57 protein-coding genes, 1 other RNA gene and 2 pseudogenes (2 of these 60 only partly in view) are annotated in these 57,280 nt (G+C 53.9%); 29 read left to right on the forward strand and 31 right to left on the reverse strand.

Annotated elements, in window-relative coordinates; translation table 11 throughout:
- The 8 genes and pseudogenes from mzrA to OGW17_RS19635 all read left to right on the forward strand — a co-directional run.
- A protein-coding gene (mzrA, locus tag OGW17_RS19600; RefSeq protein WP_047461090.1) for an EnvZ/OmpR regulon moderator MzrA crosses the window boundary here: on the forward strand, window positions 1–239 show its 3' portion. 145 nt of this gene lie to the left of the window's left edge; the window shows 239 of its 384 coding nt (coding positions 146–384); the start codon falls outside the window, past its left edge; the stop codon is at window positions 237–239.
- Between the two features lie 147 nt (window positions 240–386).
- Complete coding sequence (locus OGW17_RS19605) at window positions 387–755, forward strand: DUF1090 domain-containing protein (protein WP_049010354.1); 369 nt, start codon at window positions 387–389, stop codon at window positions 753–755.
- Window positions 756–796: 41 nt separating this feature from the next.
- Window positions 797–1,102, forward strand: a complete 306-nt coding sequence (locus tag OGW17_RS19610; RefSeq protein ID WP_012135237.1) for an ElaB/YgaM/YqjD family protein — start codon at window positions 797–799, stop codon at window positions 1,100–1,102.
- 2 nt (window positions 1,103–1,104) lie between these two features.
- Window positions 1,105–1,510: pseudogene (locus OGW17_RS19615) on the forward strand (phage holin family protein).
- Window positions 1,500–1,799 (forward strand): YqjK-like family protein, encoded by a 300-nt coding sequence (locus OGW17_RS19620; RefSeq protein ID WP_012135239.1) that lies wholly within the window; start codon window positions 1,500–1,502, stop codon window positions 1,797–1,799. The pseudogene OGW17_RS19615 and the gene OGW17_RS19620 overlap by 11 nt, the downstream one beginning before the upstream one ends.
- 277 nt (window positions 1,800–2,076) lie before the next feature.
- Window positions 2,077–2,469 (forward strand): DoxX family protein, encoded by a 393-nt coding sequence (locus tag OGW17_RS19625; RefSeq protein WP_012135240.1) that lies wholly within the window; start codon window positions 2,077–2,079, stop codon window positions 2,467–2,469.
- A 68-nt stretch (window positions 2,470–2,537) separates the two neighbouring features.
- On the forward strand, window positions 2,538–3,533 hold the full coding sequence (locus tag OGW17_RS19630; RefSeq protein ID WP_049010352.1) for a glutathione S-transferase family protein: 996 nt from the start codon (window positions 2,538–2,540) through the stop codon (window positions 3,531–3,533).
- 156 nt (window positions 3,534–3,689) lie between these two features.
- Window positions 3,690–4,055, forward strand: coding sequence for a DUF805 domain-containing protein (locus OGW17_RS19635; RefSeq protein ID WP_012135242.1), 366 nt, complete (start codon window positions 3,690–3,692; stop codon window positions 4,053–4,055).
- 89 nt (window positions 4,056–4,144) lie between these two features.
- On the opposite strand, the gene yhaJ is transcribed toward OGW17_RS19635, so the two are convergent.
- Window positions 4,145–5,041: a DNA-binding transcriptional regulator YhaJ gene (yhaJ, locus tag OGW17_RS19640; protein ID WP_071257776.1), complete on the reverse strand. Its 897-nt coding sequence runs from the start codon at window positions 5,039–5,041 to the stop codon at window positions 4,145–4,147.
- Between the two features lie 104 nt (window positions 5,042–5,145).
- Here yhaJ and OGW17_RS19645 point away from each other — a divergent pair, with 104 nt between their 5' ends.
- Window positions 5,146–5,847 carry a pirin family protein gene (locus OGW17_RS19645; RefSeq protein WP_071257775.1) on the forward strand — a complete coding sequence of 234 codons (702 nt, stop codon included), beginning with the start codon at window positions 5,146–5,148 and terminating at the stop codon, window positions 5,845–5,847.
- Window positions 5,848–5,873: 26 nt separating this feature from the next.
- Window positions 5,874–6,038 (forward strand): protein YhaL, encoded by a 165-nt coding sequence (locus OGW17_RS19650; RefSeq protein ID WP_047463896.1) that lies wholly within the window; start codon window positions 5,874–5,876, stop codon window positions 6,036–6,038.
- Window positions 6,039–6,143: 105 nt separating this feature from the next.
- Here OGW17_RS19650 and OGW17_RS21680 read toward each other — a convergent pair.
- From OGW17_RS21680 to garL, 14 genes and pseudogenes are all read right to left on the reverse strand, one after another.
- Window positions 6,144–6,326: pseudogene (locus OGW17_RS21680) on the reverse strand (hypothetical protein); the annotation flags it as partial.
- A gap of 194 nt (window positions 6,327–6,520) precedes the next feature.
- The gene (locus tag OGW17_RS19655; RefSeq protein ID WP_071257772.1) at window positions 6,521–7,831 is read right to left on the reverse strand and encodes an L-cysteine desulfidase family protein; all 1,311 of its coding nucleotides are present in this window, start codon (window positions 7,829–7,831) and stop codon (window positions 6,521–6,523) included.
- A gap of 25 nt (window positions 7,832–7,856) precedes the next feature.
- Complete coding sequence (locus OGW17_RS19660) at window positions 7,857–9,188, reverse strand: SLC5/6 family protein (RefSeq protein ID WP_024130973.1); 1,332 nt, start codon at window positions 9,186–9,188, stop codon at window positions 7,857–7,859.
- A gap of 381 nt (window positions 9,189–9,569) precedes the next feature.
- Window positions 9,570–10,934 (reverse strand): L-serine ammonia-lyase, encoded by a 1,365-nt coding sequence (gene tdcG, locus OGW17_RS19665; RefSeq protein ID WP_012135249.1) that lies wholly within the window; start codon window positions 10,932–10,934, stop codon window positions 9,570–9,572.
- 100 nt (window positions 10,935–11,034) lie between these two features.
- On the reverse strand, window positions 11,035–11,430 hold the full coding sequence (locus OGW17_RS19670; RefSeq protein WP_012135250.1) for an enamine/imine deaminase: 396 nt from the start codon (window positions 11,428–11,430) through the stop codon (window positions 11,035–11,037).
- 13 nt (window positions 11,431–11,443) lie between these two features.
- Complete coding sequence (gene pflB, locus OGW17_RS19675) at window positions 11,444–13,738, reverse strand: formate C-acetyltransferase (protein WP_058668139.1); 2,295 nt, start codon at window positions 13,736–13,738, stop codon at window positions 11,444–11,446.
- 32 nt (window positions 13,739–13,770) lie between these two features.
- Complete coding sequence (gene tdcD, locus OGW17_RS19680; RefSeq protein WP_024130974.1) at window positions 13,771–14,979, reverse strand: propionate kinase; 1,209 nt, start codon at window positions 14,977–14,979, stop codon at window positions 13,771–13,773.
- Window positions 14,980–15,010: 31 nt separating this feature from the next.
- Window positions 15,011–16,342: a threonine/serine transporter TdcC gene (tdcC, locus tag OGW17_RS19685; RefSeq protein WP_012135253.1), complete on the reverse strand. Its 1,332-nt coding sequence runs from the start codon at window positions 16,340–16,342 to the stop codon at window positions 15,011–15,013.
- Window positions 16,343–16,376: 34 nt separating this feature from the next.
- Complete coding sequence (tdcB, locus tag OGW17_RS19690) at window positions 16,377–17,366, reverse strand: bifunctional threonine ammonia-lyase/L-serine ammonia-lyase TdcB (protein WP_012135254.1); 990 nt, start codon at window positions 17,364–17,366, stop codon at window positions 16,377–16,379.
- Between the two features lie 103 nt (window positions 17,367–17,469).
- Entirely contained in the window at window positions 17,470–18,408 is a 939-nt protein-coding gene (gene tdcA, locus OGW17_RS19695; RefSeq protein WP_047461068.1) for a transcriptional regulator TdcA, read from the reverse strand.
- 772 nt (window positions 18,409–19,180) lie between these two features.
- An RNA gene (rnpB, locus tag OGW17_RS19700) (RNase P RNA component class A) lies at window positions 19,181–19,559 on the reverse strand.
- A 32-nt stretch (window positions 19,560–19,591) separates the two neighbouring features.
- On the reverse strand, window positions 19,592–20,737 hold the full coding sequence (gene garK, locus OGW17_RS19705; RefSeq protein ID WP_058668141.1) for a glycerate 2-kinase: 1,146 nt from the start codon (window positions 20,735–20,737) through the stop codon (window positions 19,592–19,594).
- A 96-nt stretch (window positions 20,738–20,833) separates the two neighbouring features.
- Window positions 20,834–21,724 carry a 2-hydroxy-3-oxopropionate reductase gene (gene garR / locus OGW17_RS19710; RefSeq protein WP_012135258.1) on the reverse strand — a complete coding sequence of 297 codons (891 nt, stop codon included), beginning with the start codon at window positions 21,722–21,724 and terminating at the stop codon, window positions 20,834–20,836.
- 28 nt (window positions 21,725–21,752) lie between these two features.
- Window positions 21,753–22,523 carry a 2-dehydro-3-deoxyglucarate aldolase gene (garL, locus tag OGW17_RS19715; protein WP_024130976.1) on the reverse strand — a complete coding sequence of 257 codons (771 nt, stop codon included), beginning with the start codon at window positions 22,521–22,523 and terminating at the stop codon, window positions 21,753–21,755.
- A gap of 409 nt (window positions 22,524–22,932) precedes the next feature.
- On the opposite strand from garL, the gene garD reads away from it, so the two are divergent.
- The gene (garD, locus tag OGW17_RS19720) at window positions 22,933–24,504 is read left to right on the forward strand and encodes a galactarate dehydratase (RefSeq protein WP_012135264.1); all 1,572 of its coding nucleotides are present in this window, start codon (window positions 22,933–22,935) and stop codon (window positions 24,502–24,504) included.
- Window positions 24,505–24,563: 59 nt separating this feature from the next.
- Here the strand turns inward: garD and OGW17_RS19725 are convergent, their stop codons facing one another.
- Window positions 24,564–25,373, reverse strand: a complete 810-nt coding sequence (locus tag OGW17_RS19725; RefSeq protein WP_012135265.1) for a DeoR family transcriptional regulator — start codon at window positions 25,371–25,373, stop codon at window positions 24,564–24,566.
- A gap of 249 nt (window positions 25,374–25,622) precedes the next feature.
- Between OGW17_RS19725 and kbaZ the strand changes: the two genes are divergently transcribed.
- From kbaZ to OGW17_RS19775, 10 genes are all read left to right on the forward strand, one after another.
- Entirely contained in the window at window positions 25,623–26,918 is a 1,296-nt protein-coding gene (gene kbaZ, locus OGW17_RS19730) for a tagatose-bisphosphate aldolase subunit KbaZ (protein WP_024130977.1), read from the forward strand.
- 18 nt (window positions 26,919–26,936) lie between these two features.
- Window positions 26,937–27,410, forward strand: coding sequence for a PTS N-acetylgalactosamine transporter subunit IIB (agaV, locus tag OGW17_RS19735; protein WP_012135267.1), 474 nt, complete (start codon window positions 26,937–26,939; stop codon window positions 27,408–27,410).
- Between the two features lie 10 nt (window positions 27,411–27,420).
- Window positions 27,421–28,200, forward strand: a complete 780-nt coding sequence (gene agaW, locus OGW17_RS19740; RefSeq protein WP_012135268.1) for a PTS N-acetylgalactosamine transporter subunit IIC — start codon at window positions 27,421–27,423, stop codon at window positions 28,198–28,200.
- On the forward strand, window positions 28,190–29,068 hold the full coding sequence (agaE, locus tag OGW17_RS19745; protein WP_012135269.1) for a PTS N-acetylgalactosamine transporter subunit IID: 879 nt from the start codon (window positions 28,190–28,192) through the stop codon (window positions 29,066–29,068). The genes agaW and agaE overlap by 11 nt, the downstream gene beginning before the upstream one ends.
- Window positions 29,069–29,085: 17 nt before the next feature.
- Window positions 29,086–29,520: a PTS galactosamine/N-acetylgalactosamine transporter subunit IIA gene (agaF, locus tag OGW17_RS19750; protein WP_049008851.1), complete on the forward strand. Its 435-nt coding sequence runs from the start codon at window positions 29,086–29,088 to the stop codon at window positions 29,518–29,520.
- Entirely contained in the window at window positions 29,517–30,650 is a 1,134-nt protein-coding gene (gene nagA, locus OGW17_RS19755; RefSeq protein ID WP_114647212.1) for an N-acetylglucosamine-6-phosphate deacetylase, read from the forward strand. Before agaF ends, nagA begins: the two co-directional genes overlap by 4 nt.
- Before the next feature lie 300 nt (window positions 30,651–30,950).
- On the forward strand, window positions 30,951–32,096 hold the full coding sequence (locus tag OGW17_RS19760) for an AgaS family sugar isomerase (protein ID WP_071257767.1): 1,146 nt from the start codon (window positions 30,951–30,953) through the stop codon (window positions 32,094–32,096).
- A gap of 12 nt (window positions 32,097–32,108) precedes the next feature.
- Window positions 32,109–32,981, forward strand: coding sequence for a tagatose-bisphosphate aldolase subunit KbaY (kbaY, locus tag OGW17_RS19765; RefSeq protein WP_049008854.1), 873 nt, complete (start codon window positions 32,109–32,111; stop codon window positions 32,979–32,981).
- Between the two features lie 121 nt (window positions 32,982–33,102).
- A complete protein-coding gene (malX, locus tag OGW17_RS19770; protein WP_049008855.1) occupies window positions 33,103–34,674 on the forward strand; it encodes a maltose/glucose-specific PTS transporter subunit IIBC in 1,572 nt (523 codons plus the stop codon).
- A gap of 12 nt (window positions 34,675–34,686) precedes the next feature.
- A complete protein-coding gene (locus OGW17_RS19775; RefSeq protein WP_012135275.1) occupies window positions 34,687–35,859 on the forward strand; it encodes a MalY/PatB family protein in 1,173 nt (390 codons plus the stop codon).
- A 96-nt stretch (window positions 35,860–35,955) separates the two neighbouring features.
- On the opposite strand, the gene rsmI is transcribed toward OGW17_RS19775, so the two are convergent.
- Window positions 35,956–36,819, reverse strand: a complete 864-nt coding sequence (rsmI, locus tag OGW17_RS19780) for a 16S rRNA (cytidine(1402)-2'-O)-methyltransferase (RefSeq protein WP_047461036.1) — start codon at window positions 36,817–36,819, stop codon at window positions 35,956–35,958.
- A 62-nt stretch (window positions 36,820–36,881) separates the two neighbouring features.
- Between rsmI and OGW17_RS19785 the strand changes: the two genes are divergently transcribed.
- The 4 genes from OGW17_RS19785 to dolP are packed head-to-tail and all read left to right on the forward strand — an operon-like array spanning window position 36,882 to window position 40,476.
- Window positions 36,882–38,927: a penicillin-binding protein activator gene (locus tag OGW17_RS19785; RefSeq protein ID WP_071257765.1), complete on the forward strand. Its 2,046-nt coding sequence runs from the start codon at window positions 36,882–36,884 to the stop codon at window positions 38,925–38,927.
- Window positions 38,885–39,280 (forward strand): YraN family protein, encoded by a 396-nt coding sequence (locus OGW17_RS19790; RefSeq protein ID WP_047461029.1) that lies wholly within the window; start codon window positions 38,885–38,887, stop codon window positions 39,278–39,280. The genes OGW17_RS19785 and OGW17_RS19790 overlap by 43 nt, the downstream gene beginning before the upstream one ends.
- Before the next feature lie 20 nt (window positions 39,281–39,300).
- Window positions 39,301–39,891, forward strand: coding sequence for a DnaA initiator-associating protein DiaA (gene diaA, locus OGW17_RS19795; RefSeq protein ID WP_012135279.1), 591 nt, complete (start codon window positions 39,301–39,303; stop codon window positions 39,889–39,891).
- Between the two features lie 9 nt (window positions 39,892–39,900).
- Window positions 39,901–40,476, forward strand: coding sequence for a division/outer membrane stress-associated lipid-binding lipoprotein (gene dolP / locus OGW17_RS19800; protein ID WP_012135280.1), 576 nt, complete (start codon window positions 39,901–39,903; stop codon window positions 40,474–40,476).
- Between the two features lie 184 nt (window positions 40,477–40,660).
- Here dolP and OGW17_RS19805 read toward each other — a convergent pair whose 3' ends face one another.
- The 3 genes from OGW17_RS19805 to OGW17_RS19815 form a co-directional block, all read right to left on the reverse strand.
- Window positions 40,661–41,698 (reverse strand): permease, encoded by a 1,038-nt coding sequence (locus tag OGW17_RS19805; RefSeq protein ID WP_071257761.1) that lies wholly within the window; start codon window positions 41,696–41,698, stop codon window positions 40,661–40,663.
- A gap of 190 nt (window positions 41,699–41,888) precedes the next feature.
- Complete coding sequence (locus OGW17_RS19810; protein ID WP_058668149.1) at window positions 41,889–42,524, reverse strand: NAD(P)H-binding protein; 636 nt, start codon at window positions 42,522–42,524, stop codon at window positions 41,889–41,891.
- 32 nt (window positions 42,525–42,556) lie between these two features.
- On the reverse strand, window positions 42,557–42,997 hold the full coding sequence (locus OGW17_RS19815) for a YhbP family protein (RefSeq protein ID WP_071257758.1): 441 nt from the start codon (window positions 42,995–42,997) through the stop codon (window positions 42,557–42,559).
- Between the two features lie 52 nt (window positions 42,998–43,049).
- Between OGW17_RS19815 and OGW17_RS19820 the strand changes: the two genes are divergently transcribed.
- The gene (locus tag OGW17_RS19820) at window positions 43,050–43,352 is read left to right on the forward strand and encodes a GIY-YIG nuclease family protein (RefSeq protein WP_058669124.1); all 303 of its coding nucleotides are present in this window, start codon (window positions 43,050–43,052) and stop codon (window positions 43,350–43,352) included.
- On the opposite strand, the gene OGW17_RS19825 is transcribed toward OGW17_RS19820, so the two are convergent.
- A complete protein-coding gene (locus OGW17_RS19825; protein ID WP_012135286.1) occupies window positions 43,339–43,842 on the reverse strand; it encodes a GNAT family N-acetyltransferase in 504 nt (167 codons plus the stop codon). The genes OGW17_RS19820 and OGW17_RS19825 overlap by 14 nt on opposite strands.
- The gene (gene ubiT, locus OGW17_RS19830; RefSeq protein WP_071257756.1) at window positions 43,836–44,360 is read right to left on the reverse strand and encodes a ubiquinone anaerobic biosynthesis accessory factor UbiT; all 525 of its coding nucleotides are present in this window, start codon (window positions 44,358–44,360) and stop codon (window positions 43,836–43,838) included. The genes OGW17_RS19825 and ubiT overlap by 7 nt, the downstream gene beginning before the upstream one ends.
- Window positions 44,361–44,580: 220 nt before the next feature.
- Between ubiT and ubiU the strand changes: the two genes are divergently transcribed.
- From ubiU to OGW17_RS19845, 3 genes are all read left to right on the forward strand, one after another.
- Window positions 44,581–45,576: a ubiquinone anaerobic biosynthesis protein UbiU gene (gene ubiU / locus OGW17_RS19835; RefSeq protein WP_071257754.1), complete on the forward strand. Its 996-nt coding sequence runs from the start codon at window positions 44,581–44,583 to the stop codon at window positions 45,574–45,576.
- Between the two features lie 8 nt (window positions 45,577–45,584).
- Window positions 45,585–46,463, forward strand: coding sequence for a U32 family peptidase (locus OGW17_RS19840; protein ID WP_058668150.1), 879 nt, complete (start codon window positions 45,585–45,587; stop codon window positions 46,461–46,463).
- A gap of 193 nt (window positions 46,464–46,656) precedes the next feature.
- On the forward strand, window positions 46,657–47,664 hold the full coding sequence (locus tag OGW17_RS19845; RefSeq protein WP_047461014.1) for a luciferase-like monooxygenase: 1,008 nt from the start codon (window positions 46,657–46,659) through the stop codon (window positions 47,662–47,664).
- 90 nt (window positions 47,665–47,754) lie between these two features.
- Here OGW17_RS19845 and mtr read toward each other — a convergent pair whose 3' ends face one another.
- From mtr to infB, 9 genes are all read right to left on the reverse strand, one after another.
- A complete protein-coding gene (gene mtr, locus OGW17_RS19850) occupies window positions 47,755–48,999 on the reverse strand; it encodes a tryptophan permease (protein ID WP_047461011.1) in 1,245 nt (414 codons plus the stop codon).
- A gap of 153 nt (window positions 49,000–49,152) precedes the next feature.
- A complete protein-coding gene (deaD, locus tag OGW17_RS19855) occupies window positions 49,153–51,051 on the reverse strand; it encodes an ATP-dependent RNA helicase DeaD (RefSeq protein ID WP_024130983.1) in 1,899 nt (632 codons plus the stop codon).
- Entirely contained in the window at window positions 51,044–51,124 is an 81-nt protein-coding gene (gene yrbN / locus OGW17_RS19860) for a protein YrbN (protein WP_010723222.1), read from the reverse strand. Before yrbN ends, deaD begins: the two co-directional genes overlap by 8 nt.
- Window positions 51,125–51,229: 105 nt before the next feature.
- A complete protein-coding gene (nlpI, locus tag OGW17_RS19865; protein WP_012135296.1) occupies window positions 51,230–52,114 on the reverse strand; it encodes a lipoprotein NlpI in 885 nt (294 codons plus the stop codon).
- A 109-nt stretch (window positions 52,115–52,223) separates the two neighbouring features.
- Window positions 52,224–54,359, reverse strand: a complete 2,136-nt coding sequence (pnp, locus tag OGW17_RS19870) for a polyribonucleotide nucleotidyltransferase (protein WP_047461008.1) — start codon at window positions 54,357–54,359, stop codon at window positions 52,224–52,226.
- 246 nt (window positions 54,360–54,605) lie between these two features.
- Window positions 54,606–54,875: a 30S ribosomal protein S15 gene (gene rpsO / locus OGW17_RS19875; protein ID WP_003861789.1), complete on the reverse strand. Its 270-nt coding sequence runs from the start codon at window positions 54,873–54,875 to the stop codon at window positions 54,606–54,608.
- A gap of 152 nt (window positions 54,876–55,027) precedes the next feature.
- Window positions 55,028–55,972 (reverse strand): tRNA pseudouridine(55) synthase TruB, encoded by a 945-nt coding sequence (gene truB, locus OGW17_RS19880; protein ID WP_012135299.1) that lies wholly within the window; start codon window positions 55,970–55,972, stop codon window positions 55,028–55,030.
- On the reverse strand, window positions 55,972–56,373 hold the full coding sequence (gene rbfA / locus OGW17_RS19885) for a 30S ribosome-binding factor RbfA (protein WP_001040203.1): 402 nt from the start codon (window positions 56,371–56,373) through the stop codon (window positions 55,972–55,974). The genes truB and rbfA overlap by 1 nt, the downstream gene beginning before the upstream one ends.
- 220 nt (window positions 56,374–56,593) lie before the next feature.
- Window positions 56,594–57,280: the 3' end of a translation initiation factor IF-2 gene (gene infB / locus OGW17_RS19890; protein WP_012135301.1), read on the reverse strand. Its footprint extends 1,998 nt past the window's final position; the window shows 687 of its 2,685 coding nt (coding positions 1,999–2,685); the start codon falls outside the window, past its right edge — the gene reads right to left on this strand; its stop codon occupies window positions 56,594–56,596.

Raw genomic sequence — 57,280 nt, forward strand, 5'->3', positions numbered from 1 at the left:
TGCCGGACGGCTTTTCCATCTGGCATCATCTGGACGCTAACGGCATTCGCTTCAAAAGCATCACGCCACAAAATGACGCGCTGCTTATTACGTTTGACTCCAGCGCGCAAAGCGCGGCGGCTAAGGCCGTGCTGGACAGAACGTTGCCGCATGGCTATATCATCGCCCAACAGAACGGCGACAGCCAGGCCGTACAGTGGTTGACCCGCTTACGGGATAACCCACATCGCTTCGGTTAATTTCCAGGAATCCGAATCATATCACCCACTTTGGTGATTTCGCCGTTTACTGACTATGATTAATAAGGCGGACTTATTGTCCGCCGTGTTATAACCTGGATCATCGTCCCCCGGTAACGGGTTCGAATCACAATGGAAGGTTCAAGAATGAAATACCGCATCGCTTTCGCCATTACCCTTTTCACGCTCAGTGCAGGCAGCTATGCCAATACCCTCTGTCAGGAAAAAGAGCAGGATATACAGAAGGAAATTAGCTACGCCGAAAAGCACAACAATCAGAACCGCATTAATGGTTTGAATAAAGCGCTCAGCGAACTCAGAGCAAACTGCACCGACAGTAAACTGCGTGCTGACCATCAGAAAAAGATCGCAAAACAAAAAGATGAGATTGCTGAACGTCAGCGTGATCTGGTCGAAGCAAAACAAAAAGGCGATGCGGATAAAATTGCGAAACGTGAACGCAAGCTGGCTGAAGCTCAGGATGACCTGAAAAAGCTTGAGGCACGCGACTACTAAGTCAAATCAAACGTTAACGACTCACTCACCTGGAGAAAACTATGTCGAAAGATAACACTACGGAACATCTGCGCGCTGAGTTGAAATCCCTGGCTGATACGCTCGAAGAGGTGCTTAGCTCCTCTGGCGATAAGTCGAAAGAAGAGTTGAGTAAGATTCGTAGCAAAGCCGAGCGCGCGCTGAAAGAAAGCCGCAACCGTCTGGGCGAAACCGGCGATGCGATTGCCAAACAAACCCGCGAAGCCGCAGCACGCGCTGACGACTATGTACGCGAGAACCCGTGGACGGGCGTCGGCATTGGCGCAGCCGTTGGTGTGGTGCTGGGCGTACTGCTGACGCGTCGTTAATTATGGCGGATTCTCATCACGCGCAGGGGCCAGGCAAAAGCGTTCTGGGCATCGGGCAGCGGATTGTCACTATCCTTGTTGAGATGGTAGAAACCCGACTGCGACTGGCGGTTGTGGAACTGGAAGAGGAAAAAGCGAATCTCTTTCAGCTTCTGCTGATGCTGGGGCTGACCATGCTTTTCGCGGCGTTCGGTCTGATGAGCCTGATGGTGCTTATCATCTGGGCGGTTGACCCCCAGTATCGCCTCAATGCAATGATCGCCACCACCGTTGTGTTGCTGGTTCTGGCGCTGATCGGCGGACTCTGGACGTTACACAAAGCCCGCCAGTCAACGCTGTTACGCCATACGCGTCATGAACTGGCTAACGACCGGCAAATTCTGGAGGATGATAAGCCGTGAGCAGTAAAGTCGAACGTCAAAAGCGTAAGGCGTTGCTGCTCAGCCAAATCCAGCAGCAAAGGCTGGACCTTTCAGCCGGTCGTCGCGACTGGCTGGAAGCGACGGACAGCTGGGATCGCGGCTGGAACACGCTGATCAGCCTGCGTTCCTGGGCGCTGGTCGGCAGCAGCGTTATGGCTATCTGGACAATTCGCCACCCAAATCTGCTGGTGCGCTGGGCAAAACGCGGTTTTGGCATCTGGAGCGCCTGGCGGCTGGTCAAAAGCACGATCCGAAAACAGCAGCTGCGCGGCTGATTCCTGCACCCTTCCTCCTCGCCATCCGGCATAACGCCCGATGGCGCTACGCTTATCGGGCCTACGCATTGCTGTTGATCCAATAAGGTGTTTACACCGCTATCCGGCAATCTGTGCCCTGTCACTCAAAATTTTTGAAAATTATTGACAGTTTTCCTTGCTAACAATTGTTACATGTCACGTTTATGATTCTCTCCATCAACCGCAACGACGCGACATTCCGCGTGATTGCACAAAAAATGAAATCAGCAGCCTGAGTGGTTCCCTGGAGAGTAAAATGAAAAAATTAGAAGATGTTGGTGTACTGGTAGCGCGCATTCTGATGCCCATTCTGTTTATCACCGCAGGTTGGGGAAAAATCACCGGTTATGCGGGTACCCAACAATACATGGAAGCGATGGGGGTTCCGGGGTTCCTGTTACCGCTGACTATCCTGCTTGAGTTTGGCGGCGGTCTGGCGATTCTGTTCGGTTTCCTGACCCGTACAACGGCGCTGTTTACCGCAGGCTTTACCCTGCTGACCGCGTTCATCTTCCACAGCAACTTTGCGGAAGGCGTTAACTCACTGATGTTCATGAAAAACCTGACCATCGCAGGCGGTTTCCTGCTGCTGGCTATCACGGGGCCGGGCGCATTCAGCATCGACCGCGTCCTGAATAAAAAGTGGTAAGCACGCTATACTGAATCAAAAAACGAGGGGATATTCTCCTCGTTTTTGCTATCTGGAGGAGAGAGAAAATGGGACAACTGATTGACGGCGTATGGCATGACACCTGGTATGACACCAAGTCTACGGGGGGGAAATTTCAACGTTCTGTATCGGCTTTCCGTAACTGGCTCACCGCTGATGGCGCGCCGGGTCCGACTGGCGAAGGGGGCTTTGCCGCCGAAAAAGATCGCTATCACCTGTATGTTTCACTTGCCTGCCCGTGGGCGCATCGCACGCTGATCCTGCGTAAGCTCAAGGGGCTGGAACCGTTTATCTCCGTTTCTGTTGTGAATCCGCTGATGCTGGAGAATGGCTGGACGTTTGATGATAATTTCCCGGCGGCAACCGGTGATACGCTGTATCAACACGAGTTTCTGTATCAACTCTATCTGCATGCCGATCCGCACTACAGCGGTCGCGTCACCGTACCGGTATTGTGGGATAAAAAGAATCACACCATCGTCAGTAATGAATCGGCGGAAATCATTCGCATGTTCAATACCGCATTCGATGCGCTGGGCGCCAAAGCCGGGGATTACTACCCGACGGCCCTGCGCGGAAAAATTGACGAGCTCAATAGCTGGATTTATGACAACGTCAACAACGGCGTGTACAAAGCCGGGTTCGCCACCAGCCAGCAGGCCTATGATGAAGCCGTAGAGAAAGTGTTCGAGTCACTGGCGCGTCTGGAGCAAATCCTGGGGCAGCACCGCTACCTGACCGGCGACCAGTTAACCGAGGCGGACATTCGCCTGTGGACCACGCTGGTGCGTTTTGACCAGGTTTACGTTACGCACTTCAAGTGCGACAAATACCGCATCAGCGATTACCTGAACCTTTATGGTTTCCTGCGCGATATCTGGCAGATGCCCGGCATTGCGGAAACCGTCAACTTCGACCATATCCGTAACCACTACTTCCGTAGCCACAAAACCATCAACCCGACGGGGATTATCTCCATTGGCCCGTTGCAGGATCTCAATGAGCCTCACGGGCGCGACGTCCGCTTTGCAAAAGCGGGATAATCCCTTTACGCCGCCACCAGGAAACAGTCTGGTGGCGGCGCTAACTCGCCTTACCCGCCCGGTGCATTAAACATTAATCATTCGAATATTTACCACCATTCCATTCACGGCTATTCTTATTTAAAAACAAGTGATTGACCGTATGTTGAGGCGAAAATGGACTGGTATTTAAAAGTATTGAAGAACTATATCGGCTTTGGCGGCCGCGCGCGTCGTAAAGAGTACTGGATGTTTATTCTGGTCAACGTCATTTTTACGTTCGTGTTGGGCGTGCTGGACAAGATGTTCGGCTGGCAACGCGCCGGGGGCGAAGGCGTGCTGACAACCATTTATGGCATTCTGATTTTCTTACCGTGGTGGGCAGTACAGTTCCGTCGGTTGCATGATACCGATCGTTCCGCATGGTGGCTGTTGCTGCTCCTCATCCCTGTTATTGGCTGGCTGGTCATCATCCTCTTTAACTGCCAGAACGGTACGCCAGGCGAAAACCGCTTCGGGCAGGACCCTAAAATTCTGCCCTGAAGTGAAGCCGGTAGATGCCTGATGGCGCTGCGCTTATCAGGCCTACGCGAGCGCCTGCACCACCATCCGGCTAAACAGGGCTTGCGCTCTTATCTGCTGGCAAACAGTTTCGGGATTTCCCGCAGGCACCAGGCTTTCGCCTCGCCCATGCTGTCGCGTCGCCAGGCCATAATAATATCAATTTCACTGGTCGATTCCGGGCTGACGACCCGCAGTCTTCCTTGTGCAATATCCTGTTCGACCAGCGGATACGGCATGGTCGCGACGCCCAGCCCGGCCAGCAAGGCCTGACGTTTGTCTTCAATGGTACTCACCGTCAGGCGCGGCTGTTTGTCCAGCAGCTGCACGGTCAATACCGGTCGCTCGCGGGCGGTATCCGCCACCGCCACACCACGATATTTCACGCGGGTCACTTCAGACAGCGGCTCCGGCTCCAGATGAATCGGATGGTCCGGCGCCGCCACGTAGACGTTCATCAGCGTATACAGCTTGCGGGAGTTAATTTCTGACGACGAGCGGAAATGCATATCCGGTGCAATCACAATATCGGCCCGCCCCTGCTCCAGACGTTCCCAGGCGCCCGCCAGCACTTCCGTGATCACCGAAAGCTGGGTGTTGGCTTTCGCGGCCAGTCGGTCAATCAGCGGGAAGAAGGCTGAGGTCGGCACCAGCGCTTCTGTCACCAGCGTCAGGTGCGTTTCCCAACCGCGCGCCAGCGCTTCGGCATCGGTGGTCAGCTTGTCTGCCGCTTCCAGCAATACGCGCCCGCGTTCCAGCAGCATACGCCCTACATTGGTGAATTTTGTCCGATGGCCGGAGCGGTCAAACAACACCACATCCAGCTCTTCTTCCAGTTTTTGCATGGTGTAGCTGAGCGCGGATGGTACGCGACCTAACTCATCTGCCGCCGCCGCGAAGCTCCCGCGTCGATCTATTGCGTCCATGACGCGTAACGCTTCCAGTGTTAACGCCCTTTCTTTGGCCATATCGTTCTCATTCAGGAAATTTGAACATACCGGGCAGAATATCTGGCTAACAATGCAGCGTCCAGCCCCTTAACATAAAAGGAAGTAAAGAGAGGTCAAGAATTATGATTACTACCCGAACAGCCAAACAGTGCGGACAGGCAGACTACGGATGGTTGCAGGCCCGTTATACCTTCTCCTTTGGACACTACTTCGACCCAAAACTGCTGGGCTATGCCTCCCTGCGCGTACTCAACCAGGAAGTGCTGGCGCCGGGCGCCTCCTTCCAGCCGCGCACCTACCCGAAGGTGGATATTTTAAACCTGATTCTGGAAGGCGAAGCGGAATATCGCGACAGCGAAGGCAATCATGTCCAGGCGAAAGCGGGCGAAGCCCTGCTGCTCGCCACGCAGCCGGGCATTAGCTATAGCGAGCATAATCTCAGTAAAGATAAGTCGCTTACCAGAATGCAGCTATGGCTGGACGCCTGTCCTGAGCGGGAAAACCCGTTGGTACAGAAAACCACGCTAACTGCGGGCAAACAGCAACTCCTCGCCTCCCCGGATGGAGAACAGGACAGCCTGCAATTACGCCAGCAGGTCTGGGTGCACCATATTGAGCTGAAAAAAGGCGAGTCGCTGAGCTTTCAACTGCATGGCCCACGCGCCTATTTGCAGTCGATTCACGGTACGTTTCATGCGGTAACGCATAACGAGGAGCGAGAAGCGCTTACCTGCGGCGACGGCGCATTTATTCGTGATGAAGCTAACATAACGTTAGTTGCCGACACGCCATTGCGCGCTTTACTGATAGATTTGCCTGTGTAGTCAGAAAAAATAAGGGAGTTATGACTGTGAGCAAAAAATCGGCTAAAAAGCATCAATCCGTAACCCAACCCGCAGCACAGGATGCGGCAAACGCGCCCGGGAAATTTGGCTACGAGGAGATGCTAACCGAACTGGAAGCTATCGTCGCGGATGCAGAGATCCGGTTAGCGGAAGAAGATGAAGCCGCCTGAAAAGGCGGCTTCTGATTATCGATAAACGTAATGCCGGATGGCGGCGTAAACGCCTTATCAGGCCTACGAACGCAAGTTACCGTAGGCCTGATAAGCGCAGCGCCATCAGGCAAACTGAAAAGGCGGCTTCTGATTATCGATAAACGTAATGCCGGATGGCGGCGTAAACGCCTTATCCGGCCTACGAACGCAAGTTACCGTAGGCCTGATAAGCGCAGCGCCATCAGGCAAACTGAAAAGGCGGCTTCTGATTACCGATAAACGCAATGCCGGATGGCGGCGTAAACGCCTTATCCGGCCTACAAACGCAAGTTACCGTAGGCCTGATAAGCGCAGCGCCATCAGGCAAACTGAAAAGGCGGCTTCTGATTATCGACAAACGTAATGCCGGATGGCGGCGTAAACGCCTTATCAGGCCTACGAACGCAAGTTACCGTAGGCCTGATAAGCGCAGCGCCATCAGGCAAACCCGCGCCACAGGGTTAATGCGCCTTACTGGCCATAATTTCGATAACCTGACGGTCGGTTTGCTGCATTGCATGACAGGCCAACGCGCACAAATTCGAAATAGATTGCTCGACGTTATGCGCCACAATTCCTTCGTTGCCGGTTACCGCCGTATCATCCAGCGCCATTAACACCGCTTTCCAGGCCGCAGACGCGCTGGTCGATACCTTCATCGCACAGCTATTCGATGCGCCGTCGCATATCATCCCGCTCACGTCGCCGATCATACTGCTGATCGCCATCGCAATCGTGTTATAGCGGCCATCCATCAGCCACGCCATTCCTGCCGCCGCCCCCATTGCCGCCGTGGTCGCCGCACAGAGCGCTGACAGGCGTGGAAGCTGATGGTGAATGTAGATCGCGCTCAGGTGCGAGAGCATCAGGGCGCGCGCCAGACGTTCGTCATCCGCCCCCACATGCTCCGCCACCACCATTACGGGAACCGTCGCGGTGATCCCCTGATTGCCGGAGCCGGAGTTACTCATGGCTGGCAGCGTCGCGCCGCCCATCCGCGCATCCGAGGCTGCGCTGGTGCGAATCAGGATCGCCGTTGACAGATCGTCCGCCAGCAGACCGCGTGCGCACTGCTTTTGCAACGTCGCCCCGATATGCAGCCCCCAGGTGCCGCGCAATCCTTCCTGCGACAGCGCGCCGTTCAGTCTGGCGGCCTCCAGAATAAAGCGGATTGACGCAAATGGCACCGCATTCACAAACGCCAGAATCTCTTCCAGCGAGGTCTTTGATAAGACCGACAGCGGCGATTCTTGCGCCTCCCCCTGCACGCTTTCGGTCTGCGTAAAGATCACCCCAGTGTGAGTTTCAATGCGCACGATATTGGTGTGCCCGCCGACGATCGTTACGCAGGCCCACGCATCGCCGCTGTACACTTTGGCGCGTGAGAAGAGGATGTCGTCGCATGGCTCCTGCAACATCACCGACACCTTCCCGGCAGCCAGCATCGCTTTCGCATCCGCAATCGCCCCCGAAGAGGCGTTTTTCAACACTTCCAGCCCCGCGCTGGCATCGCCGCCAAGCGCCCCCAGCGCTGCCGCAATGGGAAGCCCAACCATCCCGGTGCCCGGCACGGTGACGCCTAGGCCATTCTTCATCAGGTTCGGCGAGACCCACGCGTCAACGCGTTCAACTTCGCCGTCAAGTTCAGCCGCAGCAACCGCCGCCGCCAGCGCCAGAGAGACAGGTTCCGTACATCCCAGTGCCGGTTTTACCTCTTCCTGTACTGCGAGGATAAAACGCTGCCATAACGGATTTTCTGTAGACTCAAACATAACAACAACCTTACTTTCAGGAAGATCAAGCAAATGCCAGGAACGGAGAAACGCACAGCAGCAAACCCGTGACGATAATCAGATACAGAGACGCGCCCTTGTATTTGTGCAGTGCAGGAACTTTGTAGACCAGCCAGGCCGGGATCAAACATCCCACCATGCCGAAGATCGGGCTACAGATAGAGGTAAAACTCAGCACCGGCGCATTCAGCACAATGGCGCTCCAGGCCAGTAAGATGGCGAAAACCATAATGCCGCGCTGCACGAAGCGTTCGTTAATCTTCTCGACAGGCATTCTGCGGCGCAGCAGGTTCATCACAATTCCCTGAGTCGCTTCGCGAAAGCCTAAGTAAACGCCGAAGAACGCGGTCATAACGGCAAAGATATTCAGGATCACGCTGACCACTTTCACCCAGCCCGCACCCGCGCCGCTAATAAACTGCGCGGCGATCGCCAGTGCAGAGATGTTCTGCTCATAGGCTTTGACCGCTTCGTCATGCCCCATCGCCAGGGTGAAAGAGACTGCGTAGAAAAAGACGGTAACAAACAGAATGCCGAACGCGATGTTCATGGCGCGCAGCGCTTTATGCCGTGCGACCTCAATGGATTTTTCGCGTGAACGATAAGAGATCACCATCGGACTCAAGGTCTGGATAAACAGGATGGAGGTCAGCGTAAACGGCAAGGTGATGATGGCGTTTTTAATCAACAGCGCCATCGGCGGCAGCGCGCCAATGTTGTACAAATGCCACATCCCGATCATTGAGACGCCGAGCGCCGCGACCACCAGCAGTTTAGTCAGCACCATGCCGGTCGAAATCTTGAACAGAAGCTGCTCACCGCGTGACGAGATCGCCACCAGAATGCAAATCAGCACCAGTCCATAAAACGGGCTGTCGGAGAGCAAACCTTCCGTGACGCCAAAGGTGTGCAGATAAGAGGCGCTGTCGTTAGTGATGGCGGTGGAGTAGACAAACATCCAGATCACCAGCATCACAAAGTAGAGTGCGCCTAACAGGATGCCCCAGTTTTTCCCCAGATAGCCGCTGATGACGCTCGGGTAGTCTTTACATTCCGGGGACTCCGCCAGCGTGTTGATGAACAGGCGCTGGAACAGATACATCGCGGGATAGCCGATAATAGAGGAGAGTAAAAAGACCCACAGCCCCATTAAACCGACCTGCACCGGGAGAAAAACAATCCCCGCGCCGATCGCCATACCAATACTCATGATGACCCAGCCCGTGTCGGTGCTGTCGAATTTAATGGCTTCGCGCCATTCGCTTTCGGTCATCCCTGCCCGGCGCGCCGGAGCTGATGCGTCGAGTATTACGCTGTTATTCGTTGCCGTTTCCATTACGTTCTCGCTTAATATGTAGGTAGAGTTTTTTATTATTTTTCCGTGCCGCATCAAGGTGATACGCGGTACATCGTGCGCAGGCGAGTTATTGGAGTAGTGAGGGAATCATACGCGCAGGATCAGAGAAAAACTTCACAAACAAACCCCTGTAATTTCTAAAAGTTAAGAAATATTTTCTCTTTTATATCCAAATAAAGAATTGAATTTCTATTTTTGAAGCAGATCACAACAAAAAAGGTGCACTAAAGTGCACCTTTTTTATCATGCCATGTTGATTAGTTCATTGCCGGATGGCGGCGCTTGCGCCTTCTCCGGCCTGCAAACGTACGTAAACCGTAGGCCTGATAAGCGCAGCGCCATCAGGCACGGCTATTCACCTCAGGTACAAACGACCTTAATCGCCAGCCCACCGCGCGAAGTCTCGCGGTACTTATCGTTCATATCCTTGCCGGTTTCATACATCGTCTCGATCACTTTATCGAGCGACACCCGTGGCTCAGACGTCCGCCGCAGCGCCATTCGCGCCGCATTCACCGCTTTTACCGCATTAATCGCGTTACGTTCAATGCAAGGAATTTGCACCTGCCCGGCCACCGGATCGCAGGTCAATCCCAGGTTGTGCTCCATCGCGATTTCCGCCGCAATGCAAACCTGCGATGGACTACCGCCCAGCAGTTCCGTCAGCCCTGCCGCCGCCATCGAGCAGGCGACGCCAACTTCACCCTGACAGCCCACTTCCGCACCGGAGATAGACGCATTCATCTTATACAGCGCGCCAATCGCGCCCGCAGCCAGCAGATAGCGGGCAATCGAGTTGGCATTCACCGGACGGCGGAACTTATCGTAATAGGCCAGTACAGCAGGAATAATGCCGCATGCGCCGTTAGTTGGCGCCGTTACGACCCGTCCTCCTGCCGCGTTCTCTTCACTGACGGCCAGCGCAAACATGTTGATCCAGTCGATAACGTTCATCGGGTCGCTGGAGAGGCTGTCGCTGGAGACCAGCAGACGCCTTAACGCAACCGCGCGACGCGGCACATTCAGCGGCCCCGGCAGTACGCCCTCGGTGTTCATGCCGCGTTCAATCCCGGCGTGCATCACATCCCAGATGCGCGCGAATCCGGCGTCAATCTCCTCTTTGCTGCGCAGCGCCAGCTCGTTTTGCATCATCAGGCCAGAGACCGAAAGCCCGTTTCGCTCACACAGTTTCAGCAGTTCGCTGGCCGAGTGAAAATCATAAGGCACAGGCGTTTCGACATCATGCGCCTGCCCGAAACGCTCCTCTTCGACGATAAACCCGCCGCCAATGGAGTAATAGGTTTTGCTCAACAGCGTCTCTTGCCCGTTCCATGCCGTAATACGCATCCCGTTTTCATGGCGCGGTAGCGTTTCGGCGTGAAAGAGAATGCTGTCTGCTACCGGGAAATCAACAACGTGCGCTCCCTCGGCCACCGGCAGGCGTCCACTGCGCGTTACGTCTTCAATAAAGGTGGGAATCGCGTCGATATTCACGTTTTGCGGGCTGTTGCCTGCCAGCCCCATCATGATGGCGGTATCCGTCGCATGACCTTTCCCGGTCAGCGATAACGATCCATACAGATCAACCGTAATACGCGTCGTGCGAAGTAAATCACCCTTGCTGGTCAGTTGATCGATAAAACATTTTCCTGCATTCATCGGCCCTACGGTATGGGAGCTGGAAGGTCCAATGCCAATCTTAAAAATATCGAATGCGCTAATCATATCCAGAACCTCGGATTGCCGTTCAGTGGAGACCAGACATCAAATAGTTTCACACTCGTTTTTGGGATCGGGGCGATCCTGACGATCGCCCCGCAGGGGGTTACAGCGTATCGCCACGCACCGCGATAGCTTCAATCTCCAGCTTCACATCCTTCGGCAAACGGGCGACCTGCACACAGCTGCGCGTAGGGTAAGTCGCCTGATGCTCATCAAAGAACTGCTGATACACCTCGTTGATGGTGGTGAAATCGTTCAGATCGGTAATGAACACAGTGGTCTTCACGATATCGCCCACTTTCAGGCCCGCAGCTTCCACGATCGCTTTGACGTTTTCCAGGCTCTGACGCGCCTGATCGACGACATTTTCCGCGACCTCGCCCGTTTGCGGGCATACCGGGATCTGACCTGAGGTCAGCACCATACTGCCCAAATCCACACCCTGTACGTAGGGGCCGATGGCTCCCGGTGCATGTTGGGTGGCAATAATCTTTCTCATAGCGCCTCCGGCGTTATATCGCCTGGGTAAAGGTACGTGAAATCACATCCTGCTGTTGCTCGCGGGTGAGCGCATTAAAGCGCACGGCGTAGCCGGACACGCGGATCGTCAGGTTCGGATAGCTTTCCGGGTGCTCGATGGCGTCCAGCAGCATTTCACGGTTCATCACGTTGACGTTCAGGTGCTGACCGCCTTCCACATGCGCTTCATGATGGAAGTATCCGTCCAGCAGGCCGACCAGATTGGTTTTCCGCACGCCGTCATCTTTGCCCAACGCCGCAGGCACAATGGAGAAGGTGTAGGAAATCCCGTCTTTGGCATAGGTGAACGGCAGTTTCGCGACGGAAGTCAGCGAAGCGACAGCGCCTTTACGGTCACGGCCGTGCATCGGGTTCGCACCCGGCGCGAACGGCGTACCGCCACGACGTCCATCCGGCGTGTTCCCGGTTTTCTGGCCGTACACCACGTTCGAGGTGATGGTCAGAATGGACTGCGTCGGCACCGCGTTGCGGTAGGTTGGCAACACTTTAATTTTCTTCATAAAGCGTTCAACCAGATCGCAGGCAATGCTGTCCACGCGCTCGTCGTTGTTGCCGTACTGCGGATATTCGCCTTCGATGACAAAATCGACTGCCAGCCCGTTGTGGTCGCGCACCGGTTTCACCTTCGCGTACTTGATGGCGGACAGCGAATCCGTCGCCACGGACAGCCCCGCGATGCCGCATGCCATCGTGCGATAAACGTCACGATCGTGCAGCGCCATCAGCGACGCTTCGTAGCTGTACTTGTCGTGCATGTAGTGGATGATATTCAGCGCGCTGATGTACTGCACCGCCAGCCAGTCCATGAAGTGGTCAAGGCTCTCCATCACCGTGTCGTAATCCAGCACCTCATCCATTAATGGCGCCGTTTTCGGCCCGACCTGGATTTTCAGCTTCTCATCCACACCGCCGTTGATTGCATACAGCAGCGTTTTAGCGAGGTTGGCGCGGGCGCCGAAGAACTGCATCTGCTTACCGATGACCATTGGGCTGACGCAGCAGGCAATGGCGTAATCATCGCTGTCAAAGTCAGCGCGCATCAGATCGTCATTTTCGTACTGCAAAGATGAAGTGACGATCGACACCTGCGCCGCATATTTTTTAAAGGCGACCGGCAGCGCTTCTGACCACAGCACGGTCAGGTTCGGCTCTGGCGCAGGCCCCATCGTGTGCAGGGTATGCAGATAGCGGAAGGAGTTTTTGGTCACCAGCGTGCGGCCATCCAGCCCCATACCGCCGATCACTTCGGTTGCCCAAATCGGATCGCCGGAGAACAGCGTGTCAAATTCCGGCGTGCGCAGGAAGCGCACCATGCGGATCTTCATGATGAAGTGGTCGATCAGTTCCTGCGCCTGTTCTTCCGTTAAGATCCCGGCCTTGAAGTCTCGCTCAATGTAGATGTCGAGGAACGACGCGGTACGGCCCAGCGACATTGCGCCGCCGTTCTGCGATTTCACCGCTGCCAGATAGGCGAAGTAAAGCCACTGGACGGCTTCCTGCGCGTTACGCGCCGGACGGGAGATATCGCAGCCGTATTTGGCGGCCATTTCCTGCATTTGCAGCAGCGCACGACGGTGTTCGGCCAGCTCTTCACGCAGGCGAATCGTCGCTTCAAGGTTCTGCCCCCACTCCAGATTTGACTGGAGGTCGGCAAACTGCAACTCACGCTCGCGCACCAGATAACGGATACCGTACAGCGCAACGCGGCGATAGTCGCCGATAATGCGCCCACGGCCGTAGCCATCCGGTAAGCCGGTCAGCACCCCGGATTTACGGCAGCGCAGCATATCCGGCGAATACGCGTCGAATACACCCTGGTTATGGGTTTTACGCAGCTCGGTAAACTGATATTCAAAATCAGCATCCATTTCACGACCATACGCCTGGAATGAGCTTTTGATCATGTTGATGCCGCCAAACGGATGCAGCGCGCGCTTGAGTGGCTTATCGGTTTGCAAACCGACGATTTTTTCCAGCTCCTGCTCAATATAACCCGCGTCATGGGCAGTAATGGTGGTCGCAATATTGGTATCGAAATCGACTGGCGCATGCGTCGAGTTTTCAATACGAATACCCGCCATAACTTTTTCCCACAATGCGGTAGTCGCAGGCGTGGCTTCCGCGAGGAAGGATTCATCTCCCTCATAGGGTGTATAGTTGTGCTGAATAAAATCACGGACATTAATTTCTTCTTTCCAGTCCGTACCTTTAAAGCCAAGCCAGGCTTCGGCATACAGCATATCGCTGGTATCGATATTTACCTTCATGAAAAATAGTCTCTCTACAGAACAACAATAAATTATGCAAATTCCACAGGTGCGTTAACTTTGCCTAAATGAATAGCGTCGAGGGCAATCATTTTTTCTTCATTCGTTGGAATGACGGCACAAATAACGTTGGTGTCTTTGCTGGAGATAATTCTTTCACCGTGAGAATTAGGCAGGCTATTCATCTCGTGATCTAATTTCACGCCCAGAACAGCCAAATGTTCAATGACCAGACGGCGAATTAACACGGAGTTTTCGCCAATCCCCCCGGTAAAAATAATACCGTCCAGACGGTGTAACGATGCGGCATGCCCGGCAATGTGGCGGGCAATACGGTGCACAAAGGTTTTAATCGCCAGTTGCGCACGTTCATGCCCTTCATGCCAGGCTTTTTCCAGCACACGTAAGTCAGATGACAGACCGGAAATCCCCAGCAAACCAGACTCTTTATTCACCACGCGTTCCATATCGCCCAGCGTCTGGTTGGTTTCGCTGGCAATCCACGCCATCGCGCCGAAGTCCACATCGCCGCTGCGGGTGCCCATCATCAGCCCTTCCAGCGGGGTCATCCCCATAGAGGTATCAACGCTTTGACCGTTACGAACGGCACAGATAGAAGCGCCATTGCCCAGATGCGCGACAACCAGACCCGAGTCCTCTTCCTGTAGCGCAAGAAGGTCATGCGCACGCTGCGAGACATAGCGGTGCGAGGTGCCATGAAAGCCATAGCGCCGGACGCCCAACTCCTCAAAATATTTCCACGGCAAGCCGTACAAATACGCTTCAGGCGCCATCGTTTGATGGAAGCTGGTATCAAATACCGCCACCTGCTGTACGCCCGGGAAAAGATGCTGCGCCGATTCAATTCCGCTTAAATTGGCGTAATTATGTAACGGCGCTAAAGGAGAAACCCGGCGGATATTCTCGATAACTTCATCCGTAATAATGGCTGATGCTGTAAAGATATTTCCGCCGTGGGCAATACGGTGGCCAATTAAGGCCACGCTGTCGATTAAATTACGTTTTTCCAGTTCAAACGCAATCGCCTTTAATGCGCCTTCGTAGCTGTGGTGAGCCAGCTTAGCTGGCTCTCCTCCATTTACGGATAAAAACGCATCTTCAGAATTAATACCGTCCGCAATTCCTGCCATTAACACATCGCAATGGGTTGCATCCAGTACTGAAAACTTAATGGAAGACGATCCACAGTTAATCACCAGAACTACCGGAAATTCATTCATTTCACTACTCCGCTCATCCTGAGCTAAAGGATTAGAACAGTTTGTACACGATATTCAGGATGGTCAGCAGACCAATCACAGTCACAAACACGTTATCCAGACGACCACGGTATTTCGCCAGTGACGGCGCTTTACGGATGGCGTACATCGGCAGCAGGCAGAGCAGCGAGGCAATGATCGGCGCACCCATTGCTTCAATCAGGTCCAGGATGTTCGGGTTGGCGTATGCCACAACCCAGGTGGAACCCATGATGAAGATCATGCTGATGGTGTTGAGTTTGCCCAGTGAAACTTTGGTTTTATCGCCTTTGTAACCAAACTTCAGCACCAGACCGTTCAGGCCTTCCAGCGTGCCCAGATAGTGACCGAAGAACGATTTGAAGATAGCGACCAGTGCGATGATGGAAGCCCCGTACTCCAGAACCGTAGCAAACGTTGATTTAGTGCCAGACAGCGACGCAAAGTGGTTCGCCAGATATGAGAGCACCGGAATGTTCTGCGCTTTCGCATCCGCCATGTTGGCCGGAGAGAGCGTGAACAGGCAGCTGAAGGCGAAGAACATCACCACGGCCACCATCAGCATGCTGGCGCGGGAGATGATCTGTGAACATTTACGCTCGGTAAATTCACGACCAAAGTCTTTCTCATACTCTTCACGTTTGGAAACCACGAAAGAAGAGACGATAGGCGAGAAGTTAAAGGAGAACACCATGATGGAGATACCCAGCCACACGGTAACCAGAATGCCGTCATGCCCGGTTAACGCGATATTGCTGAGATCCACCTGATCGATAACCGCAGAGTTCCAGTAAGGGATCAGCGACAGAGAGATCAGCACCAGGCTGGCAATGAACGGCCATACCAGGTAGCTCATCACTTTAACCATCAGGTCTTTACCAAACCAGATAACGAAAGCCATCAGCAGCAGCAGGAACAGCGCCACAAAGCCACGGTTAAGCGCCGGCATCTGCAACTGGTTTTCCCAGAAGGTCATAAAGGTGTTGGTAATGGTTACGCCATAAATCCACAGCAGCGGACAGATAGCGAAGAAGTACAGGAACGTGATGACCACGCCGCCTGTTTTACCAAAGTGCTCTTCTACCGTTTCTGTGATGTTGCCGGAAGGGTTAGAACCGGAAAGACACAGGCGCGCCAGCGCACGGTGGCAGTAAAACGCGATGGGGTAGGCCAACACCAGCATCAAAAGAATCGGGATCAGCCCGCCAAACCCTGCGCGAATAGGGAAGAACAACACCCCGGCGCCGATGGCAGTACCAAATAGTCCCAGTGTCCATGTGGTGTCCGATTTACGCCAGGACGACTGTTTTGTCTGGCTGGATACAATGCTATCAGTAGTACTCATATCCTATCCTCAACGAAAAGATTAATAGCCGGGTTTAAGCGTCAACTAAGCCCGTAATTTGCGATACACGAGAAAGATCGATATTGCCGCCAGAAATAATGCTGACCGTTTTTCTGTTCTGGATATAGCTATCTAATTTCCCGCTTAATAATGCGGCACATGCCAGTGCGCCAGCGCCTTCAGTGACGACTTTATTGCGCTGAATTAATGCAATCATGCTGTTACGAATTTCATCTTCGCTGACCAGGACAATGTCATCCACTAATTCACGAACAATCTCATACGTTAAATTACCCGGGCGAGAAACATCACAACCATCCGCCAGGGTGCCGGTCGTTCGGTGAGTGGTTATTTCTCCTGCATGATAAGATGCCGCCATGCCGTGTACGTTTTCGGACTGTACGCCAATAACTTTAATTGTCGGGTTAATGGATTTAATAGCAATCGCGACACCGGCAATCAGACCGCCGCCGCCAATTGGTACAATGACGTTATCGACATCATACAGATCTTCCATAATTTCCAGGCCAATCGTTCCCTGCCCGGCAATCACTTTCGGATCGTCATAAGGTGGAATAAAAATGCGGCCTTCAGTCTCAACAATTTCGCTCACTTTGGCGATGGTATCGTTGAAGTTGTCACCGTGCAGCACCACTTCAGCGGAGTAGTCGCAGGTGGCCGCCACTTTGGACTTCGGCGCGCCTTTCGGCATCACGACTTTGCCGTCGATACCGAGCATCGCGCAGGAGAGAGACACCCCTTGCGCATGGTTACCGGCAGAGCAAGCCACCACGCCTTTACGTTTTTCTTCTTCCGTTAATGAACTGAGTTTGTTAAACGCACCGCGGATTTTAAAAGAGCCCGTGCGTTGCATATTTTCGAACTTAAGAAATATTTCGCCTTTGCAGCGCTCGCTGAAATAGTTAGAGCGCGGCATACCTGTTTTATAAATTTTCCCCGCAAGTCTTTTTTTCGCTTCGAGGATATCTTCAATCGCAACCGGGAGATCGTATGTAATATGCATTATAACCTCTTAACCTGGGTATTAAGGTAAAATAAATAGTCAGTACCAACGTCTGATATTCAGACAGATGGCATCAGTTTTTGATTAAATTAAATTTAATCCGTTACTTAATTTCTATTAATTGCTTTCGTCTGCAACCATTATAAGATGAATATTCTTTGGCTAATTCCACCAAAACCGATGCTGCTTTTTTAATCCGATAGTTTTTAGACCAGATCGCGGCATAACGCGCGACCGGTAAATCTTCCTCTACTGGAATCGTAATAAACTGGTTTGAACCGAATGGAGATGTCATATCGCAGGGAATGACGGTCAGAAAATCAGCATTGAGAACAAGATTATAAATAGTGACAACGGAATCTGTTTTAACGATGTTTTCACTGCTGATGCCATTTCTTTGTAACGTGGTGAGGAGTTCGCTGTAGTAGCCCATATTCGTTTGTGGCAACACCCACTGTTCGTTCTGCAACGATTCCAGTGTGGTGATGCCGGTGCATGTTCGGGACTTACTGGCCACCAGGACAAACTCTGACTCAAAAAGCGGCTCCACGTGTAGATCCTGTAGTTTCATCTCATCACTGAGCGTGCCGATAGCGAAATCCAGGCGTCCGTCGCGAATCGCGGGCAGGAACGAGGAGAGCTGCGCTTCATACATCGACACCTGCGCTTTTGGGAACACCTCTTTAAATTTATGAATCATGTCAGACATAAAGGTAAAGCCAATCAACGAAGGAAAACCAAACGAAACGTCGACCACCGTGTTGCAGGTCATGCTGTTCATCTCGTTCACCATGTTTTTCATTTCACGGGTGATGGATTCAGACCAGGTAAGCAGCACCTGACCTGCGCTGGTTAACGTGACACCGGTATTTTTGCGAACGATTAACTCAACGCCAAAATAGGCCTCAACATCATTGATGATTTTACTTACAGCAGGCTGAGTTAACCCTAACTCTTTTGCGGCAGAACCGATAGAACCACTTCTAATGACTTCCTGAAAGACCACCAAGTGCTGTGTTTTAGGGAGAAGAATAGTATTCATATCGACCTGCACTAATTACTTTGTTGACGGCATGAAGTGTACCAAATAAAGGTTACATGGTTATGTGCGACTACTCACAAATTAACTGACCTTATATTTTGTAAGCTTATTTTTTAAAAAATAAACCATTTATTATCAACAAGTTGAAAGAACTCGACTGCACTTTATCATGATTTTTGTCAAAAAATCATGAGGGGATAACAATATTTTATGGCGATAACATATGCGTTTCATTCGCTATTTTACAAAATCGGGAAAGACGATAATTCAATCAATTATCGCATAATTAACACGCAGATTTACGTTTAAATTTAACGGACAATTAATCAAAAATAAGTACAATTACGCCCTTATTGGGATTAAAGATTGTGGCATATCACATTTTTTCTTCTTATTTGTTTGTAAAAAAACATTACACACACGAATATTTAATTCATTTAATACACACCATTATCATTACCAACAATATATTAACACTGTGATTGTCAATTTTTGTAGCGCGTAATTTTGTGATAGCGATCAACAGCCAATCTTTTATCCGGTTAAAAAATCACCACACAGCGTTTTGTGTTAGTGGTCACAGAACAAGAAATATCTTTTGGCGGGGAAATTATGTTACGCAGCGAGATCGGGCACCTTCTGCGGGGAATCCGCCGGATGGCGACGCTCACGCGTCTTATCCGGCCTACCAAAGCGCAGCGCCATCAGGCAGTACCGGGAAACCCAAACGCTATGAAAGCAAAAACCCGCCGAAGCGGGTTTTTACATGAAGAGGTGAAACTGACCGATAAGCCGGGTTCTGTCGTGGACAGTCATTCATCTAGGCCAGCAATCGCTCACTGGCTCAAGCAGCCTACCCGGGTTCAGTACGGGCCGTACCTTATGAACCCCTATTTGGCCTTGCTCCGGGTGGAGTTTACCGTGCCGCGAACTGTTACCAGCCGCGCGGTGCGCTCTTACCGCACCCTTTCACCCTTACCTGATCCCGCTTGCGCGGGCCATCGGCGGTTTGCTCTCTGTTGCACTGGTCGTGGGCTTGCGCCCCCCAGGCGTTACCTGGCACCCTGCCCTATGGAGCCCGGACTTTCCTCCCCTCCGCCCGTCTCCCCCGAAAGGGACGACGACGAAGCGGCGACTGTCTGGTCAGCTTCGGCGCGCAGTATAGAGGGTTTGCACGCCATTGTCACCCTGCACTGCGCATTCCTATCGCCAGCGTTGCGGCGATGTTTCGCGAGGCGCGGTAGATATTATCAAACGCGCCGCGAAAGGCTTCATCCAGCGTGCCAATGCGGGTAAGCACGCTGAACACGGCATCAATGCCATGCTGATGCACCACTCCCACATCATGCGTCAGACTCCCCGCGATCCCAATCACTGGCTTATGATACTTTTTCGCCACACTGGCGACGCCTATCGGTACTTTGCCGTGAATACTCTGGCTGTCGATGCGCCCTTCGCCGGTGACGACTAACGCGCAGTCGTGGATGTGTTCTTCCAGATTGAGCGCCGTGGTGACTATCTCAATGCCGCTGCGCAACTCTGCGCCGAGGAAAGCCATTAAGGCCGCCCCCATCCCGCCAGCCGCGCCCGCGCCGGGGACATTTTCCACATCCACGCGCAGCGACTTTTTAATCATGTCGGCATAATGAGCAAGATTGCCATCCAGTTCATGAATGAGCTTTTCGGTCGCGCCTTTCTGCGGCCCAAAGATTCGCGACGCGCCATTTTCGCCCGTCAGTGGATTGGTCACATCGCAGGCCACCCGGATAGCACACGTTTTTAAACGCGGATCGAGACCAGAGATATCAATCGCATTCAGGCTGTTCAGGCTGCCGCCGCCGTTCCCAATTTCAGTACCGTTCGCATCCGTTAATCGGGCGCCCAGCGCCTGCACCATGCCCGCGCCGCCGTCATTGGTCGCGCTGCCGCCAATGCCGATGATAATGCTTCTGGCACCGTGCTCCAGCGCATGCAGGATCAGCTCTCCGGTGCCGCGCGACGTAGTAATCAACGGATTACGCTTTTCTGGCGGAACCAGCGCCAGCCCGCTGGCCGCCGCCATTTCAATAAATGCGGTGCTGCCGTCCCCGGACATGCCCCAGTTGGCCATGACGGTCTCCCCCAGCGGCCCCGTCACAAAAGCGGTATACTGCGTTCCATGCGTGGCGGCAATCATGGCTTCGACCGTTCCCTCTCCACCGTCAGCGACCGGGATAGAAACATACTGCGCATCGGGAAAAATTTCCCGGAATCCTTTTTCTATCGCCTGCGCAACTTCAGCGGCAGAAAGGCTTTCTTTATAAGAGTCTGGGGCGATTACGATTTTCATAGTTGTAGCCTGTTACTGCACAACGCCGGATGGCATTTCACTTATCCGGCCAGGGTCATAGGCCCGGACCGCCGCGCGCGACCGGGCATGACGTCATTAGCGAGCGATTTCCACTTTCGCCAGTTTTTCGTAGTAGCAGGCCAGGGCGCTATGGTCGGCCGTGCCCAGACCATCGGCACGTAGCGCCTGCATCATTTCCATCACGGCGGCGGTCAGCGGCAGTTGCGCGCCTACGCCATGAGAGGTGTCCAGCGCATTCGCCAGATCTTTAATATGCAGATCGATGCGAAAGCCCGGTTTGAAGTTCCGTTCCATCACCATCGGCGCTTTCGCATCCAGCACGGTGCTACCCGCCAGACCGCCGCGAATCGCCTGATACACCAGATCCGGGTTCACCCCCGCTTTGGTCGCCAGCGTCAGCGCTTCAGACATGGCTGCGATGTTCAGCGCGACAATCACCTGGTTAGCCAGTTTGGTCACGTTGCCCGCGCCGATATCACCGGTATGCACCACGGAACCGGCCATTGCTTTTAGCAGATCGTAATATTTATCGAAAATCGCTTTATCGCCGCCAACCATCACCGACAGCGTGCCGTCGATCGCTTTCGGCTCGCCGCCGCTTACCGGCGCATCCAGCATATCGATACCTTTTGCTTTCAGCGCGTCGCTGATTTCACGGCTTGCCAGCGGAGCGATAGAGCTCATATCGATCAAAACGGTGCCTGGCTTCGCGCCTTCAATAATGCCGCCTTCGCCCAGCGCCACTTCTTTCACATGCGGCGAGTTCGGCAGCATGGTGATAATCACATCGCACTGTTCGGCAACGGCTTTTGCCGTGGTTGCGGTTTCTGCGCCTGCGGCAATAACTTCGGCAATCGCGTCAGGGTTACGGTCAGAAACCACCAGCGAGTAACCGGCTTTGAGGAGGTTTTTGCTCATTGGTTTACCCATGATGCCCAGGCCAATGAAACCTACTTTCATCGTCATAATCTTCTCTCTCTTGTTTCAGTGGTGGTTATTTCTTAAAGGCGTCAGCCAGCTTTTGCGTGGCGGAGCGGAACACGCCCAAATCGCTCCCTACGGCAACGAACGTCGCGCCCCATTCCAGATAGCGGCGCGCGTCGGCTTCGACCGGCGCCAGAATGCCGCACGGTTTACCGTGGGCTTTGGCGCGGGCAAAGATATGCTGAATGGTTTTCTGTACTTCCGGGTGAGAGGCGTTGCCGAGATGACCTAACGCCGCAGCCAGATCGCTTGGGCCGACAAAAATACCGTCAACGCCTTCAGTGGCCGCGATAGCATCAACGTTATCCACCCCCTGCTGGCTTTCGATCTGCACCAGAATGGTGATGTTCTTATTTGACTGGGCAAAGTAATCCGGCACGGTGCCAAACATATTAGCGCGATGGGAAACGGAGACCCCACGGATGCCTTCCGGCGGATAACGCGTCGAGGCCACGGCGCGAACGGCTTCTTCTTCCGTCTCGACAAACGGGATCAGGAAGTTATAGAAACCGATATCCAGCAGACGCTTAATGATGACCGGCTCGTTCGTCGGCACCCGTACCACCGGCGCGCTGGCGCTGCCTTTCAACGCCATCAGTTGTGGAATAAAAGTTGAGATATCGTTCGGCGCATGTTCGCCATCCAGCACCAGCCAGTCAAAACCTGCCAGCCCTAACACTTCCGTACTGATGGGGTTTGCCAGCGCGGACCAACAGCCGATCTGAATGCGTTGCGCTGCCAGCGCAGCTTTAAATTTGTTCGGGAAGATATCGTTACTCATCATTTATACCCTGGATGAATCATTATTTATTTCCGCAATTCCGGGAGATATTTCGATTTGCTCATCTAAGGAATTACGCTGATATTTTATCGATAGCGGATAATGAAAGTCGTGAATCAGTATAATCATACTTACGCCGCTAAACATTGTTGTATTGCTCAATTTTAATATTCACAATGAATAATATTTTGAGCATTTGCACAACGTCATGGGCGGTGATGCACAGATTTGTACATTACTCGCCCAGCGCCCGTACCATCGGGAATAATGGCCGATCGCGATCACATTTTTAAACAAAAACTCCTGGCATTCTTTATTTAGCAGCAACGTATTTTTAATTCTGACAATAAAAAGCAGTTGTTCTCTTTAACACATTTATTATCACCACCTGGCTGGAGAATACTGGACAATGGCCGATATCGAAATTAGACAAGAATCGCCAACCGCGTTTTATATTAAAGTGCATGACACCGATAACGTGGCAATTATTGTTAATGACAATGGTCTGCAAGCCGGAACGCGTTTCCCGGACGGTCTGGCGTTGGTTGAACATATTCCTCAGGGGCATAAAGTGGCGCTGGAGGCGATTCCTGCTCACGGCGAAATCGTGCGTTATGGCGAGGTGATCGGCTATGCCGTTCGCGACATCGCACGCGGCAGCTGGATAGATGAGTCGCTGGTTGAGCTACCGAAAGCGCCGCCGTTACACACCCTGCCGCTGGCGACGAAAGTGCCGGAACCGCTGCCGCCGCTGGAAGGCTACACGTTTGAAGGCTACCGCAACGCGGATGGCAGCGTCGGCACCAAAAATCTGCTCGGCATCACCACCAGCGTACACTGCGTGGCGGGCGTCGTGGATTATGTCGTGAAGATCATTGAGCGTGACCTGCTGCCCGGATACCCGAATGTAGACGGCGTTGTCGGTCTGAACCACTTGTACGGCTGCGGCGTGGCGATCAACGCGCCAGCGGCCGTGGTGCCTATCCGCACCATTCATAACATCTCGTTGAACCCGAACTTCGGCGGCGAAGTTATGGTCATCGGCCTTGGCTGTGAAAAACTTCAGCCGGAACGTCTGCTGGAAGGCACGGAAGATGTGAAAGGGATTCCGGTGGACAGCGCCAGTATTGTGCGTTTGCAGGATGAGCAGCACGTCGGCTTTAAGTCAATGGTCGAGGATATTTTGCAGGTGGCCGAACGCCACCTGGCGAAGCTCAACCAGCGCCAGCGTGAAACCTGCCCGGCTTCCGAACTGGTGGTCGGAATGCAGTGCGGCGGCAGCGATGCGTTTTCCGGCGTGACGGCCAACCCGGCGGTGGGTTACGCCTCGGATCTGTTAGTGCGTTGCGGCGCGACGGTGATGTTCTCGGAAGTCACCGAAGTCCGTGATGCAATCCACCTTCTCACGCCACGCGCGATTAACGAAGAGGTCGGCAAACGCCTGCTGGAAGAGATGGCCTGGTACGATAACTATCTTGATATGGGGAAAACCGACCGCAGCGCCAACCCGTCGCCGGGCAACAAAAAAGGCGGTCTCGCGAACGTGGTGGAAAAAGCGTTGGGCTCTATCGCAAAATCCGGGCAGAGCGCGATTGTGGAAGTGCTGTCCCCCGGTCAGCGACCGACAAAACGCGGTTTAATTTACGCCGCCACGCCCGCCAGTGATTTTGTCTGCGGCACGCAGCAGGTCGCTTCCGGGATCACCGTGCAGGTGTTCACAACCGGTCGCGGAACGCCATATGGCCTGATGGCGGTTCCGGTAATCAAAATGGCGACCCGCACAGAGCTGGCGAATCGCTGGTTTGATTTGATGGACATCAACGCGGGCACCATTGCCACAGGGGAAGAGAGCATTGAGGACGTGGGCTGGAAGCTGTTCCACTTTATTCTGGACGTCGCGAGCGGTCGTAAGAAAACCTTCTCAGACCAATGGGGGCTGCATAACCAGCTGGCCGTGTTTAACCCCGCGCCAGTGACCTGATGACGAAAAAAGGCCGGATGGGGATCGCATCGCCATCCGGCCTTTTACAGATAACTGAATTACGCGTTCACCAGAATCACTTCAATACCGCTCTTGCGTAAACCTTCCAGACTGTCGACAGGAATACCTTCATCCACAATGATGGTATGAATACGCTGCGTATCAATGATCTTATGCAGACTGGAACGGTTAAACTTCGTGGAATCCGTGACGACAATGATGCGCTCGGCCACTTCACACATCCGGCGGTTAAGTCTGGCTTCATCTTCATTGTGCGTGCTGACTCCACGCTCTAAATCAATGGCATCGACCCCCAGAAACAACATATCGAAATGGTAATTCTGTAGCGACTGCTCTGCCTGGTCACCATAAAATGACTGCGACTGGCGGCGCAGATGCCCACCTGTCATCAGCAGTTCCACTCCCTCAGCTTCCAGCAATGCATTGGCGACATTCATGCCATTGGTCATGGCGATGATATCCGTATGCTGGCGCATCATGCGCGCGATTTCATATGTCGTGGTGCCTGAGTCAAGGATCACCCGATGTCCGGGTTTAATCAGCGAAACCGCTGCCTGGGCGATACTGCGCTTTACAGCGGTATTGAGTGAACTTTTATCTTCCACCGAAGGCTCAATACCCGGAGTATTGCTGTCGCAAATTAACGCGCCGCCATACGCACGCACGGCAATCCCCTGTTTTTCGAGAAAAGCCAGATCGTTACGGATGGTCACGGTGGAGACGCCGAATAAGACGGAAAGATCGTTAACCTGTACGCTTCCCTGCTGTCGCAACCGCTGGATAATTTGCTCCCGCCTTTCGCTGGTAGCGGTAATGCGCTTATCCGCAGAAGAATCAGTACTGCTCATAAAAAATCCTTTAATCAAATCTTTCGTTTCATTTCGATTTTTCTATTAACGCCTTTCTTTTACTGGAATGCAAGCCCCCATACCTGCAAGCCATAAGACGATGCATCGCTGAAACCTTTCATTATGTTTCTTTTGTGAAACAGATCCGAAAACAGATATCTTTCGTTTTATTTTTATAGCGTCTTGCACCAGTATCAGATGAAACAAAATGAAAGACACTTGTCTTAAGCATTCAACCTGGAGAGGAAAGTGAAACATCTAACAGAAATGGTGGAGCAGCATAAACGAGGGAACACAAATGGGATTTATGCCGTTTGTTCTGCGCATCCACTGGTGCTGGAAGCCGCTATACGTTATGCCCATGCAAACCATACCCCACTGCTGATTGAAGCCACCTCTAACCAGGTTGACCAGTTCGGGGGTTATACCGGCATGACGCCCGCCGATTTTCGCGGCTTTGTTTACCAGCTGGCCGACTCACTTAATTTTCCACAATCACAGTTGATTCTGGGCGGCGATCACCTCGGCCCCAACCGTTGGCAAAATCTGCCTGCCGCCCAGGCGATGGCAAATGCGGATGATTTAATAAAGAGCTACGTGGCAGCCGGGTTTAAAAAGATCCATCTCGATTGCAGCATGTCCTGCGCCAACGATCCGATACCGTTAACCGATGAGATCGTTGCTGAGCGCGCCGCGCGACTGGCGAAGATCGCAGAAGAAACCTGCCGCGAGCATTTTGGCGAATCCGATCTGGTTTACGTGATCGGCACTGAAGTTCCGGTTCCCGGCGGCGCGCATGAGACATTGACTGAACTGGAAGTAACAACACCTGACGCGGCACGAGCCACGCTGGAAGCGCATCGTCATGCATTTGAGAAACAGGGACTGAGCGCCATTTGGCCTCGCATCATCGGGCTGGTTGTACAACCGGGCGTTGAGTTCGACCATACGCATATCATTGATTACCAACCGCAAAAAGCCATCGCGTTGAGTGCAATGGTAGAAGCGTATGACACGCTGGTGTTTGAAGCGCACTCCACGGATTACCAGACGCCACAGTCGCTGCGCCAGCTGGTGAAAGATCACTTTGCGATTCTGAAAGTCGGCCCGGCCCTCACCTTTGCCTTGCGCGAAGCGTTATTCTCGCTGGCCGCAATTGAAGAAGAGCTGTTACCCGCCAAAACCAGCTCTGGTCTGCGCCATGTGCTGGAAAGCGTGATGCTCGATCGCCCGGAATACTGGCAGAGTCACTACCACGGCGACGGCAACGCACGCCGCCTGGCGCGTGGTTATAGTTATTCCGATCGCGTTCGCTATTACTGGCCGGATCAGCAGATTGATGAGGCGTTTGCACGGCTGGTTCGCAACCTGGCGGATGACCCCATTCCACTGCCGCTCATCAGCCAGTATTTGCCGCTACAGTACGCCAGAGTGCGCGAAGGGGATCTCAACGCAACGCCGCGAGAGCTCATTATCAGCCACATTCAGGACGTACTACAGCAGTACCACGCCGCCTGCCAGGGCGTTACATCCCAAAACGCATAACAACGAAGAGGAAACGCTATGCCAAACATTGTATTGAGTCGAATTGACGAACGTTTAATCCACGGCCAGGTCGGCGTGCAGTGGGTTGGGTTTGCGGGGGCAAATCTGGTACTGGTCGCCAATGACGAAGTGGCTGAAGACCCGGTACAGCAAAACCTGATGGAGATGGTGCTGGCGGAGGGGATCGCCGTACGTTTCTGGCCGTTGCAAAAAGTGATCGACAATATCCATCGCGCTGCCGATCGACAGAAAATTCTGCTGGTCTGCAAGTCGCCAGCGGATTTCCTCAAGCTGGTGGAGGGCGGCGTTCCCGTAACACGTATCAATGTAGGCAACATGCACTATGCCAATGGCAAACAACAAATTGCCAAAACGGTTTCTGTCGATGCTAACGATATTACGGCATTTAATGGCCTGAAAACCGCCGGTGTCGAATGCTTCGTACAAGGCGTTCCGACAGAACCCGCTTTGGATCTCTTTAAACTACTCTGAGGGATTCACAATGGAAATCAGTCTGTTGCAGGCTTTTGCGTTGGGTATTCTCGCCTTTATCGCAGGCCTGGATATGTTCAACGGGTTAACGCATATGCACCGTCCGGTGGTGCTTGGGCCGCTGGTCGGCCTGATTCTGGGCGATCTGCATACCGGTATTTTGACGGGTGGTACGCTGGAACTGGTGTGGATGGGCCTGGCACCTTTAGCTGGCGCACAGCCGCCAAACGTGATTATCGGCACGATCGTGGGAACGACGTTTGCGATTACGACCGGCGTGAAACCCGATGTCGCCGTGGGTGTCGCCGTACCGTTTGCCGTCGCCGTACAAATGGGGATTACCTTCCTGTTCTCAGTGATGTCTGGCGTAATGTCCCGATGCGACCGTATGGCGGCTAACGCTGACACCCACGGCATTGAACGAGTCAACTATCTGGCGCTGCTGGCGTTAGGCATCTTCTACTTCCTCTGCGCCTTCCTGCCGATTTACTTTGGGGCGGAACATGCGAAAACCGCCATTGATGTGCTACCGGAACGTCTGATTGACGGGCTTGGCGTCGCAGGCGGCATTATGCCTGCTATCGGTTTCGCCGTACTGCTGAAAATCATGATGAAAAATGTCTATATTCCCTATTTCATCATCGGTTTCGTTGCCGCGGCCTGGCTCAAACTTCCGGTGCTGGCCATCGCCGCTGCGGCCCTCGCAATGGCATTGATCGACCTGCTGCGTAAATCTCCTGAACCGACTCAACCTGCGGCACAGAAAGAGGAATTCGAAGATGGCATCTAATCAAACCACGCTACCAAACGTCTCCGACACTGACGAGACGCTGCTGTCCGGCGTAAACGAAAACGTCTATGAAGACCAAAGTATCGGCACTGAACTGACGAAAAAGGATATCAACCGCGTGGCCTGGCGTTCCATGTTGTTGCAGGCTTCCTTTAACTACGAGCGTATGCAGGCATCTGGCTGGCTGTACGGTTTACTGCCCGCCCTGAAAAAGATCCATACCAACAAACGCGATCTGGCGCGTGCCATGAAAGGCCATATGGGTTTCTTCAACACCCATCCATTTCTGGTGACGTTTGTGATCGGCATTATCCTCGCGATGGAGCGCTCCAAGCAGGATGTGAACAGCATTCAGAGTACCAAAATTGCCGTTGGCGCCCCGCTCGGCGGAATTGGCGATGCGATGTTCTGGCTGACATTGCTGCCCATTTGCGGCGGTATTGGAGCCAGTCTCGCACTGCAAGGTTCTATCCTCGGCGCCGTCGTCTTTATTGTTCTGTTCAACGTGGTTCACCTCGGCCTGCGTTTTGGCCTGGCGCACTATGCTTATCGGATGGGGGTCGCGGCCATTCCGCTTATCAAAGCGAACACCCGGAAAGTGGGTCATGCGGCGTCTATCGTTGGGATGACGGTGATTGGCGCGCTGGTGGCAACCTATGTTCGTCTGAACACCACGCTTGAAATCAAGGCCGGTGATGCGGTTGTTAAATTACAGGCCGATGTTATCGATAAGCTCATGCCCGCGTTTTTACCGCTGGTCTATACCTTGACCATGTTCTGGCTGGTACGCCGCGGCTGGAGCCCGCTACGCCTTATTGGTATCACCGTCGTTCTGGGTGTAGTCGGTAAATTCTGTCACTTCCTGTAAAGACAAAGAGGTTTGAGATGTTAGGCATTATTTTGACGGGGCACGGCGGATTTGCCAGCGGGATGGAAAAAGCGATGAAGCAGATCCTTGGCGAGCAGTCGCAATTTATCGCCATCGACTTCCCGGAAGCATCAACGACCGCGCTGCTCACCTCACAGCTTGAGCAGGCCGTTGATGAACTGGACGACCGGGAGGATATCGTGTTTCTGACTGACCTGTTGGGCGGTACGCCTTTTCGGGTGGCATCAACACTGGCGTTACAGAAACCGGGACGGGAAGTGATCACCGGCACGAATTTACAGCTCCTTCTGGAGATGGTGCTGGAACGCGAAGGATTAACCAGCGAAGCCTTTCGCCAGCAGGCGCTGGAGTGCGGGCATCGCGGCCTGACCAGTCTGGTGGATGAGCTGGGGCGCTGTCGCGAAGAAAACGCCATAGAGGAAGGGATATGAGCCAGTTGCTGCGCGCCCGACGCGTGTTGACCGAGCAGGGCTGGCTTGATGATCACCAACTCCGTATTGAGAAAGGCGTTATTGCGGCAATAGAGCCCGTTCCCCCAGGAATCACAGTGCGTGATGCAGAGCTACTGTGCCCGGCATATATTGATACGCATGTTCACGGTGGCGTAGGTCTGGATGTCATGGACGACGCGCCGGAGACGCTCGATAAACTGGCGTTGCATAAAGCGCGCGAAGGCGTGGGCGGTTGGCTTCCCACGACGGTCACTGCACCGTTGGATGCTATCCGCAATGCGCTGGAACGTATTGCCCGACGCTGTCAGTCCGGCGGCCCCGGCGCGCAGGTGCTGGGTAGTTATCTGGAAGGCCCCTGGTTCACGCCGCAGAACAAAGGGGCTCATCCGCCTGAACTGTTTCGTGAATTGGATCTTGCCGAGCTGGACGACCTGATAGCCGTCTCACAGAACACCTTGCGCATCGTCGCGCTGGCGCCGGAAAAACCTGGCGCACTGCAAGCGATTCAACATCTCAAACAACGCGGCGTACGCGTCATGTTAGGCCATAGCGCGGCAACGTACGAACAGACCTGCGCCGCATTTGATGCCGGTGCAGACGGGCTGGTGCATTGTTTTAACGGTATGAGCGGATTACACCATCGGGAACCTGGAATGGTGGGCGCCGGGTTAACCGATACGCGTGCGTGGCTGGAGCTTATCGCCGACGGGCATCATGTCCATCCTGCGGCACTGCGTCTGTGCTGTGGCTACGCGAAAACGCGGGTTGTATTAATCACCGATGCGATGCGCGCAGCAGGTATGCCTGACGGGCAATATGATATTTGCGGCTACGACGTCGAAATGCGTGGCGGCATTGTACGCACCGCGTCCGGTGGGCTGGCGGGCAGTACGCTCTCGATTGATACCGCCGTGCGAAATATGGTCAAACACGCTGGCGCGACGCCAGAAGAAGCTATCCATATGGCCTCACTGCATCCTGCCCGCCTGCTTGGCATCGATCGCCAGTTGGGATCGATCGAGCCAGGCAAATGCGCCAGCCTCATCGCGCTGGACAATGGCCTGCATCTCCAGCGTGTCTGGATTCAGGGGCAGCCCTTCGCCTTGTAGACCTTTCATTCTCTGTCATATTGGCCTTAGACGTAACGTCATGAGGCCTTTCTTTTTCTTTCGCTAAGGAAATCCTTAGATAACGTAAAGTTAAAGCCAACACGTTATATATCAATGAGATAACTACGCCCTTCGTTTCATCGATCACATTTTTCGTTTTATTTCATTTTGCATCATTGAACTTTCGATTTCTTTTCTATAGATTTTATTTAACTGAACAGCAAAACAAGTGAAACGAAACGAAAGTCAAAGGCACAATACCAACGGCTGAGTGGAGTTCACAAGACTAAGGACTATGTTATGCCAGAAACTCGCACCTCCGTTACCGGCACCTGGACGGAAGAAGAGATCCGTCAACAACCGGCCAGTTGGATCCGCTCACTCAATAACATCAGCAGTATTCGATCGGCCATTGATCGTTTCCTGACGCCATTGCTGTGCAAAAACGATCTGCGGATCATACTGACCGGCGCAGGCACTTCCGCGTTTATCGGCGATATCATCGCCCCCTGGCTTTCACGCCACACCGGGAAAAACATCACGGCCGTACCCACCACTGACCTCGTCACAAATCCAATGGATTACCTGACGCCCGCACATCCGTTACTGCTGGTCTCCTTCGCCCGCTCCGGCAACAGCCCGGAAAGCGTTGCCGCCGTTGAGCTGGCAAATCAGTTTGTGCCTGAGTGCTATCACCTTTCGATCACCTGCAATGAAGCCGGAAATCTGTATCAAAATGCCGTCGACAGCGATAACGCCTTCGCATTGTTGATGCCTGCTGAAACGCACGATCGCGGCTTTGCGATGACCAGCAGCATCACCACCATGATGGCGAGCTGTCTGGCGGTGTTCGCACCCGATACGATCAACAACCAGACCTTCCGCGATGTTGCGGATCGCTGCCAGACGATCCTCGCCTCGCTCGGTGATTTCAGCAAAGGCGTTTTTGGCAATGAGCCCTGGAAACGGATCGTTTACCTCGGTAGCGGCGGGTTACAGGGCGCTGCGCGTGAATCTGCGCTCAAAGTTCTGGAGCTGACAGCCGGTAAGCTGGCTGCATTTTACGACTCGCCGACGGGTTTCCGTCACGGCCCGAAATCGCTGGTTGATAACGAAACGCTGGTCGTGGTGTTTATCTCCAGCCATCCCTACACCCGTCAGTACGATCTCGATCTGTTAGCGGAACTGCGACGCGATCAACAGGCACTGCGCGTCGTCGCAATCGCCGCTGAAAGCGATCCTGTCATCGACGCAGGCCCACATATCCTGCTGCCGCCATCGCGCGCTTTTATTGATACAGAACTGGCTTTCTGCTTCCTGATCTACGCGCAGGTGTTCGCACTCACGCAATCCATCAGCGTCGGAAACACCCCGGACACCCCATCCGCCAGCGGCACGGTTAACCGTGTGGTGCAAGGTGTTGTTATCCATCCCTGGAATGCCTAAGAGGATCGCATCATGAGCATTATTTCCACCAAGTACCTCCTGCAAGATGCCCAGACGAAAGGTTACGCTGTCCCTGCATTCAACATCCATAACGCCGAAACGATCCAGGCGATCCTCGAAGTTTGCAGTGAAATGCAATCCCCCGTGATCCTCGCCGGGACGCCAGGCACCTTTAAGCACATTGCGCTGGAAGAGATCTATGCGCTATGCAGCGCTTACTCCAACAGCTATGACATACCGCTGGCGCTGCATCTCGATCACCATGAGTCGCTGGAAGATATCCGCCGCAAGGTCAATGCAGGCGTACGCAGCGCCATGATCGACGGTAGCCACTTCCCGTTTGAAGAAAACGTGAAGCTGGTGAAATCGGTGGTGGATTTCTGTCACGCGCGCGATTGCAGCGTGGAAGCTGAACTGGGACGTCTGGGCGGCGTGGAAGACGACATGAGCGTCGATGCGGAAAGCGCCTTCCTGACCGATCCGCAGGAAGCCAAACGTTTTGTCGAACTCACCGGTGTCGACAGCCTCGCTGTGGCAATCGGTACTGCACACGGCCTTTACACCAAACGTCCTAAAATCGATTTCCAGCGTCTGGCTGAGATTCGCGAAGTGGTTGATATCCCACTGGTGCTGCACGGCGCAAGCGATGTACCTGATGAGCTGGTGAGACGGGCCATTGAACTCGGCATATGCAAAGTGAACGTTGCAACGGAGTTGAAAATCGCTTTCGCCGCAGCGGTTAAAAAATGGTTCAGTGAAAACCCTGATGGCAACGATCCGCGTTATTACATGCGCGTGGGCATGGATGCGATGAAAGACGTCGTCAGAAGTAAAATAACGGTTTGCGGATCCTACAAAAAGTTACTGCAACCTTCGCATTGTTAATCTTTGTTTTCGAATTGAATCAATAAACATATAAAAACAACTTACTTCGCAATTTCAAAAGGTCATGATTAATTCCTCATGACCTTCATATTATACTGATGAAAATCATGGAGTACTCTACATGACACAGGAAAAGTCCTTTAAATCGAGGTTATGGGAATTCTTTCAAAGCCTGGGTAAAACATTTATGTTCCCCGTATCGCTGCTTGCATTTATGGGGTTATTATTAGGGGTAGGCAGTTCAATTACCAGTCCGTCGACAATAAAAAGCTTTCCATTCTTGGGAGGAGAACTTACCCAATTAACTTTTGGTTTTATTGCAATGGTAGGTGGATTTGCTTTTACTTATTTACCTGTCATGTTTGCTATTGCTATTCCAATGGGAATGGCTAAACGGAATAAAGCCGTTGGCGCTTTTTCAGGTTTTGTCGGCTATATGCTGATGAATATGAGTATCAATTATTACCTGACCGCGACACACCAGATTGCGGATGCCGCGACAATGAAACAGGTCGGGCAATCCATCGTATTAGGCATTCAGACATTAGAGATGGGCGTGCTGGGCGGCATCATCGCTGGCGTTATCACCTATTTCCTGCACGAGCGTTTCCAGGATACCGTCTTGCATGACGCTTTCGCTTTCTTTAGCGGCATTCGTTTCGTCCCTATTATCACCTCGCTGACAATGTCTCTGGTGGGGTTAGCGATTCCATTACTCTGGACCTACGTCGCGATGGGTATTGCCGGTATCGGGCATATCATTCAGAGCACCAGCGTATTTGGCCCATTCTTATACGGTATAGGCGTGCTGCTGCTCAAGCCTTTCGGCCTTCATCATATCCTGTTAGCTATGGTGCGTTTCACCCCGGCTGGCGGAACGGAGTTCGTTAACGGCCATGAAGTCGCCGGGGCGCTCAATATTTTTTATGCCGAGCTGAAAGCTGGCCTTCCCTTCAGCCCACATGTAACGGCCTTCTTATCTCAGGGCTTTATGCCGACATTTATTTTTGGTTTGCCTGCCGTAGCATATGCTATCTACAGAACGGCCAAACCCGAAAACCGCCCGGTGATTAAAGGACTGTTACTTTCCGGTGTTTTAGTTTCGGTTATCACTGGTATCTCCGAGCCCATTGAATTTTTATTCCTCTTTATTGCCCCAGCGCTGTATGCCTTCCATATTGTAATGTCTGGGTTGGCTTTGATGGTCATGGCAATTCTTGGTGTCACCATTGGTAATACGGACGGCGGCATTCTGGATTTGTTAATTTTCGGCGTGATGCAAGGAACATCAACGAAATGGTATTTATTATTCCCGGTTGGTATCGTTTGGTTTGGGATCTACTTCTTTGTTTTCCGCTGGTACATTCTTAAGCATGATATTAAAACACCTGGCCGTGAGGACTCTTCAGATGATGCAGCCCAGGCTGTTGCAGCAAATACCAAAGCACGCGGCAAATCAAAATATGATCACGGTGTTATTTTGAATGCGCTGGGTGGGAAAGAAAATATCGATTCTCTGGATAACTGTATTACCCGTTTACGCCTGGTGGTGAAAGATATGTCCAAAGTGGATCAACAAACATTAAAAAACGCCGGGGCGCTCTCCGTCGTTGTACTGGATGCGCATAGCGTTCAGGTCATTATTGGGCCACAGGTGCAAAGCGTGAAAACAGGCATTGAAGCCTTAATCTAACAGGAGTCTGGAATGTTCGATTTCGACAGTACCATCGAGCGTCAAAGTGATAAATGCCGCAAGTGGGATCATCCGTTTGTCTGCTCGCGGTTTGGCGCCGTACCAAAAGACTTTATTCCGCTATGGATTGCGGACATGGATTTCACCTCACCTCCTGCGGTGATTGACGGCTTCCAGCGTATCGTCCAGCACGGAACATTTGGCTACACCTACTGTTTCGATGCGTTTTATGACGCGGTCATTACCTTCCAGCATGAGCGCCATCAGGTAAATGTTCAGCGTGACTGGATCACGCTGACCTACGGCACCGTTTCTACACTGCACTACACGGTTCAGGCATTCTGCCAACCGGGCGATAGCGTGATGATGAATACGCCGGTCTATGACCCTTTTGCGATGGCGGCGCAGCGGCAGAATGTGCATGTTCTCGCCAGTCCGCTCCGCGTGGAAGAGAACCGCTATCATCTTGATGTTGAATTGATCGAAGACCAGCTTAAAACGCATCGTCCAAAACTATGGTTCTTCTGTTCGCCGCACAACCCTTCAGGAAGGATCTGGCGTGCGGATGAGATCCGTCTGGTCTCTGATTTATGCAAACGCTATGGCGTGATCCTGGTCGTTGACGAAGTCCATGCCGAGCACATTCTTGATGGTAAGTTCGTCAGTTGCTTGTCATCGGGGTGCGCCGCACTGGATAACGTTATTGTCCTGACCTCGCCCAACAAAGCTTTCAACTTAGGCGGGCTGAAAACCTCTTATTCCATCATCCCGAATGAGACGCTGAGGCAGCGTTTTCGCCAGCAGCTTGAGAAGAACTCCATCACCTCGCCGAATATCTTCGGTGTCTGGGGAATCATTCTTGCCTATCAGCAGGGGCTTGCATGGCTGGATGCGCTGAATGGATATCTGCGCGGCAACGCCGTATATCTGGCTAACGCCATTAAGACCCACTTTCCCGACTGGAAAATGATGACGCCGGAATCGTCATATCTCGCATGGATTGACGTGAGTGCGGATGAGCGCAGCGCAACGCAACTGACACAGCACTTTGCTCAACAGGCAGGAGTGGTGATCGAAGATGGCAGCCACTACGTGCAAAACGGTGAAAACTATTTACGGATTAACTTCGGCACCCAACGCTATTGGCTGGAACACGCCATCGACAGAATGCTGAAACATTACTAATCCCTGTAAAAACAGTGTTATCCCCACCGGGTAACACTGTTTTCCCTCTGATGCGGCCAGCCAGGGCAGTAAATGGCGGCCGCCCGACTTTCACACTTACTCCCCCTGCTGCTCCAGCGCATACTTATACAGCGCGTTCTTTTTCACGCCGTGGATTTCGGCGGCAAGAGCGGCGGCCTTTTTCAGCGGTAGTTCCGCCTGTAACAACGCCAGCGTTCGCAGCGCGTCGGCGGGAAGCGCATCGTCCTGGGCTTTGTGCCCTTCGACAATCAGTACCATTTCCCCCTTGCGGCGGTTTTCGTCCTCTTTCACCCATGCCAGCAGTTCGCCGACCGGCGCGCCGTAAATGGTCTCCCAGGTTTTGGTCAGCTCACGCGCCAGCACCACGTAGCGAGATTCTCCCCACACGGCGACCATATCTTCCAGGCTGTCCAGCAAGCGGTGTGTGGATTCATAAAAAATCAGCGTCCGTGGTTCTGCTTCAATCGCTTTCAGCGCATCACGGCGGCCTTTCGATTTCGCGGGCAGAAAACCTTCATAGCAAAAACGATCGGACGGCAACCCGGCGGCGCTCAGCGCGGCAATCGCGGCACACGGCCCCGGCAACGGAACCACACGGATGCCGGCTTCACGGCAGGTGCGCACCAGATGGTAACCCGGGTCATTGATCAATGGCGTTCCGGCATCAGAAACCAGCGCAATGTTCTGCCCCTCTTTCAGCTTCGCCACCAGCGTCTCGGCTTTTTGCTGCTCATTGTGGTCATGTAAAGCGAACAAACGGGCGTTAATCGCGAAGTGTTGTAACAATAGTCCGGTATGACGAGTGTCTTCAGCGGCAATTAAATCAACGGCTTGCAAAACTTCGAGCGCTCGTTGGGTAATATCAGCCAAATTCCCGATAGGAGTAGGTACAATATAGAGTTGGCCCTGAGAATTATCCGCCGATTCGTTTTGTTTCATTGTGTCGTCCGTATTGCCGATTTAATATTGAGCATTGCGTAAAAAATATCACTGGATACAGTATGGTACCCTCAACATTTTCTCGTTTGAAAGCCGCGCGCGCGCTGCCTGTCATTCTGGCAGCATTGATTTTCGCGGGCTGTGGCACCCAGGCGCCGGATCAAAGTGCTGCCCATATGCAGGGCACGGCACAAGCTGATTCCGGCTTTTATCTGCAACAAATGCAGCAAAGTTCAGATGATAGCAAGACCAACTGGCAATTACTCGCCATTCGTGCACTGCTGAAAGAAGGCAAAAGCCAGCACGCCATCGAATTATTCAACCAGTTTCCGCAAAACCTGAACGATGCGCAGCGTCGCGAACAGTCGCTGCTGGCGGTTGAGATCAAACTGGCGCAGAAAGATATCGCCGGCGCGCAGGCGCTGCTGGAAAAACTCACTCCGGCTGATTTGGATCAGAACCAACAGGCGCGTTACTGGCAGGCGAAAATTGATGCCAGCCAGGGCCGCCCTTCTCTTTCACTGCTGCGCGCGTTAATCGCCCAGGAGCCGCTGCTGTCTGCAAAAGACAAGCAGAAGAACATGGACGCCACCTGGCAAGCGCTCTCCTCTATGACCCAGGAACAGGCTCAGGCGCTGGTCATTAACGCCGATGAAAACGTCCTGCAAGGCTGGCTGGATTTACAGCGTGTCTGGTTCGATAACCGTAACGACCCGGACATGATGAAAGCCGGGATTGCTGACTGGCAAAAACGCTACCCGCAAAATCCAGGGGCTAAACTGCTGCCCACGCAACTGGTCAATGTGCAAAGCTTTAAACCGGCTTCCACCAGCAAAATCGCCCTGCTGCTGCCGCTGAACGGCCAGGCCGCCATTTTTGGCCGCACCATTCAGCAAGGTTTTGAAGCGGCGAAAAATCTGGGGACGCAACCGGTGGACGCGCAGCCTGCCACTGCGCCTGTCGCGGAACCGACAGCGCCGGCAGAACCTGCCCAGCCGCAAGCCGCTGACGGCGTCGCCAGCCCTTCCCAGGCGGCGGTGAACGATTTAACCGGCGACGAACAAACGCAGCCTGTCGAACAACCGGTAAGCGCCCCGGCGCAGACCGCCACGGCGAGCGCGCCAGCCAACCCTTCCGCTGAACTGAAAATCTACGACACCACCTCTCAACCGCTGGATCAGATCCTCACGCAGGTTCAGCAGGACGGCGCCAGCATTGTTGTCGGCCCGCTGCTGAAAAATAACGTTGAAGAGCTGATCAAAAGCAATACGCCGCTGAATGTCCTGGCGCTTAATCAGCCTGAAAAGGTGCAGAACCACGCCAATATTTGCTACTTTGCCCTCTCACCTGAAGATGAAGCCCGCGACGCGGCGCATCATATTCACGACCAGGGCAAACAAAATCCGTTGTTGTTGATTCCACGCAGCGGGCTGGGCGATCGCGTGGCGAACGCTTTCGCTCAGGAGTGGCAGAAGCTGGGCGGCGGCACGGTGTTGCAGCAGAAATTCGGTTCTACCGCTGAACTGAGAATGGGCGTCAACGGCGGCTCCGGCATTGCCCTGACGGGCAGCCCTGTCGCCGCCAGCCAGCCCTCACAGCCGGGCGTCACCATTGGTGGTCTGACGATTCCAGCACCGCCGACAGACGCGCAAATCACTGGCGGCGGCGGTCGCGTTGACGCGGTCTACATTCTGGCGACGCCGGAAGAGATCGGGTTCATTAAACCCATGATCGCCATGCGTAACGGCAGCCAAAGCGGCGCAACGCTGTACGCCAGCTCGCGCAGCGCGCAGGGCACTTCCGGCCCCGACTTCCGTCTGGAGATGGAAGGCTTGCAGTACAGCGAGATCCCAATGCTGGCCGGTAGCAACATGCCGTTAATGCAGCAGGCGCTCGGCGCCGTACGCAACGACTACTCCCTTGCCCGTATGTACGCGATGGGCGTAGACGCGTGGTCGCTGGCGAACCACTTCTCGCAGATGCGCCAGGTGCCGGGTTTTGAAATTAACGGTAATACCGGGGCGTTAACCGCCACACAGGATTGCGTGATTAACAGGAAGTTATCATGGCTCAAATACCAGCAAGGGCAAATCGTCCCCGCCAGTTAACGAGTAAACAGACCGGCGACGTGTGGGAAGCCGCCGCACGCCGCTGGCTGGAGAGCAAGGGACTGCGTTTTGTTGCCGCCAACGTGCGTGAGCGCGGCGGCGAAATCGATCTGATAATGCGTGACGGAAAAACCACGGTCTTTGTTGAGGTTCGTTATCGCCGCTCGGCACAGTTTGGCGGCGCGGCCGCCAGTGTGACCTGGAGCAAACAACACAAATTATTACAGACCGCCCGCTTGTGGCTTGCTCGCCACAATGGGAGTTTTGATACTGTGGATTGCCGGTTCGATGTGTTAGCCTTCACCGGAAATGATGTTGAGTGGTTTAAGGATGCCTTTAACGACCGCTCATAATTGAAGATTTAAGGATTAGCGTGCTCGATAGAATTAAAGTCTGCTTTACAGAAAGCATTCAAACGCAAATTGCTGCGGCAGAAGCTCTCCCGGATGCAATTTCCCGTGCCGCCATGACGCTGGTTCACTCCCTGCTCAACGGCAACAAAATTCTCTGTTGTGGTAATGGTACTTCCGCCGCCAACGCACAGCATTTTGCTGCCAGCATGATCAACCGTTTTGAAACAGAACGTCCCAGTTTACCCGCCATTGCACTTAATACCGATAATGTGGTCTTAACAGCGATTGCCAACGATCGCCTGCATGATGAAATCTATGCAAAACAGGTCCGTGCGCTGGGCCATGCCGGTGATGTTTTATTGGCGATTTCTACGCGTGGCAACAGTCGCGATATCGTTAAGGCCGTTGAGGCCGCCGTCACTCGGGATATGACCATTGTGGCGTTGACAGGCTATGACGGGGGCGAGCTGGCCGGGTTATTAGGGCCGCAGGATGTTGAAATCCGTATTCCCTCGCACCACAGCGCGCGCATTCAGGAAATGCATATGCTGACGGTAAACTGCTTGTGCGATTTGATCGACAACACGCTTTTCCCTCACCAGGATGATTAAGGAGTACATATGAAGGCATTTTCGCCACTCGCAGTCCTTATTTCTGCGTTGCTGTTGCAAGGTTGCGTCGCTGCCGCGGTGGTTGGAACCGCCGCTGTGGGTACGAAAGCCGCAACCGATCCACGTAGCGTTGGCACCCAGGTGGATGACGGAACCCTGGAGCTGCGCGTAAACAGCGCGCTGTCGAAAGACGAACAAATCAAGAAAGAAGCGCGCATCAACGTAACGGCGTATCAGGGCAAGGTATTACTGGTGGGTCAGTCGCCGAATAGCGAACTCTCCTCGCGGGCAAAACAGATTGCGATGGGTGTCGATGGGGCGACGGAAGTGTATAACGAAATCCGTCAGGGCCAGCCGATTGGTCTTGGGACGGCTTCGAACGATACCTGGATCACCACCAAAGTGCGTTCGCAGCTGTTGACCAGCGATCAGGTGAAATCGTCCAACGTAAAAGTGACGACCGAAAATGGCGAGGTTTTCCTGTTGGGTCTGGTCACCGAGCGTGAATCAAAAGCCGCTGCGGACATCGCCAGCCGGGTCAGCGGTGTGAAACGCGTCACCACCGCCTTTACGTTTATCAAATAACCCGCCGTTTTAGCCGGATGGCGGCTGCGCCTTATCCGGCCTACGGGAAGTACCATTTGTAGGCCCGGTAAGCGCCAGCGTCACCGGGCATTGCGCCGGATGGCGGCTAACGCCTTATCCGGCCTACCCTACAGAGAAGCACTTACGTAGGCCGGGCAAGCGAAGCGCCCCCGGCATTTCCACTTCACACCAGCGCAATACTTCCCACTATCACCCCAGAAATCGCCACCAGTACGCCTGTAAGCCACAACGCTTTTGCCGGGAAGGCTTTACGCAGCATAATCAGCGACGGCAGACTCACCGCCGGCAAGGTCATCAGCAGCGCCAGAGCAGGCGCGGTTCCCATTCCTGCCAGCATCATCGTTTGTACAATCGGAATCTCTGCGGCGGTAGGGATCACAAACAGGCATCCCGCGACGGCCATCGCAATAACCCACATCAGCGTATTATCAACTGCGCCATCGGCATGTGGGAACAGCCAGACACGCGCCGCGCCTAATACCAGTACCGCCAGGATATAAACCGGGATCGTACTCCAGAATAGCGACCACAATGCCTTTCCCCAGCGAGCAAAGAATCCGCCCTGCGGTTCAGATACGGCGATCTCCTGAGGAATGTCTACCTGCGGCGACTCTTTCACCCATTTCTGCACCAGCGTCGCCACCACCAGCACCATCGCCAGCCCGGCAACCAGACGAATAGCCGCAAAATGCCAGCCGAGCACAAAGCCCATAAACACCAGCGTTGCCGGATTCAGTAACGGATTACCCATCCAGAACGCCAGCGCGCCGCCCATAGAAACCTGCTGGCGACGCATTCCCGCCGCTACCGGCGCGGCGCAACAGGTACACATCATGCCTGGCAGCGAGAACAGGGTGCCAAACAGCGTGCCGCGAAAACGTGACTGCCCCAGCGTACGCAGCAGCCAGTCGCGCGGGATCAACACCTGAATCAGCGAACCGAGGATCACCCCCAGCACCGCCGCCTTCCAGACCGCGATAAAATAGATCATCGCGTAGTCCCAGGCCGCTCGCCACGGGTTCGCATCCGCCTGCGCCAGAATAGATTTACCGATACTGTGCGTTTCCGCAGCCGTGAAGGCTTTACCGTAATAAGGCTGCCATTTCACATACCAGAGGCCAACGATAACGACGAGAAAGAAGAGTGCGGGTTTCCACCATTGAAATGGCGTCACCGCCTGAGATGAAGACTGACCAGCCATAGCATTCCCCAGGAAGTTATTGAGATAATTAAGCCCGTGAATACTACGCCTTTGGGAAATGTTTGGAAACGTCGTTTTTTATCGGATGGGGGCAAAATGCCCGGTGTCGCTCGCGCTTATCGGGCCTGGAGAACGCCACGAAATCCCATGTCGGATAAAGCGTTAGCCACCATCCGGCAGTGAACAGATGCTATAACGCCCTTTCCCGCAACCGGGATGAGGTCAGGATGGTAACGCCTTCTTGCTCCGGTGCCAGAGCCTCCTCCAGCATCGCACGCGCCACATCTCTGGCGTCGATGGATTTCCAGTTTCCCGGCAGCAGCCGGAACAGCGGCGCAAACAGCGTTTCATTCATCCGGTGTTTAGCTCTGTCGCCAAGCAACATGGAGGGACGCGCAATCGTCAGGCGCGGCCATTGCTGGGCGATTAACGCCTCTTCCATTTCACCTTTGACCCGGTTATAGAAAAACGGCGATCGCGCATTTGCGCCCATTGCGCTCACGACCAGCATATGTCGGGCGCCCAGCCGCCGCCCCGTCAGCGCGGTATCCACCACCAGCGTATAATCCGCATGAATAAACGCCTCTTTGCTTCCGGCCTCGCGGCGAGTCGTTCCCAGACAGCAAAAAACAATGTCCACCGGATCGGTCACCTGCGCCAGCGCATCGGTCAGTTGAGGATCGTGAGGATTATAAACGCCGACCATATCTGCCAGAGGGCGGCGTGTGGGCGCGGCTATCGAATGAATCCTGGGTTCATTAAGCAACATCCGCAGGAGGTGTCCTCCCACCAGCCCCGTCGCCCCTGTAATTAACACCTGAGTCATCGCGCGCTCCATAACCTCAACCATTAATCTAACTATAGGCTACGGATCGGGCTGCGTAGCCAGTGCATTTTTTTGCCAAATCCCAACGTGTTGTCAGTGAATTTGATTTCATCCAGGCGGATTTCCCATACTGGCGCAGGCAGCATTCTGGCGACAGGAAAGCGGCGGAGATAGGCCTGACGCGCCGCATCGCTTTCCTCTCCCTCAAGCTTGCGGATCTCCCCTTTAAACTGTATTCCGCGAATCCGCGCCACCGTTTTCGGCTGACCGTTGACCGTTCCGGCAACGGGCGCGCGCGAGCCGGACATCTGCGCATGGCGCGTTTTCTCTTCCGTGAGTACATAAAACGCGACCTTTTGCGCATCAAACAGATAAAACGCGTTTGCGCACCAGAGTTCGCCCTCATGCTGAACGCACCAGGTGACCACATGCTGCTTTGCCAGCCAGCGGCTTATCGCGGTGAGTGTTTCCATCGTTATTCTCTCTTATACTGGGCATCTGAAAATTAACACGCTAATGGTCATGATGACACCCTGGTATCTGTATCTGATCCGCACCGCAGACAATGCCCTCTACACCGGGATTACGACCGATGTGGCGCGCCGCTATAAGCAGCATCAAAGTGGTAAAGGCGCAAAAGCGTTGCGCGGAAAAGGGGAACTCACCCTGGCGTTTTCGGCGCGGGTCGGCGAGCGCTCGCTTGCCCTGCGCATGGAGTATCGCATCAAGAGACTCACAAAGCGCCAGAAGGAGCGCCTCGTGACAGAAGGTGAAGGGTTTGAGGCGTTACTGGCCAGCCTGCAAACCCCAACGCTTAAAAGCGATTGAAATGGTCGTGGTATTCCACCAGGCCCGTCACGCCGTCCAGCGCATCTTCCGCCAGGCGGTGTACCTGGAAAGCGCTTTCGGTGCCCGGCCAGCGGCAATGAAGATCGTAATGCGCCGCCAGTTCAAAACCGAAACGGCTGTACAATGCCGGCTCGCCCAGCGTGACGACCGCCGCATAGCCAAACTCGTTGAGTGAATCCAGTCCTTCGTAGACCAGTTGGCGCGCAAGCCCTTGTCCACGGTAGTTTTCATCTACCGCCAACGGCGCCATTCCCACCCATTGCAGGTCTTCACCCTGTACATCGACCGGACTAAACGCCACATAGCCAACCACCTGACCTTCGTCGTCAGTGGCGACCAGACCCAGCGTCAGGAAGCCATCTTCGCGCAGGTCATGCACCAGCTTCGCTTCCGCATCGCTTTCGAACGTGCGGCGCAGCAAAGCGTCGATACCGGGCGCGTCAATGGGAATTTCAACTCGAATCAGCATGGTTCACCTACCGAGGTCTGTTTGGTTTCTGGCGAGGTTTTCATACCCGCCTCAACAAAATCCGCCAGTTGCAGCAGCATAATGCGTAACGCTTTCGGCATCTGCTCCAGTTCGATGGCGTCCATCAGGTTTTTCACATACAGCCCTAACTCTGTATCGCCTTCAATGACCAGACGACGCTGGAAGAAGAGCGTATCAGGGTCCTGCTTACGCGCCGCAATCATCAACAAGTCGCTGGCATCGGCGCTAAAGCTCACGTCGGCCTCAGCGTTCTGACTGACAATCAGTTTGCCGTTCTCAACAGAGGTGTACCATCTGAGGTCAATATCACGCACTGTAATACTTAACCAACGGCCTTCGAGGAACTCAAGCTCCCCATCTGCCAGCGCCTGACGAAATTGCCAGCTCAGAACCTGTTCCAGAACCTGGCGCTTCAGCGCAAAGGGCGTCAGTTTAACCGGAACACTCATCAGAGACGGGCCAAAATGTACTAAGCGTGAACGCAGTTTATCCAACACGAGCTTTACTCCCTGTTTCAATAATCCCGTTATTTTGCCATATCAGATAAACGACATAGCGGCGTAAATCAACAATTCGATACGAAATTGTTACCCAGTTATAGGTGTAACCAATACGCCTTTAACTGCCTTAAATCAAAAATTGTCGCAGCAAGGTTAACTAAAATCTCTCTTCGTTAACAATTTTGCGGCCTGGACGGCGCAACATTCAGGAATAATTATGGAGCTGCTCTGCCCTGCCGGAAATCTCCCGGCGCTTAAGGCGGCCATTGAGAACGGTGCTGATGCCGTTTATATCGGGCTAAAAGATGATACTAACGCCCGTCACTTCGCCGGTCTTAATTTTACTGAGAAAAAGTTGCAGGAAGCGGTGAATTACGTCCATCAACATCGCCGTAAACTGCACATCGCGATTAACACGTTTGCACACCCGGATGGATATGTTCGCTGGCAGCGTGCCGTGGATATGGCGGCGCAACTGGGCGCAGATGCGCTGATCCTGGCCGACCTTGCTATGCTTGAGTATGCAGCAGAACGCTATCCGCATATTGAGCGCCATGTCTCTGTTCAGGCATCGGCAACGAATGAAGAAGCAATTAACTTCTACCATCGCAACTTTGACATTGCGCGCGTCGTCCTGCCGCGCGTGCTTTCCATTCATCAGGTGAAACAGCTCGCCCGCGTCACGCCCGTGCCGCTGGAGGTCTTCGCCTTCGGCAGCCTGTGTATTATGGCGGAAGGCCGTTGCTACCTCTCCTCTTATCTGACGGGTGAATCCCCCAATACCGTCGGCGCCTGCTCTCCGGCCCGCTTCGTGCGCTGGCAACAGACCCCTCAGGGGCTGGAATCGCGCCTGAACGAGGTGCTCATCGACCGCTATCAGGACAGTGAAAACGCCGGTTATCCAACGCTGTGTAAAGGTCGCTATCTGGTTGATGGCGAGCGCTACCACGCGCTGGAAGAACCTACCAGCCTCAACACGCTGGAACTGCTGCCTGACCTGCTGGCGGCGAATATCGCCTCGGTGAAAATTGAAGGGCGTCAGCGCAGCCCGGCGTATGTCAGCCAGGTGGCGAAAGTGTGGCGTCAGGCGATCGACCGCTGCATGGCCGACCCGCAAAACTTCGTCCCGCAAAGCGCCTGGATGGAGACGCTTGGCTCCATGTCCGAAGGCACTCAGACCACGCTTGGCGCGTATCACCGTAAATGGCAGTGAGAGAAGCAATGAAATATTCCTTAGGGCCGGTGCTTTACTATTGGCCGAAAGAGACGCTGGAAGCATTTTATCAGCAGGCCGCCACCAGCAGCGCCGACGTGATTTACCTTGGCGAAGCGGTATGCAGCAAACGCCGCGCCACCAAAGTGGGCGACTGGCTTGATATGGCGAAATCCCTTGCCGGAAGCGGCAAGCAGGTCGTGCTCTCCACGCTGGCGCTGGTACAGGCCTCCTCTGAATTAGGCGAACTAAAACGCTATGTGGAAAACGGCGACTTCCTGCTGGAGGCCAGCGATCTCGGCGTCGTGAATATGTGCGCCGAGCGCAAGTTGCCGTTTGTCGCCGGTCATGCGCTTAACTGCTATAACGCGGTAACGCTGCGTCTGCTGCTTAAACAGGGCATGGTGCGCTGGTGCATGCCGGTCGAGCTTTCCCGCGACTGGCTGGTGAATCTGCTGAACCAGTGCGATGAGCTCGGCATCCGCAATCAGTTTGAAGTGGAAGTGCTGAGCTACGGTCATCTGCCGCTGGCGTACTCCGCCCGCTGTTTTACCGCGCGTTCAGAAGACCGCCCGAAAGACGAGTGTGAAACCTGCTGCATCAAGTACCCGAACGGGCGTAACGTGTTGTCGCAGGAGAATCAGCAGGTGTTCGTGCTTAACGGTATTCAGACCATGAGCGGCTACGTTTATAACCTCGGCAACGAGCTGACCTCCATGCAGGGGCTGGTCGACATTGTGCGCCTTTCCCCGCTGGGTACGGAGACATTCGCCATGCTCGACGCCTTCCGCGCCAATGAAAACGGCAGCGCGCCGTTGCCGCTGGCCGCGCACAGCGACTGCAACGGTTACTGGAAACGCCTGGCCGGTCTGGAACTACAGGTGTGACTGAACCTTGCCGGATGGCGGCATAAATGCCTTATCCGGCCTACAATGCTACAATGCGTTTGTAGGCCTGATAAGCGAAGCGCCATCAGGCAGTTGATGTTTGCTCCCCGCCTTATACCGCTCACTTTGTTAACAACGGTAATCAAATTTTAATGCAGTATTAAATGATTCACCGACGACAAAGTGAGCCGTTATGACTGACAAAACCATTCCATTCTCGCTGCTGGATCTGGCACCGATCCCCGAAGGCTCCTCTGCGAAAGAGGCCTTCTCACACTCACTGGATCTCGCCCGTCTGGCAGAGCGGCGCGGCTATCACCGCTACTGGCTGGCGGAACATCACAACATGACCGGTATCGCCAGCGCGGCGACATCGGTGCTGATTGGCTATCTGGCCGCCAATACCACCACGCTGCATCTGGGTTCTGGCGGGGTGATGCTCCCCAACCACTCACCGCTGGTTATCGCCGAGCAGTTCGGTACGCTGAATACGCTCTATCCTGGACGGATTGATCTGGGCCTGGGGCGCGCGCCGGGAAGCGATCAGCGCACCATGATGGCGCTGCGTCGTCATATGAGCGGCGATATTGATAATTTCCCGCGCGACGTCGCTGAACTGGTGGACTGGTTCGACGCGCGCGATCCCAATCCGCATGTACGCCCGGTTCCGGGCTATGGCGAGAAGATACCGGTGTGGCTGCTGGGTTCCAGCCTGTACGGTGCACAGCTGGCGGCGCAGCGTGGTCTGCCGTTCGCCTTCGCCTCCCACTTCGCGCCCGATATGCTGTTCCAGGCGCTGCATCTCTATCGCACCCAGTTCAAGCCGTCCGCGCGGCTGGAAAAACCGTATGCGATGGTGTGCATCAATATCATCGCCGCTGACAGCAATCGCGATGCGGAATTTCTGTTTACCTCTATGCAGCAGGCGTTTGTGAAACTGCGTCGCGGCGAGACCGGACAGCTACCCGCGCCAATTCAAAATATGGATCAGTTCTGGTCGCCGTCCGAGCAATATGGCGTGCAACAGGCACTGAGCATGTCGCTGGTGGGCGATAAAGCCAAAGTACGTCACGGGCTGGAATCTATTCTGCGCGAAACGCAGGCGGATGAGATTATGGTCAACGGGCAGATTTTCGATCATCAGGCGCGGCTGCATTCGTTTGACCTGGCGATGCAGGTGAAAGAAGAGTTGGTGGGGTAGTGCGTTGTTTTGCCCGGTGGCGCTTCGCTTACCGGGCCTACGAGATTGTTCAGGCCGGATAAGGCGTAGCCGCCATCCGGCACAACAAACTTACTGGTACACAGGTAGCAGGTTCACGCTCGACAGAATATGCACCAGCGCGTTGCCGATACCGAATACCAGGATCAGCGCAATCATCGGCTTGCCGCCCCAGACGCGGAATTTCGGGCTGCCGAAGCGTTGGCGTGAAGCTCGCGCCAGCAGAGCCGGAACAATGGCGGCCCAGATGGTTGCCGCCAGCCCCGCATAGCCAATAGCATACAGGAACCCGTTCGGCCACAGCAGACCGCCAATCACCGGCGGCAGGAAAGTCAGCAGCGCAGTTTTGAAGCGCCCCAGCGCCGAATCATCAAAACCAAACAGATCCGCCAGATAGTCAAACAGACCGAGCGTCACGCCGAGGAACGAACTCGCCACCGCAAAGTTAGAGAACACCACCAGCAGCAGATCCAGACTGCGGCTGTTCAGTACGCCGCTCAGCGCCTGTACCAGCACATCAATATTACCGCCCTGCTGCGCAATACCGATAAACGCCGGGCGCGGAATATTACCCATCGTACCCAACAGCCAGATGGTATACAGCACCAGCGCCATCAGCGTACCGTACACCAGGCATTTCACGATGGTACGCGGATCTTTACCGTAATACTTCATCAGGCTTGGCACGTTGCCGTGATAACCAAACGACGCCAGACAAAACGGCAGTGTCATCAGCAGGTACGGCGTGTAAGACGCGTTGCTTTCTGCCACGTTAAACAGCGTCGCCGGCGTGACGTGCCCCAGCAGACTGCCGAAGGTCAGAAAGAAGGTGATGACTTTCGCGCCCAGCACAATCGCCGTCATCCGGCTAACCGCTTTGGTACTCAACCAGACGACAAAGGCCACCAGCAACGCAAACGCAAAACCTGCCGCCCGCGCCGGAACGTTCAGCGACATTTCAGCAAAGGTATGATGCAGAATCGAGCCGCTCGCCGAGATATAGGCGTAGGTCAGGATATAGAGCACAAAGGCAATAGAGATCCCATTCACCACGTTCCAGCCTTTACCCAGCAGGTCTTTGGTGATGGTGTCAAAGCTGGAGCCAATCCGGTAGTTGAGGTTGGCTTCGAGGATCATCAGCCCGGAATGCAGCATACAGAACCAGGTAAACACCAACGCCGCCATCGACCAGAAGAACCACGCACCGGACATGACCACCGGCAGGGAGAACATTCCCGCGCCAATAATGGTGCCGCCGATGATCACCACGCCGCCAAGCAGCGAAGGTGACGTTTGGGTGGTGGTTAGTGTTGCCATTCAGCCCTCTCTCCAGTGAATAATATTGCGACTGCATTTTATTGTGTTGCACTGTACCAGTACGCGAGTACAAAGGGAATAAAAAAAGCCCCGATCGCAATCATCGGGGCTGTATATTTTACTTTACGGTGCGAGACCGCGATTTAGCGTGAATTACGCATCACCGCCGAAACGACGACGACCGGTGGAGTCGTCACGACGCGGCGCACGGCCTTCACGACGCTCACCGCTGAAACGACGACCATCACCACGGCCACCTTCACGACGTTCGCCGCCAAAACCACGACCGCCTTCACGACGCTCGCCACCGAAGCTACGACCACCGCCACGACGCTCGTTACCGGAATGCGGTTGCGCATCGCCCAGCAGTTGCATGTTCATCGGCTTGTTCAGGATGCGGGTGCGCGTAAAGTGCTGCAACACCTCACCCGGCATACCTTTCGGCAGCTCAATGGTGGAGTGGGAAGCAAACAGCTTGATGTTACCAATGTAACGGCTGCTGATGTCGCCTTCGTTAGCAATCGCGCCAACGATATGACGCACTTCAACACCGTCATCACGGCCCACTTCAATGCGGTACAGCTGCATATCGCCAACGTCACGACGTTCACGACGCGGGCGATCTTCACGGTCACCACGATCAGCACGCGGGCCACGATCGTTACGATCGCGCGGACCACGGTCATCACGGTCACGGAATTCACGTTTAGGACGCATCGGCGCATCCGGCGGTACGATCAGCGTGCGTTCGCCCTGCGCCATTTTCAGCAGTGCGGCAGCCAGCGTTTCGAGATCCAGCTCTTCGCCTTCTTCGGTCGGCTGGATTTTCGCCAGCAGCGCTCGATACTGATCCAGATCGCTGCTTTCCAGCTGCTGCTGAACTTTCGCTGCAAATTTTTCCAGACGGCGTTTACCCAGCAGTTCTGCGTTCGGCAGTTCCACTTCCGGGATGGTCAGCTTCATGGTGCGTTCAATGTTGCGCAGCAGACGACGCTCGCGGTTCTCAACGAACAGCAGCGCGCGGCCAGCACGACCCGCACGACCGGTACGGCCGATACGGTGAACGTAAGACTCGGAGTCCATCGGGATATCGTAGTTTACAACCAGGCTGATGCGCTCAACGTCCAGGCCACGGGCCGCAACGTCAGTTGCAATCAGGATATCCAGACGACCGTCTTTCAGACGCTCCAGAGTCTGCTCACGCAGCGCCTGGTTCATGTCGCCATTCAGCGCGGCGCTGTTGTAACCGCTACGCTCCAGCGCTTCAGCCACTTCCAGGGTCGCATTTTTAGTACGAACGAAGATAATCGCCGCATCAAAATCTTCAGCTTCCAGGAAACGCACCAGCGCTTCGTTTTTACGCATGCCCCAGACAGTCCAGTAGCTCTGGCTGATGTCAGGACGTGTGGTCACGCTGGACTGAATGCGCACTTCCTGCGGCTCTTTCATAAAGCGGCGGGTAATGCGACGAATCGCTTCCGGCATGGTGGCAGAAAACAGCGCGGTCTGATGACCTTCAGGAATCTGCGCCATGATGGTTTCAACGTCTTCGATGAAGCCCATACGCAGCATTTCGTCGGCTTCGTCCAGCACCAGACCGCTCAGTTTAGAGAGATCCAGCGTGCCGCGTTTTAAGTGATCAAGCAGACGTCCCGGCGTACCGACAACGATCTGCGGCCCTTGACGCAGGGCGCGTAACTGCACGTCATAACGCTGGCCGCCGTACAGGGCAACCACGTTCACGCCGCGCATATGTTTAGAGAAATCCGTCATGGCTTCAGCAACCTGAACCGCCAGTTCGCGGGTCGGTGCCAGCACCAGAATCTGAGGTGCCTTCAGCTCAGGATCAAGATTGTTAAGCAGCGGTAAGGAGAACGCTGCGGTTTTGCCGCTACCGGTCTGGGCCATACCCAGAACATCGCGACCGCCCAGCAGATGCGGGATGCACTCTGCCTGGATTGGAGATGGTTTTTCGTAACCCAGATCGTTAAGGGCGTCAAGGATAGGAGCCTTCAGGCCCAGATCTGCAAAAGTGGTTTCGAATTCAGCCATGTAGTACGTGTGCCTCAAAATTAATGGCGGCCAGTCTACATAACTCATCATGAAATTGATCTGCAATTTTCATTGAAAAGTGTGAACCGGCTCAAAGTAGGTGTATTAACGAACAACAACGCCCTCACCCGTGAAGGTGATGGCAATCAAAAAGATTACGGGCTGATGTGTACGTCAGCTATTGCTGGTCCGATTCTGCCAGGTCATCTTGGTCCTGGCCCAGGAGCGATAATTCCAACAATGCGTATCGGTGCTCAACAAAGTTATGAACGTTGTTAGCCACCGCCAGTTTGAACAATGCCGTAGCGTTGTCCAAATCCCCCAGACTTAGGTAATACTTACCTAAATAGAAGTTGGTTTCACTGAGATGCTCAGCGAGCGAGGTGTTATCCGTTGCGTCCGCCTTCAGGCGTTCCATCAGCGTTGCTTCGCTAATGTTGCCCAGGTAGAACTCGACAATGTTCCATCCCCATTGTTCTTTATCCGATTTCTCGAAGCGTTGCTTTAACGCTTCTTTCGCCTGCTTCTCATCGAGCTTCTGCTCAGCGAGATAAAGCCACAGGCTGCGGAAAGGATCATTGGGATCGTCTTGATAAAACGCCAGCAGATCATCTTGCGCTAACTTGTCGCGACCGCCGTAATACAATGCGATACCGCGATTTAAGTACGCGTAGTTGTAAGTTGGATCAAGCTCAAGTACAGAATCAAACGCTTCATAGGCAGCATCAAAATTGCCTGCCTGCGTTAAATAAATGCCTAAGTAATTGAATACTTCAGGCATATCCGGTCGGATTGCCAGCGCTTGTGAAAAATCATTTCGCGCTAATGCCCTCAGACCCAGACTATCATACAACACTCCGCGCTCATATAAAAGCTGTGCGCGTTCGTCATCGGTTAAAGCCCGACTGGCAAGAATTTGTTCCATGCGTGCCAGAATCACTTCCTGCTGCAAAGTCGGTTGCAATGGCACCGCGAGGACTTCACTCTTACGCCAGGCAGAGTTGCTGCATCCTGCCAGCGTGAGTGCTGTCGCAACGAAACACCAGCGCAAAAAAGGCTTCATTTCCCACTCCCGAAGACAACGATTGAATGAACGTCCTGTTCCCCGGTTGCTGACAAGGCGTCCTGCCGGGTCAAAGGCCCTCCGCCAAAGCGGAGGGCAAATGGCAACCTTACTCGCCCTGTTCTGCTGCCGGAGCTTCCGGCGCAGCAGCTGGTTGAGACTGCTCAGTTGCTTCTTTAATGCTCAGACGTACGCGGCCCTGGCGATCAACTTCCAGAACTTTAACCGGTACTTCCTGACCCATTTGCAGGTAATCGGTCACTTTCTCTACGCGCTTGTCAGCGATCTGAGAGATGTGTACCAGACCTTCTTTACCGCCGCCAATGGCAACAAACGCGCCAAAGTCAACGATGCGGGTCACTTTACCATTGTAGATACGGCCCACTTCGATTTCCGCAGTGATCTCTTCGATACGACGGATAGCATGTTTCGCTTTTTCGCCGTCGGTCGCCGCGATCTTCACCGTACCGTCATCTTCGATTTCGATGGTGGTGCCGGTTTCTTCGGTCAGAGCACGGATAACAGAACCGCCCTTACCGATAACGTCTTTGATCTTGTCCGGGTTGATCTTGATGGTGTGGATACGCGGAGCGAACTGAGAAATGTCGCCACGCGGCGCGTTGATCGCCTGTTCCATCACGCCCAGGATGTGCAGACGCGCACCTTTTGCCTGGTTCAGCGCAACCTGCATGATCTCTTTGGTGATACCTTCAATTTTGATATCCATCTGCAACGCAGAGATACCGTCGCGGGAACCCGCCACTTTGAAGTCCATATCGCCCAGGTGGTCTTCGTCGCCCAGGATGTCAGACAGAACAACAAAGTTGTCGCCTTCTTTCACCAGACCCATCGCGATACCCGCAACGGCCGCTTTAATCGGCACGCCTGCGTCCATCAGCGCCAGGGAAGCGCCACACACGGAAGCCATAGAGGAAGACCCGTTGGATTCGGTGATTTCAGACACCACGCGAACGGTGTACGGGAATTTGTCCATTTCCGGCATAACTGCCAGAACGCCGCGCTTCGCCAGACGACCGTGACCAATTTCACGACGCTTCGGAGAACCGACCATGCCGGTTTCGCCAACGGAGTACGGAGGGAAGTTGTAGTGGAACAGGAAGCTGTCAGTGCGTTCGCCCATCAGTTCATCAAGAACCTGCGCGTCACGAGCGGTACCCAGCGTCGCCGTGACCAGCGCCTGCGTTTCGCCACGAGTGAACAGCGCGGAACCGTGAGTACGCGGCAGCACGCCAGTACGCACGTCCAGGCCACGGATCATGTCTTTTTCACGGCCATCAATACGCGGCTCGCCGGCCAGTACGCGGCTACGAACAACGTTTTTCTCGATAGCGTGCAGGATTTCGCCCAGTTCGTTTTCGTCCAGGGTTTCGTCTTCTGCAACCAGCGCAGCGATGGTTTCAGATTTGATCACGTCAACCTGAGCATAACGCTCCTGTTTGTCGGTGATACGGTAAGCGTCGCTCAGGCGAGCTTCGGCCAGCGCAGCAACGCGCGCGTTCAGCGCTTCGTTTACCGCTTCCGGCTGCCAGTCCCAACGCGGTTTGCCCGCTTCTTTCACCAGATCGTTGATGTTCTGAATCACAATCTGCTGCTGCTCGTGGCCGAATACCACGGCGCCCAGCATGGTGTCTTCGCTCAGCAGTTCTGCTTCGGATTCAACCATCAGAACAGCCGCTTCAGTACCGGCAACCACCAGGTCCAGCTTACTTTCTTTCAGTTCGTCCTGAGTCGGGTTCAGTACATACTGGTCATTGATATAACCAACACGCGCGGCGCCAATCGGGCCGTTGAACGGAATGCCGGACAGAGACAGCGCGGCGGAAGCACCGATCATCGCGACGATATCCGGGTTAACCTGCGGGTTAACGGAAACGACGGTTGCGATAACCTGAACTTCGTTAACGAAGCCTTCCGGGAACAGCGGACGAACCGGGCGGTCAATCAGACGCGCGATCAGGGTTTCGCCTTCGCTCGGACGGCCTTCACGACGGAAGAAGCTACCTGGGATACGGCCAGCAGCGTAAGTACGCTCCTGATAGTTAACGGTCAGCGGGAAGAAATCCTGGCCCGGCTTCGCTTTTTTCTGACCAACAACGGTAACGAATACCGCAGTGTCATCCATGCTTACCATAACGGCGGCAGTTGCCTGACGCGCCATCATGCCAGTTTCCAGCGTAACGGTATGCTGACCGTACTGGAATTTACGAACGATCGGATTAAGCAAAATAATACCCTTTCTTAATTTTTGACGGCACACTCAGGCGCCATCGTTAATACCCGATCTTCTGCGCATCCTCGCGACTAATGACAACCCTAACCCATGCTCTTTGGGTGAAGCCTCTCATTAGCCGCGCGAACCTCTGCAACGGAAGATCATCCATAGCAACAATACATTAGTTTCCAGTGAATTGCTGCCGTCTGGTTGAAAAAAGGGGCCATGAAGGCCCCCTCTTTCTGAAACTCGCAAGAATTAGCGACGCAGACCCAGACGCTCGATCAGCGCGGTGTAACGTGCAACATCTTTACGTTTCAGGTAGTCGAGCAGTTTACGACGCTGAGAAACCATGCGCAGCAGACCACGACGGCTGTGGTGATCTTTTTTGTGCTCTGCAAAGTGGCCCTGCAGGTGGTTAATCTGTGCAGTCAGCAGAGCAACCTGAACTTCGGTAGAACCGCTGTCGTTAGTACCACGACCAAACTCAGAAACGATTTTAGCTTTAGCTTCAACGCTTAGAGACATGATGAACTCCAAAAATAATAAAGAATGAAAGGGTGCCAATCTCTAATTCAGCGACCCCATGTAAACGCCGCGCGAACTTGTTAAAAAATTTACGTGACGTTAAGCGGCGGTATTCTACTCGTAGCGTCCTGTTATCGCAAGACGGAGCAGCATTACGCCGGGTACTCAACCACTAACCGACGAGGCGCCACACGGCCTTCATCGTCGATTTCACCCATGCCAATAAATTTTTCGTCATCACCTTCCGTCACGCGAACCAGCCCTTCAAGCGGCACGCCTGTCGTCCGTACCGGGTTACCGTTTTTAAAGTAAACCGATGACGTTAAAGGAAGATTGACAACTGGATAGTCCGAAGCCGGACTGTCCATCGGCATCAGCAGCGGATCTAACAGTTGCGCAGCCGGAATATCCTGCCGTTCCGCCTGTTCAACAAGCTCACGTAGCTGTTCCAGCGTGACCATACGGTCAACCGGATATTTACTGACCGCCAGACGTCGCAGGAAGATCACATGCGCGCCACACCCAAGTTTCTCACCCAAATCATCGATAATGGTGCGAATGTAGGTGCCCTTCGAGCAGTGAACCTCCAGCTCCAGTTCATCCCCTTCATGGCGAATAAACAGCAGTTCGTAAACGGTAATCGGGCGGGCTTCACGGGGAACTTCAATCCCCTGACGCGCATATTCGTAGAGCTTCTTGCCCTGATACTTCAGCGCCGAATACATCGATGGAATCTGCTCGATATCGCCACGGAACGTCTCCAGCGCGGCAGCTAACTGCTCTGCGCTGAAGGTCACCGGACGTTCCTGCACGATTTGACCATCGGCATCGGAGGTGTCGGTACGCTGCCCCAGGCGGGCAATCACGCGGTAACGTTTGTCAGAATCCAGCAGATACTGCGAAAACTTTGTCGCTTCCCCAAGGCAGATGGGCAACATGCCCGTCGCCAGCGGGTCCAGCGCGCCGGTATGTCCGGCACGGTTGGCGTTATAGATGCGTTTTACTTTCTGCAAGACGTCATTGCTGGACATGCCCTGCGGCTTATCCAGCAGCAGGACACCGTGAATGTCGCGACCACGACGACGAGGACGACTCATTAGTCCTCCTTGCTGTCGTCCGGGTTCACACGACGTTCTTCGTCATGTTTCACCACGTTAGTCACCAGGTTAGACATACGCATCCCTTCAACCAGCGAGTTGTCGTAGAAGAAGGTCAGTTCCGGCACGATACGCAGACGCATCGCTTTCCCCAGCAGGGTACGGATAAAGCCAGACGCTTCCTGCAACGCTTTGATGCCCGCTTTTACCGCGTCTTCATCTTTGTCGTTCAGAAAGGTGACATACACTTTGGCATAGGCCAGATCGCGGGACATCTCCACACCGGAAACGGTGGTCATCATGCCAAGACGCGGATCTTTAATTTCGCGTTGCAGGATGATAGCGATCTCTTTTTGCATTTCCTGGGCTACGCGCTGCGGGCGACCAAATTCTTTCGCCATAATAAATTCTCCAGAATAAAGACAAAAAAGGGGCCAAAAGCCCCTTTTTAAATTTCATGCCGGGTGGCGCTTCGCTTACCCGGCCTACGCAAAACAATCTTCTAAGTATTTTGGGTTGCAACAAGGCGGCAAGGGTGTGAATCCCCGGGAGCATAGATAACTATGTGACCGGGGTGAACGCACGTAGCCAACGCAGTGGCGGCCCGAAAGACGACGAAGATTACGCGATGGTACGTTGGATCTCGATGATCTCGAACACTTCGATCATATCGCCAACGCGAACGTCGTTGTAGTTCTTAACGCCGATACCACATTCCATGCCGTTACGGACTTCGTTAACGTCATCTTTGAAGCGGCGCAGGGATTCCAGCTCGCCTTCGTAGATAACCACGTTGTCGCGCAGTACGCGGATCGGGTTGTGGCGTTTAATCGTACCTTCAGTAACCATACAGCCTGCGACAGCGCCAAATTTCGGTGATTTGAACACGTCACGGACTTCAGCCAGACCAATGATCTGCTGTTTCAGTTCTGGAGACAGCATGCCGCTCATTGCCGCTTTCACTTCGTCGATCAGGTTATAGATGACGGAGTAGTAGCGCAGATCCAGGCTTTCCGCTTCAATCACTTTACGCGCAGAGGCATCGGCACGCACGTTGAAGCCAACCAGGATCGCGTTGGATGCAGCAGCCAGGGTTGCGTCGGTTTCGGTGATACCACCTACGCCGGAACCGATGATCTTCACTTTCACTTCGTCGGTAGACAGTTTCAGTAAAGAGTCGGAGATCGCTTCCACAGAGCCCTGAACGTCCGCTTTCAATACGATGTTCACTTCATGAACTTCGCCTTCGGTCATGTTAGCGAACATGTTCTCAAGTTTAGATTTCTGCTGACGCGCCAGTTTAACTTC

The sequence above is a fragment of the Citrobacter sp. CK181 genome, from assembly GCF_030333595.1.
GTDB classification, from domain to species: Bacteria; Pseudomonadota; Gammaproteobacteria; order Enterobacterales; family Enterobacteriaceae; genus Citrobacter_B; species Citrobacter_B koseri.

Bases quoted from the DNA above. Each gene is read 5' to 3' on its own strand.
- ubiU (WP_071257754.1), top strand. From the start codon at position 44,581: ATGGAGCTGCTCTGCCCTGCCGGAAATCTCCCGGCGCTTAAGGCGGCC.
- OGW17_RS19760 (WP_071257767.1), top strand. From the start codon at position 30,951: ATGCCAGAAACTCGCACCTCCGTTACCGGCACCTGGACGGAAGAAGAG.
- agaW (WP_012135268.1), top strand. From the start codon at position 27,421: ATGGAAATCAGTCTGTTGCAGGCTTTTGCGTTGGGTATTCTCGCCTTT.
- OGW17_RS19815 (WP_071257758.1), bottom strand. From the start codon at position 42,997: ATGGAAACACTCACCGCGATAAGCCGCTGGCTGGCAAAGCAGCATGTG.
- rpsO (WP_003861789.1), bottom strand. From the start codon at position 54,875: ATGTCTCTAAGCGTTGAAGCTAAAGCTAAAATCGTTTCTGAGTTTGGT.
- OGW17_RS19840 (WP_058668150.1), top strand. From the start codon at position 45,585: ATGAAATATTCCTTAGGGCCGGTGCTTTACTATTGGCCGAAAGAGACG.
- tdcD (WP_024130974.1), bottom strand. From the start codon at position 14,979: ATGAATGAATTTCCGGTAGTTCTGGTGATTAACTGTGGATCGTCTTCC.
- kbaY (WP_049008854.1), top strand. From the start codon at position 32,109: ATGAGCATTATTTCCACCAAGTACCTCCTGCAAGATGCCCAGACGAAA.
- deaD (WP_024130983.1), bottom strand. From the start codon at position 51,051: ATGGCTGAATTCGAAACCACTTTTGCAGATCTGGGCCTGAAGGCTCCT.
- OGW17_RS19660 (WP_024130973.1), bottom strand. From the start codon at position 9,188: ATGGAAACGGCAACGAATAACAGCGTAATACTCGACGCATCAGCTCCG.
- OGW17_RS19810 (WP_058668149.1), bottom strand. From the start codon at position 42,524: ATGACTCAGGTGTTAATTACAGGGGCGACGGGGCTGGTGGGAGGACAC.
- OGW17_RS19630 (WP_049010352.1), top strand. From the start codon at position 2,538: ATGGGACAACTGATTGACGGCGTATGGCATGACACCTGGTATGACACC.
- malX (WP_049008855.1), top strand. From the start codon at position 33,103: ATGACACAGGAAAAGTCCTTTAAATCGAGGTTATGGGAATTCTTTCAA.
- OGW17_RS19845 (WP_047461014.1), top strand. From the start codon at position 46,657: ATGACTGACAAAACCATTCCATTCTCGCTGCTGGATCTGGCACCGATC.
- agaE (WP_012135269.1), top strand. From the start codon at position 28,190: ATGGCATCTAATCAAACCACGCTACCAAACGTCTCCGACACTGACGAG.
- OGW17_RS19825 (WP_012135286.1), bottom strand. From the start codon at position 43,842: ATGCTGATTCGAGTTGAAATTCCCATTGACGCGCCCGGTATCGACGCT.
- pflB (WP_058668139.1), bottom strand. From the start codon at position 13,738: ATGAAGGTAAATATCGATACCAGCGATATGCTGTATGCCGAAGCCTGG.
- garK (WP_058668141.1), bottom strand. From the start codon at position 20,737: ATGAAAATCGTAATCGCCCCAGACTCTTATAAAGAAAGCCTTTCTGCC.
- garR (WP_012135258.1), bottom strand. From the start codon at position 21,724: ATGACGATGAAAGTAGGTTTCATTGGCCTGGGCATCATGGGTAAACCA.
- tdcG (WP_012135249.1), bottom strand. From the start codon at position 10,934: ATGATTAGCGCATTCGATATTTTTAAGATTGGCATTGGACCTTCCAGC.
- OGW17_RS19645 (WP_071257775.1), top strand. From the start codon at position 5,146: ATGATTACTACCCGAACAGCCAAACAGTGCGGACAGGCAGACTACGGA.
- truB (WP_012135299.1), bottom strand. From the start codon at position 55,972: ATGAGTCGTCCTCGTCGTCGTGGTCGCGACATTCACGGTGTCCTGCTG.
- OGW17_RS19820 (WP_058669124.1), top strand. From the start codon at position 43,050: ATGACACCCTGGTATCTGTATCTGATCCGCACCGCAGACAATGCCCTC.
- tdcB (WP_012135254.1), bottom strand. From the start codon at position 17,366: ATGCATATTACATACGATCTCCCGGTTGCGATTGAAGATATCCTCGAA.
- tdcC (WP_012135253.1), bottom strand. From the start codon at position 16,342: ATGAGTACTACTGATAGCATTGTATCCAGCCAGACAAAACAGTCGTCC.
- mtr (WP_047461011.1), bottom strand. From the start codon at position 48,999: ATGGCAACACTAACCACCACCCAAACGTCACCTTCGCTGCTTGGCGGC.
- OGW17_RS19775 (WP_012135275.1), top strand. From the start codon at position 34,687: ATGTTCGATTTCGACAGTACCATCGAGCGTCAAAGTGATAAATGCCGC.
- garD (WP_012135264.1), top strand. From the start codon at position 22,933: ATGGCCGATATCGAAATTAGACAAGAATCGCCAACCGCGTTTTATATT.
- dolP (WP_012135280.1), top strand. From the start codon at position 39,901: ATGAAGGCATTTTCGCCACTCGCAGTCCTTATTTCTGCGTTGCTGTTG.
- agaV (WP_012135267.1), top strand. From the start codon at position 26,937: ATGCCAAACATTGTATTGAGTCGAATTGACGAACGTTTAATCCACGGC.
- OGW17_RS19625 (WP_012135240.1), top strand. From the start codon at position 2,077: ATGAAAAAATTAGAAGATGTTGGTGTACTGGTAGCGCGCATTCTGATG.
- tdcA (WP_047461068.1), bottom strand. From the start codon at position 18,408: ATGAATACTATTCTTCTCCCTAAAACACAGCACTTGGTGGTCTTTCAG.
- yhaJ (WP_071257776.1), bottom strand. From the start codon at position 5,041: ATGGCCAAAGAAAGGGCGTTAACACTGGAAGCGTTACGCGTCATGGAC.
- nlpI (WP_012135296.1), bottom strand. From the start codon at position 52,114: ATGAAGCCTTTTTTGCGCTGGTGTTTCGTTGCGACAGCACTCACGCTG.
- OGW17_RS19790 (WP_047461029.1), top strand. From the start codon at position 38,885: ATGGCTCAAATACCAGCAAGGGCAAATCGTCCCCGCCAGTTAACGAGT.
- OGW17_RS19655 (WP_071257772.1), bottom strand. From the start codon at position 7,831: ATGTTTGAGTCTACAGAAAATCCGTTATGGCAGCGTTTTATCCTCGCA.
- garL (WP_024130976.1), bottom strand. From the start codon at position 22,523: ATGAGTAACGATATCTTCCCGAACAAATTTAAAGCTGCGCTGGCAGCG.
- agaF (WP_049008851.1), top strand. From the start codon at position 29,086: ATGTTAGGCATTATTTTGACGGGGCACGGCGGATTTGCCAGCGGGATG.
- OGW17_RS19610 (WP_012135237.1), top strand. From the start codon at position 797: ATGTCGAAAGATAACACTACGGAACATCTGCGCGCTGAGTTGAAATCC.
- rsmI (WP_047461036.1), bottom strand. From the start codon at position 36,819: ATGAAACAAAACGAATCGGCGGATAATTCTCAGGGCCAACTCTATATT.
- OGW17_RS19635 (WP_012135242.1), top strand. From the start codon at position 3,690: ATGGACTGGTATTTAAAAGTATTGAAGAACTATATCGGCTTTGGCGGC.
- rbfA (WP_001040203.1), bottom strand. From the start codon at position 56,373: ATGGCGAAAGAATTTGGTCGCCCGCAGCGCGTAGCCCAGGAAATGCAA.
- nagA (WP_114647212.1), top strand. From the start codon at position 29,517: ATGAGCCAGTTGCTGCGCGCCCGACGCGTGTTGACCGAGCAGGGCTGG.
- OGW17_RS19605 (WP_049010354.1), top strand. From the start codon at position 387: ATGAAATACCGCATCGCTTTCGCCATTACCCTTTTCACGCTCAGTGCA.
- OGW17_RS19785 (WP_071257765.1), top strand. From the start codon at position 36,882: ATGGTACCCTCAACATTTTCTCGTTTGAAAGCCGCGCGCGCGCTGCCT.
- OGW17_RS19805 (WP_071257761.1), bottom strand. From the start codon at position 41,698: ATGGCTGGTCAGTCTTCATCTCAGGCGGTGACGCCATTTCAATGGTGG.
- OGW17_RS19670 (WP_012135250.1), bottom strand. From the start codon at position 11,430: ATGAGAAAGATTATTGCCACCCAACATGCACCGGGAGCCATCGGCCCC.
- yrbN (WP_010723222.1), bottom strand. From the start codon at position 51,124: ATGAAAATTGCAGATCAATTTCATGATGAGTTATGTAGACTGGCCGCC.
- OGW17_RS19725 (WP_012135265.1), bottom strand. From the start codon at position 25,373: ATGAGCAGTACTGATTCTTCTGCGGATAAGCGCATTACCGCTACCAGC.